The organism is Streptomyces sp. NPDC000134 (assembly GCF_042899225.1).
Taxonomy (GTDB): domain Bacteria; phylum Actinomycetota; class Actinomycetes; order Streptomycetales; family Streptomycetaceae; genus Streptomyces.
The window spans coordinates 55,699-112,446 of sequence record NZ_JBIAZN010000004.1 but is presented as its reverse complement, the minus strand read 5'-3'; the positions used below and the strand labels follow the sequence as shown (position 1 = coordinate 112,446).

At 73.7% G+C, this 56,748-nt stretch carries 53 protein-coding genes (2 of these 53 cut by a window edge); 25 read left to right on the top strand and 28 right to left on the bottom strand.

What is annotated here, in order from left to right; all coding sequences use genetic code 11:
• From ACFY32_RS07455 to ACFY32_RS07440, 4 genes are all read left to right on the top strand, one after another.
• Nucleotides 1–565 carry the 3' portion of a hypothetical protein gene (locus tag ACFY32_RS07455; protein ID WP_390673654.1) on the top strand. 95 nt of this gene lie to the left of the window's left edge, so only the last 565 of its 660 coding nucleotides appear in the window; its start codon lies beyond the left edge, outside the window; its stop codon occupies nt 563–565.
• An 81-nt stretch (nt 566–646) separates the two neighbouring features.
• Nucleotides 647–1,066, top strand: a complete 420-nt coding sequence (locus tag ACFY32_RS07450; RefSeq protein ID WP_390673653.1) for a phage holin family protein — start codon at nt 647–649, stop codon at nt 1,064–1,066.
• Entirely contained in the window at nt 1,063–1,434 is a 372-nt protein-coding gene (locus ACFY32_RS07445; protein ID WP_359200668.1) for a DUF3618 domain-containing protein, read from the top strand. The genes ACFY32_RS07450 and ACFY32_RS07445 overlap by 4 nt, the downstream gene beginning before the upstream one ends.
• Nucleotides 1,435–1,569: 135 nt before the next feature.
• Complete coding sequence (locus ACFY32_RS07440) at nt 1,570–2,274, top strand: antibiotic biosynthesis monooxygenase (RefSeq protein ID WP_390673652.1); 705 nt, start codon at nt 1,570–1,572, stop codon at nt 2,272–2,274.
• 16 nt (nt 2,275–2,290) lie between these two features.
• Here the strand turns inward: ACFY32_RS07440 and ACFY32_RS07435 are convergent, their stop codons facing one another.
• The gene (locus tag ACFY32_RS07435; protein ID WP_359200664.1) at nt 2,291–4,108 is read right to left on the bottom strand and encodes an endonuclease/exonuclease/phosphatase family protein; all 1,818 of its coding nucleotides are present in this window, start codon (nt 4,106–4,108) and stop codon (nt 2,291–2,293) included.
• A 279-nt stretch (nt 4,109–4,387) separates the two neighbouring features.
• Here ACFY32_RS07435 and ACFY32_RS07430 point away from each other — a divergent pair, with 279 nt between their 5' ends.
• Nucleotides 4,388–5,818, top strand: coding sequence for a hypothetical protein (locus ACFY32_RS07430; RefSeq protein ID WP_359200662.1), 1,431 nt, complete (start codon nt 4,388–4,390; stop codon nt 5,816–5,818).
• Nucleotides 5,819–6,047: 229 nt separating this feature from the next.
• Here the strand turns inward: ACFY32_RS07430 and ACFY32_RS07425 are convergent, their stop codons facing one another.
• From ACFY32_RS07425 to ACFY32_RS07395, 7 genes are all read right to left on the bottom strand, one after another.
• Complete coding sequence (locus ACFY32_RS07425) at nt 6,048–7,247, bottom strand: TerD family protein (protein WP_390673771.1); 1,200 nt, start codon at nt 7,245–7,247, stop codon at nt 6,048–6,050.
• 187 nt (nt 7,248–7,434) lie between these two features.
• On the bottom strand, nt 7,435–8,424 hold the full coding sequence (locus tag ACFY32_RS07420) for a zinc-dependent alcohol dehydrogenase family protein (protein WP_390673651.1): 990 nt from the start codon (nt 8,422–8,424) through the stop codon (nt 7,435–7,437).
• Nucleotides 8,421–9,245 (bottom strand): carbohydrate ABC transporter permease, encoded by an 825-nt coding sequence (locus ACFY32_RS07415; protein ID WP_359200656.1) that lies wholly within the window; start codon nt 9,243–9,245, stop codon nt 8,421–8,423. Before ACFY32_RS07415 ends, ACFY32_RS07420 begins: the two co-directional genes overlap by 4 nt.
• Nucleotides 9,242–10,183, bottom strand: coding sequence for a sugar ABC transporter permease (locus tag ACFY32_RS07410; RefSeq protein WP_359200654.1), 942 nt, complete (start codon nt 10,181–10,183; stop codon nt 9,242–9,244). The genes ACFY32_RS07415 and ACFY32_RS07410 overlap by 4 nt, the downstream gene beginning before the upstream one ends.
• A complete protein-coding gene (locus tag ACFY32_RS07405) occupies nt 10,180–11,550 on the bottom strand; it encodes an ABC transporter substrate-binding protein (protein WP_390673650.1) in 1,371 nt (456 codons plus the stop codon). Before ACFY32_RS07405 ends, ACFY32_RS07410 begins: the two co-directional genes overlap by 4 nt.
• A 78-nt stretch (nt 11,551–11,628) precedes the next feature.
• Nucleotides 11,629–12,399: a DeoR/GlpR family DNA-binding transcription regulator gene (locus tag ACFY32_RS07400; RefSeq protein ID WP_359200650.1), complete on the bottom strand. Its 771-nt coding sequence runs from the start codon at nt 12,397–12,399 to the stop codon at nt 11,629–11,631.
• Nucleotides 12,400–12,662: 263 nt separating this feature from the next.
• Complete coding sequence (locus ACFY32_RS07395) at nt 12,663–13,472, bottom strand: NAD(P)-dependent oxidoreductase (RefSeq protein ID WP_359200648.1); 810 nt, start codon at nt 13,470–13,472, stop codon at nt 12,663–12,665.
• A 231-nt stretch (nt 13,473–13,703) separates the two neighbouring features.
• On the opposite strand from ACFY32_RS07395, the gene ACFY32_RS07390 reads away from it, so the two are divergent.
• The 15 genes from ACFY32_RS07390 to ACFY32_RS07320 all read left to right on the top strand — a co-directional run bounded on the left by ACFY32_RS07390 (nt 13,704) and on the right by ACFY32_RS07320 (nt 30,719).
• Entirely contained in the window at nt 13,704–14,645 is a 942-nt protein-coding gene (locus tag ACFY32_RS07390; protein WP_359200646.1) for a 5-dehydro-4-deoxyglucarate dehydratase, read from the top strand.
• The gene (locus ACFY32_RS07385; protein WP_390673649.1) at nt 14,642–15,808 is read left to right on the top strand and encodes a hypothetical protein; all 1,167 of its coding nucleotides are present in this window, start codon (nt 14,642–14,644) and stop codon (nt 15,806–15,808) included. The genes ACFY32_RS07390 and ACFY32_RS07385 overlap by 4 nt, the downstream gene beginning before the upstream one ends.
• 243 nt (nt 15,809–16,051) lie before the next feature.
• Nucleotides 16,052–16,714 (top strand): GntR family transcriptional regulator, encoded by a 663-nt coding sequence (locus tag ACFY32_RS07380; RefSeq protein WP_390673648.1) that lies wholly within the window; start codon nt 16,052–16,054, stop codon nt 16,712–16,714.
• On the top strand, nt 16,711–17,619 hold the full coding sequence (locus tag ACFY32_RS07375) for a dihydrodipicolinate synthase family protein (RefSeq protein WP_390673647.1): 909 nt from the start codon (nt 16,711–16,713) through the stop codon (nt 17,617–17,619). The genes ACFY32_RS07380 and ACFY32_RS07375 overlap by 4 nt, the downstream gene beginning before the upstream one ends.
• Entirely contained in the window at nt 17,607–19,337 is a 1,731-nt protein-coding gene (gene araD, locus ACFY32_RS07370; protein ID WP_359200638.1) for an L-arabinonate dehydratase, read from the top strand. The genes ACFY32_RS07375 and araD overlap by 13 nt, the downstream gene beginning before the upstream one ends.
• A gap of 102 nt (nt 19,338–19,439) precedes the next feature.
• The gene (locus ACFY32_RS07365; RefSeq protein WP_359200636.1) at nt 19,440–20,375 is read left to right on the top strand and encodes a sugar ABC transporter permease; all 936 of its coding nucleotides are present in this window, start codon (nt 19,440–19,442) and stop codon (nt 20,373–20,375) included.
• The gene (locus ACFY32_RS07360) at nt 20,372–21,268 is read left to right on the top strand and encodes a carbohydrate ABC transporter permease (protein ID WP_359200634.1); all 897 of its coding nucleotides are present in this window, start codon (nt 20,372–20,374) and stop codon (nt 21,266–21,268) included. Before ACFY32_RS07365 ends, ACFY32_RS07360 begins: the two co-directional genes overlap by 4 nt.
• Nucleotides 21,265–22,422, top strand: a complete 1,158-nt coding sequence (locus ACFY32_RS07355) for a Gfo/Idh/MocA family protein (protein ID WP_390673646.1) — start codon at nt 21,265–21,267, stop codon at nt 22,420–22,422. Before ACFY32_RS07360 ends, ACFY32_RS07355 begins: the two co-directional genes overlap by 4 nt.
• Nucleotides 22,419–23,264, top strand: coding sequence for a PmoA family protein (locus ACFY32_RS07350; RefSeq protein WP_359200630.1), 846 nt, complete (start codon nt 22,419–22,421; stop codon nt 23,262–23,264). Before ACFY32_RS07355 ends, ACFY32_RS07350 begins: the two co-directional genes overlap by 4 nt.
• Nucleotides 23,261–24,766, top strand: coding sequence for a family 43 glycosylhydrolase (locus ACFY32_RS07345; protein ID WP_390673645.1), 1,506 nt, complete (start codon nt 23,261–23,263; stop codon nt 24,764–24,766). Before ACFY32_RS07350 ends, ACFY32_RS07345 begins: the two co-directional genes overlap by 4 nt.
• Nucleotides 24,767–24,844: 78 nt before the next feature.
• The gene (locus ACFY32_RS07340) at nt 24,845–26,206 is read left to right on the top strand and encodes a sugar ABC transporter substrate-binding protein (protein ID WP_359200626.1); all 1,362 of its coding nucleotides are present in this window, start codon (nt 24,845–24,847) and stop codon (nt 26,204–26,206) included.
• A 145-nt stretch (nt 26,207–26,351) separates the two neighbouring features.
• Nucleotides 26,352–27,134, top strand: coding sequence for a rhamnogalacturonan acetylesterase (locus tag ACFY32_RS07335; protein WP_359200624.1), 783 nt, complete (start codon nt 26,352–26,354; stop codon nt 27,132–27,134).
• Nucleotides 27,135–27,167: 33 nt separating this feature from the next.
• Entirely contained in the window at nt 27,168–28,493 is a 1,326-nt protein-coding gene (locus ACFY32_RS07330) for a pectate lyase (protein ID WP_359200622.1), read from the top strand.
• A gap of 68 nt (nt 28,494–28,561) precedes the next feature.
• Nucleotides 28,562–29,671, top strand: a complete 1,110-nt coding sequence (locus ACFY32_RS07325) for a pectinesterase family protein (protein ID WP_390673644.1) — start codon at nt 28,562–28,564, stop codon at nt 29,669–29,671.
• Nucleotides 29,661–30,719, top strand: coding sequence for a dienelactone hydrolase family protein (locus ACFY32_RS07320; RefSeq protein ID WP_390673643.1), 1,059 nt, complete (start codon nt 29,661–29,663; stop codon nt 30,717–30,719). Before ACFY32_RS07325 ends, ACFY32_RS07320 begins: the two co-directional genes overlap by 11 nt.
• A gap of 97 nt (nt 30,720–30,816) precedes the next feature.
• Here ACFY32_RS07320 and ACFY32_RS07315 read toward each other — a convergent pair whose 3' ends face one another.
• The 4 genes from ACFY32_RS07315 to ACFY32_RS07300 form a co-directional block, all read right to left on the bottom strand.
• The gene (locus ACFY32_RS07315) at nt 30,817–31,671 is read right to left on the bottom strand and encodes a hypothetical protein (protein ID WP_390673642.1); all 855 of its coding nucleotides are present in this window, start codon (nt 31,669–31,671) and stop codon (nt 30,817–30,819) included.
• Complete coding sequence (locus tag ACFY32_RS07310) at nt 31,668–32,234, bottom strand: SigE family RNA polymerase sigma factor (RefSeq protein WP_390673641.1); 567 nt, start codon at nt 32,232–32,234, stop codon at nt 31,668–31,670. The genes ACFY32_RS07315 and ACFY32_RS07310 overlap by 4 nt, the downstream gene beginning before the upstream one ends.
• 152 nt (nt 32,235–32,386) lie before the next feature.
• The gene (locus tag ACFY32_RS07305) at nt 32,387–33,841 is read right to left on the bottom strand and encodes a peptidoglycan D,D-transpeptidase FtsI family protein (protein ID WP_390673640.1); all 1,455 of its coding nucleotides are present in this window, start codon (nt 33,839–33,841) and stop codon (nt 32,387–32,389) included.
• Nucleotides 33,842–33,943: 102 nt separating this feature from the next.
• Nucleotides 33,944–34,717: an IclR family transcriptional regulator gene (locus tag ACFY32_RS07300; protein ID WP_359200609.1), complete on the bottom strand. Its 774-nt coding sequence runs from the start codon at nt 34,715–34,717 to the stop codon at nt 33,944–33,946.
• Nucleotides 34,718–34,819: 102 nt separating this feature from the next.
• Here ACFY32_RS07300 and ACFY32_RS07295 point away from each other — a divergent pair, with 102 nt between their 5' ends.
• The gene (locus ACFY32_RS07295; RefSeq protein ID WP_390673639.1) at nt 34,820–36,364 is read left to right on the top strand and encodes an aldehyde dehydrogenase (NADP(+)); all 1,545 of its coding nucleotides are present in this window, start codon (nt 34,820–34,822) and stop codon (nt 36,362–36,364) included.
• A 33-nt stretch (nt 36,365–36,397) separates the two neighbouring features.
• Nucleotides 36,398–37,477, top strand: coding sequence for an aminotransferase class V-fold PLP-dependent enzyme (locus ACFY32_RS07290; RefSeq protein ID WP_390673638.1), 1,080 nt, complete (start codon nt 36,398–36,400; stop codon nt 37,475–37,477).
• 123 nt (nt 37,478–37,600) lie between these two features.
• On the opposite strand, the gene thpD is transcribed toward ACFY32_RS07290, so the two are convergent.
• The 5 genes from thpD to ACFY32_RS07265 form a co-directional block, all read right to left on the bottom strand.
• The gene (gene thpD, locus ACFY32_RS07285) at nt 37,601–38,494 is read right to left on the bottom strand and encodes an ectoine hydroxylase (protein ID WP_390673637.1); all 894 of its coding nucleotides are present in this window, start codon (nt 38,492–38,494) and stop codon (nt 37,601–37,603) included.
• A 7-nt stretch (nt 38,495–38,501) separates the two neighbouring features.
• Nucleotides 38,502–38,906, bottom strand: coding sequence for an ectoine synthase (locus ACFY32_RS07280; protein ID WP_359200601.1), 405 nt, complete (start codon nt 38,904–38,906; stop codon nt 38,502–38,504).
• A 52-nt stretch (nt 38,907–38,958) separates the two neighbouring features.
• The gene (ectB, locus tag ACFY32_RS07275) at nt 38,959–40,230 is read right to left on the bottom strand and encodes a diaminobutyrate--2-oxoglutarate transaminase (RefSeq protein ID WP_390673636.1); all 1,272 of its coding nucleotides are present in this window, start codon (nt 40,228–40,230) and stop codon (nt 38,959–38,961) included.
• A 71-nt stretch (nt 40,231–40,301) separates the two neighbouring features.
• Nucleotides 40,302–40,814, bottom strand: coding sequence for a diaminobutyrate acetyltransferase (gene ectA / locus ACFY32_RS07270; protein ID WP_359200597.1), 513 nt, complete (start codon nt 40,812–40,814; stop codon nt 40,302–40,304).
• Nucleotides 40,815–41,114: 300 nt separating this feature from the next.
• Nucleotides 41,115–42,218 (bottom strand): aminotransferase class V-fold PLP-dependent enzyme, encoded by a 1,104-nt coding sequence (locus tag ACFY32_RS07265; protein WP_359200595.1) that lies wholly within the window; start codon nt 42,216–42,218, stop codon nt 41,115–41,117.
• Nucleotides 42,219–42,423: 205 nt separating this feature from the next.
• Between ACFY32_RS07265 and ACFY32_RS07260 the strand changes: the two genes are divergently transcribed.
• Nucleotides 42,424–42,918, top strand: coding sequence for a hypothetical protein (locus ACFY32_RS07260; RefSeq protein WP_390673635.1), 495 nt, complete (start codon nt 42,424–42,426; stop codon nt 42,916–42,918).
• A gap of 10 nt (nt 42,919–42,928) precedes the next feature.
• Nucleotides 42,929–44,020 (top strand): amidohydrolase family protein, encoded by a 1,092-nt coding sequence (locus tag ACFY32_RS07255; RefSeq protein WP_359200591.1) that lies wholly within the window; start codon nt 42,929–42,931, stop codon nt 44,018–44,020.
• A 161-nt stretch (nt 44,021–44,181) separates the two neighbouring features.
• On the opposite strand, the gene cobC is transcribed toward ACFY32_RS07255, so the two are convergent.
• From cobC to cobM, 6 genes are read right to left on the bottom strand one after another with little or no spacing between them, the layout of a single operon-like run.
• Nucleotides 44,182–45,246, bottom strand: a complete 1,065-nt coding sequence (gene cobC / locus ACFY32_RS07250) for an Rv2231c family pyridoxal phosphate-dependent protein CobC (RefSeq protein WP_390673634.1) — start codon at nt 45,244–45,246, stop codon at nt 44,182–44,184.
• Complete coding sequence (locus ACFY32_RS07245; RefSeq protein ID WP_359200587.1) at nt 45,236–46,156, bottom strand: sirohydrochlorin chelatase; 921 nt, start codon at nt 46,154–46,156, stop codon at nt 45,236–45,238. The genes cobC and ACFY32_RS07245 overlap by 11 nt, the downstream gene beginning before the upstream one ends.
• A complete protein-coding gene (locus ACFY32_RS07240) occupies nt 46,153–46,737 on the bottom strand; it encodes a precorrin-8X methylmutase (RefSeq protein WP_359200585.1) in 585 nt (194 codons plus the stop codon). Before ACFY32_RS07240 ends, ACFY32_RS07245 begins: the two co-directional genes overlap by 4 nt.
• Nucleotides 46,734–48,404: a precorrin-3B C(17)-methyltransferase gene (gene cobJ, locus ACFY32_RS07235; protein ID WP_359200583.1), complete on the bottom strand. Its 1,671-nt coding sequence runs from the start codon at nt 48,402–48,404 to the stop codon at nt 46,734–46,736. Before cobJ ends, ACFY32_RS07240 begins: the two co-directional genes overlap by 4 nt.
• Nucleotides 48,401–49,633 (bottom strand): precorrin-6y C5,15-methyltransferase (decarboxylating) subunit CbiE, encoded by a 1,233-nt coding sequence (gene cbiE, locus ACFY32_RS07230; protein ID WP_390673633.1) that lies wholly within the window; start codon nt 49,631–49,633, stop codon nt 48,401–48,403. The genes cobJ and cbiE overlap by 4 nt, the downstream gene beginning before the upstream one ends.
• Nucleotides 49,630–50,445, bottom strand: a complete 816-nt coding sequence (gene cobM / locus ACFY32_RS07225) for a precorrin-4 C(11)-methyltransferase (protein WP_390673632.1) — start codon at nt 50,443–50,445, stop codon at nt 49,630–49,632. Before cobM ends, cbiE begins: the two co-directional genes overlap by 4 nt.
• A gap of 225 nt (nt 50,446–50,670) precedes the next feature.
• Between cobM and ACFY32_RS07220 the strand changes: the two genes are divergently transcribed.
• Nucleotides 50,671–51,396 (top strand): ZIP family metal transporter, encoded by a 726-nt coding sequence (locus tag ACFY32_RS07220; protein ID WP_359200577.1) that lies wholly within the window; start codon nt 50,671–50,673, stop codon nt 51,394–51,396.
• A gap of 59 nt (nt 51,397–51,455) precedes the next feature.
• Here the strand turns inward: ACFY32_RS07220 and cobI are convergent, their stop codons facing one another.
• The 5 genes in view from cobI to cobN are tightly spaced (each overlapping or abutting the next) and all read right to left on the bottom strand, a layout consistent with a single transcriptional unit that may run on beyond the window.
• Nucleotides 51,456–52,187, bottom strand: a complete 732-nt coding sequence (gene cobI / locus ACFY32_RS07215) for a precorrin-2 C(20)-methyltransferase (protein ID WP_359200575.1) — start codon at nt 52,185–52,187, stop codon at nt 51,456–51,458.
• Entirely contained in the window at nt 52,184–53,575 is a 1,392-nt protein-coding gene (locus ACFY32_RS07210) for a cobyrinate a,c-diamide synthase (RefSeq protein WP_390673631.1), read from the bottom strand. The genes cobI and ACFY32_RS07210 overlap by 4 nt, the downstream gene beginning before the upstream one ends.
• Nucleotides 53,569–54,168 (bottom strand): cob(I)yrinic acid a,c-diamide adenosyltransferase, encoded by a 600-nt coding sequence (cobO, locus tag ACFY32_RS07205; RefSeq protein WP_359200571.1) that lies wholly within the window; start codon nt 54,166–54,168, stop codon nt 53,569–53,571. Before cobO ends, ACFY32_RS07210 begins: the two co-directional genes overlap by 7 nt.
• Nucleotides 54,168–56,171, bottom strand: a complete 2,004-nt coding sequence (locus ACFY32_RS07200) for a putative cobaltochelatase (RefSeq protein WP_390673630.1) — start codon at nt 56,169–56,171, stop codon at nt 54,168–54,170. The genes cobO and ACFY32_RS07200 overlap by 1 nt, the downstream gene beginning before the upstream one ends.
• Nucleotides 56,168–56,748: the end of a cobaltochelatase subunit CobN gene (gene cobN / locus ACFY32_RS07195; protein WP_390673629.1), read on the bottom strand. The gene runs 3,076 nt beyond the window's last position; only the last 581 of its 3,657 coding nucleotides appear in the window; its start codon lies beyond the right edge, outside the window — the gene reads right to left on this strand; its stop codon occupies nt 56,168–56,170. The genes ACFY32_RS07200 and cobN overlap by 4 nt, the downstream gene beginning before the upstream one ends.

Here is a 56,748-nt window from a genome sequence, read left to right as displayed (position 1 = left end):
CTTCACCGGCGTCTCCCTGGGCGGCGCGCTGCCCTACCCGGTGGTGGCCGAGGCGTCCTGCGTCTACGGGCTCAGGCACCGGCCGCCGCACCGCCGCTGCGACTGCGGCTTCCACTGCGTGCACGACCGGGCGGCGGCCGAGGCGCTGCTGTGCACGGCCGAGCACCGCACGGCGGTCCTGCTCCAGGTCCTGGTCCTCGGCCGCTATCTGCGCTTCGAGCGGGGGTTCCGCTCCGCCCGGCAGCGGGTGCGGACCGCCACCGTCGGGCCCTGCGACTGCGGCGCCGGCGCGGTCGCGCTGGCCGACGCGGGCTGGGGCCGGCCGGGCTGGCGGGCGCTCGCTCCCTCCTGCGCGGGCTGCCTGTGCGGTCGTACGTCCCTCTCCCTCGCCGCCTTCGCCCGGCGGGCCGGGGACGGCCTCCGGGTCGTCGCCGGGCGTCCGGCCGGAGCGGCGAGCGGCGGGGAGCCGGACCTCGGGGTGCCCGAACTGATGGCCGAGGCGGCGCTGCTGCAGGCCCGGCTGGACTGGCTGCAGAGCCGGCTCGCCCGGCTCGACCGGGCCTGAAACCGGGCCCCGGCCCGGGGATAGCGCCGCTCCGCCGGGGGTACCCGGTTGGCTCCGGAAGCCGAGAGGAGGCGGGACACCGTGACCGGAGCCACGGAATTCCGGCCCGTGCGCGACGAGCACCACTCCGTGGGCGAACTCGTCGGCCAGGCCACCGAACAGCTCTCCCAGCTCGTACGCCAGGAAGTGGCCCTCGCCAAGGAGGAACTGGCCGCCAAGGGCCGGCGCGTCGGACGCGGCGGCGGAATGCTCGGCGCCGCCGGTGCCGTGGCCTACGTCGGCCTGTTCGCCTTGGCGGGCACGGCCGTCGCCGCCCTCTCGCTGGTGCTGCCCGTGTGGGCCGCGGCGCTGATCGTCACGGCGGTGCTGTTCGCGATCGCGGGCCTGCTGGCCATGTCCGGCCGCGCCCAGTTGCGCCAGGCCGCACCGCCCACACCGGAACGCACCATCGACAGCGTCAAGGCCGACGTCGACGAGATCAGGGAAAGGGCACATCGATGACCGACCCGACGAGCGGGCAGAGCGACACGGCGACCGGGGCCAAGGGCCCCGACGAGCTGCGACGGCAGATCGAGGAGACCCGCAGCCGGCTCGGCGACACCGTCGAGGAACTGGCGGCGAAGACGGACGTGAAGGGCCGCGCGAAGGCCCGCGCCGCCGACCTGCGGGACCGGGCCGGCGCCATGACCGTGCAACTGCGCAGCACCGCCGCGCAGGCCGGGCACACCGTGCAGGAGAAGGCGCCGGCCCCGGTGCGCGATGCCGTCCGGGCGGGCCGCGGCAACCCCCGGCCGGTGCTGGTCGCCGGAGCGGCGGCGGGCGCGGTGGTCGCGGCGGGCGTGCTGTGGCGCCGCCACGCGCACCGCTGAGCGGCGGTACCGAACACTGGGAAGGGCCCCGGGGACGGGGCCCTTCGCCATGTCCGGGTACGGGTTGACCTCAACTTCGGTCGAGGTACGAGGGTGGTGTCCGAACGCACCCGGACCCGGACCGTGGAGGCCCGCATGACCCGCCGTACCGACGCCCACCCCGACCTGCTCCGCGCGGATGTCGGAGCCCCCTTCTTCAGCACCTGGCGGGTCGGCACCCCCGAACGCCAGCGCGAGACCGTCGAGGCGATCGCCCGCGCCTGGGAGCGCCGCCCCTGGCCCGCCGACGGCCTGCGGAGCTACCACGTCTACACCGGACACGACGGCGAAACGTTGCTGCACCACTCGCAGTGGGCGACCGAGCAGGCGTACGAGGCGTTCGCCAGGACCCAGCGGCAGGAACGGGTCGACGAGATCGACACCGCCGTGCCGGGCATCGAACGGCTGGGGCTCGGGCGGTACCGGCGCCACGCCGGCCGGGAGCGCCGGGCCGGGGACACCCGGGTCCCCGGCCTGATCGTGACCGTCCGCATCGACTTCGCCCCGGGCGGCGCCGGGAACCGCGGCGACTGGATCGACCTGGTGCTCAAGGCCCTCGCCGACGACCCGGTGGGACACCGCGGCCTGATCTCCGCCCACTTCCACCCGAGCACCGACGGCACCCATGTGCTGAACTACGCCGAGTGGGAGAGCGCCGAGGCATACGACGCCGTCCTGGCCGCCCCCGGCCGGGGCATCGGCGCCCCCACCGACCTGTGGGACCGGGTGCGCTCCCACCCGGACGTGCGCGGCTTCACCGGCAGCCGGTACGACCACGCCCTCGGCCTGGTGCCCGGCTGATCCCGGCTGACCCCGGCTACGGGCGGAACCGCAGCACTTGCGGGTCGTGGTCGCTGATCTGGTCGTGGAACTCCGCGTTGACGTGCACGCTGTCGTACGCGAAGTGACCGCCGCGCCGGATCGACGGGCTCACCAGGATCTGGTCCAGGACCTGGCTGTTGCCCTGGTAGACGTACGAGTACCGCTCGTCCTGCGGCAGCGACTTGACCGCCGACCACAGCGCCCCGTCGTCCTCCAGCAGTTCGGCGGTGGTGGAGAACTCGAAGTCGTTGATGTCGCCGAGGGCGATGACGTCCGCGTTCTTCTGGGCGGCGAGGAGCTGCTTGACGAAGGTGTTGACGGCCGTGGCCTGGAGGTGCCGCTGGGTCTCGGAGCTGCGCGCCGGGGGCTGGTACTGGCTGGTCAGCCCCTGGTCGCCGCCCTTGGAGGCGAAGTGGTTGGCGATGACGAAGACCGTCCTGCCGCGGAAGACGAACTCGCCGGCGAGCGGCTTGCGGCTGTTCTCCCAGGCGGGGTCCGACGGGTCGACGCGGCCGGGGGAGTGGGTCAGCGCGGCCTTGCCGCGGATCTTGGTGACGCCGGTCGCGGTGGTCGCGTCGCCGGCCGCGCGGTCGGTGAAGGAGACCCGCTCGGGGTCGAACAGGAACACCTGGCGGATGTTGCCGCCGGGCTCGCCGCCGTCGGCCTTGTCGACCGGGTCGACCGAGCGCCAGTCGTAGCGCGGGCCGCCGGCCGCCACGATCGCGTCGATCAGCTCGCCCACCGTGCGGTCGGCGGCGACCGTGCCGTCGTCGGTGGCGCCGCTGTTGTCCTGGATCTCCTCCAGCGACACGATGTCGGGGGAGCGCAGGTTGTGCACGATGGCGGCGGCGTGCGCGGCGAAGGTGTCGTCGGACGGGTCGAGGTTCTCGACGTTGTACGTCGCCACCGCCAGCTCGCGGCGGGACTGCGCCCGGGTCGTCTCCCGCTCACGGCCGCCGCTCTCCAGCGTGCCGAGCCGGTCGGCGACCAGGGTGTAGCCGCCGTACTGGTTGTAGTCCAGCGGGCCGGCGGTGGTCCCGGCGAGGGTGTCGCCGACGTTGGCGTCGGGGAAGTCGGCGGCCCTGCCCAGGGACTGGATCTGGAGCCGGCCGGTGTTCTGGGAGTCGTAGGAGCCGTAGACCGTGCCGCCGCCCGCGCTGGGGTTCTCCTTCGGCTTCACCGTCACCCACAGCTCGGTGTAGGGGTCGGTGGCGCCGACCACCCGGGTGTCGGCGACCTGGACGTTCATGCCCTCCAGGGACTCGTAGTAGTCCAGGGCGTACGCGGCGGGGCGCAGCGGCAGCGCGTTGACGGAGCCGCCCCCGGCCTCGGGGGTGTAGGCGCGCGGCACCGACCGGGCGTCGACGCGGGTGGCGGCCGGGACCGGGTTGCCGCTGGAGACCACGGTGACGGCAGGGCGGGTGATCTCGGTCAGCGACTGGTTGCCGGAGGAGGTGCCGCCGGGGACGTACTCCGAGACCGTGCCGGAGACGGTGACCGCGTCGCCGACGGCGACCTTCGGGGTGGAGCTGGTGAAGACGAAGACGCCCTCGCTGGTGGCCGGGTCGGCGTCCGGGGCGGGGTCCTGCATCCAGAACCCCCGGGAGGAGCCGTAGGCGCGGATGCCCGTGACGATCCCGGTCACGTCGGTGACCTGCTGCCCGGCGTACGGGGAGACCCTGGTCGTGCCCTGGATGTCGTGGACGCGCACGGAGGCGGCGTGCGCGGGGGAGCCGATGACGACGGTGGAGGCCGCGGAACACACGGCGGCGACGGTGAGCGCGGCGAGACGCGCGGACGACTTGCTCGGCAAGGGAGCCCTCCGGGGACTGAGCGGTGAAACGCCGGAACGAGGGTGAACCGTGGGACGGGAGGGGGACGAACGTCCTTGAGTGAACACTTGTGCCCCCTACTTCTACGCGCGTCAATCTCCTGCGGGACCAGGCCCGTTGTCAAGGTTTCGGCCATGTACGGCGGCCGGCGGGGAGATGAACCGGGCGGCATGGGTGGAAACCCGTCTAGGCTGAGCGGCTGAGCCGTACGGCGTCCGGATGGCCGTACGGCGGCCGAGGTGCGCGAGGAGAAACAGTTGATGTCAGACAGCTCCACCCTGCCGCCCGCGCGGCTGCACCCCGAAGCGGAGCTGGCCCGCGACGCGCTCTCCGCCCCGCTGCTCTCCCGGGCCGCCCGGCTCGCCCGCTGGGCCGGGGCGGACACCCGCGTCGAGGAGGGCGGCGCCCTCGCCGAGGAGCAGCTCCCGGCGGCGGCCGAGGCGCTGGGGCTGACCGGCGGCGACGCCACCGCCCGGACGAGCGAGGCGTGGCGGGTGGCCGTGGACGCGGGGCTGGTCGAGGTCGACGGCCAGGAGGCGGGCACCGTCACGGCCGGCCGGGAGCTGGCCCGGCTCACCGGCGGCTCCCCGCGGGACGTGCTCGGCGTGTGGCTGGCCGCCCTGGAGTCCGTCCTGGCCGACGCGAGCGTGCCCGACCTCGGCTCGCTGATCGACGCGATGGCCGAGGGCGAGGGCGAGCTGGACCTGTCCTCGGTGGACTGGGACCCGCAGGCCGAGGCGGAGTTCCTCGACGGGGTGCTCGGCAACCTGTACCTGCTCACCGTCGGCGAGGACGCGCCCGGCGACGCCCCGGTGCCGCTGCCCGCGCTGGCCGCCTCCGTCCTGGTCCCCGACGGCATGGACGAGCCCAGCAACGACGTGCTGGAGCGGGTCTCCGAGGCGATGATGAAGCTGGACGACCAGTTCAGGCTGCTGGAGCCGATCGGGCTGGTGGCGTACCGGCCGGTCGACGAGGACCTGATGTCCGACACCGACGAGGAGCCCGCGCCGCCCGTCGACGACACCGACGTCGCCCGCTACGGCATGGTGCGGCTCACCCCGCTCGGCCTGTTCGGACTGCGGGCCCGCCTGCTGGAGGCCGGGTTCGACGCGCCGGCCGTCGGCGACCTCGCCGACAAGGGCGCCGACGCGCTGCTCGACGGCACCGCCGCCTTCCCGCCGGCCGCCGCCCACGCCGAGACCCAGCACTGGCTGGCCCGCCGCGAGCCGCTCGCCGCCGCCCGGGACCTGCTGGCGGCGGCGCGCGGCACCGACCCCGGGGCACCGCTGCGCCGGCTCCGCTGCCAGCAGGCCCTCGCCCTGGTCGGCGCCGAGGCCGAGCCCGCGCTGCGGGAGGTGCTCGACGACCCGGAGCTGGGCGGGCTGGCCCGGGTGTGGCTCACCGAGCACGGCGCGGGCGACGTCCCCGCTCCCTCGGAGGCCCTGATCTTCTGGCTCACCGTCGACACGGTCGCCGCCCAGTTGGCCGCCGAGGGCAACTCCGAGGAACTGCGCGCCCTGGTCGAGGGCCTGGCCGCGCAGCACAGCGGCTTCTTCGACACCGCCTGGCGGGTCGACCACCCCGCCACCGCGGACGTCCTGGAGGCCATGGGGCGGCTGCACCCCGACAAGAAGGTGGCCAAGGAGGCCCGCAAGGCGGCGTTCAAGGCGCGCTCGCAGCACGGGGGGTGAGCGCGGCGCCGGGGGCGGCTCCCGCGAGGAGGCCGGGGACCTCGGCAGCGGGCAGGACCCGTCCTGCGGCGAGTCCGCCGGGGTGGCCTTCCCGCCCGACGGGCGGGCCGGTACCCCGGCATCCGGACGCCGGGCGTCCTGCCCGCGAGCGCCGGGCCCCGCGAGCGGCAGCGGCGCCGCCGCGGTCCTGACCGGCCCCTCTTCTCCGGGACGGGGGGCCGGTGTCCGGTCACAGGGCCTTGGCGGCCGGCTTCACCATCCCGCGCACGGTGCGGGACTTCACGAAGTCGCCGAGCGCGGTCATCTCCCACTCGCCCGAGAACTGCCGGATCAGCTTCGCCATCATCACGCCGGTCTGCGGCTCGGCGGAGGTGAGGTCGAAGCGGACCAGCTCCTCGCCGGTCGCGCCGTCCAGCAGCCGGCAGTACGCCTTGGCGACCTCGGTGAACTTCTGCCCGGAGAAGGAGTTGACCGTGAAGACCAGGCCGGTGACCTCCTGCGGGAGCCGGCCGAGGTCGACGCTGATCACCTCGTCGTCGCCGCCGCCCTCGCCGGTGAGGTTGTCACCGGAGTGCTGGATGGCGCCGCCCACGATCTGGAGCTTGCCGAAGTAGCAACTGTCGATGTGGTTGCGCTGCGGGCCGTAGGCGATGACCGAGGCGTCCAGGTCGATGTCCTTGCCGCCGTAGGCCGGCTCCCAGCCGAGGCCCATCCGGACCGTGGAGAGCACCGGGCGACCGCCCTTGACCAGGGAGACCGTCTGGTTCTTCTGGAGGCTGACGCGGCCCTTGTCCAGGTTGACCTTGCCGGTGCCGGGCGCGGGGGCCGGGGGCGCGGCGGGCGCGGCCGGCGGGGCGGCGGGGGCGGTGACCGGCGGGGGCGGGGGCTGTACGGCGGCGGGAGGCGGGGCGACCGGCTGGGCGGCCGGGGCGGCCGGTTCCTCGACCGAGACGCCGAAGTCGGTGGCGATGCCCGCGAGGCCGTCGGCGTAGCCCTGGCCGACGGCGCGGGCCTTCCAGGCGCCGTTGCGCAGGTAGATCTCCACGATCACCAGGGCGGTCTCGGTGCCCAGCCGCGGGGGCGTGAAGGTGGCCAGCACGGAGTCGTCGTCGGCGTTGCGGATGGTGGCCGTGGGTTCGATGCCCTGGAAGGTCTGGCCGGGGGCGTCGGGGCTGGCGGTGACGACGATCTTCTCGATGCCCGGGGGCACGGCGCCGGTGTCCACCGTGATCGCGTCGGGGGCGGTGCCGCCGCCGGAGCGGTACGTCACGCCCTGGCCGGTGGGCTGGTTGTAGAAGATGAAGTCGTCGTCGGAGCGCACCTTGCCGTCGGCGGTGAGCAGCAGGCCCGATACGTCGAGCCGCACGGGCGCGGCGACGTCCACCGTCACGCGGGCGGCGGGGAGAGGGATGTTCGAGCCGGGGGTCATGACTGTCATGCCGGGTGAACGAGCGAGGGCGTTTTACCGTTCCCTTACCGTCGTCCGAACGGTCAGCCGGGGGGTTCCCGCCCCCGCCGCCCCTGCCCTTCCCGTCCTCCAGGAGGCTCTGCCCCCTGGACCCCCCGCTCCCCGAACGCCGGAGGGGCTGATTCTTCGGCCCGCCCGGCGTCGACGGCTACGGCACGACCACGATCTTGCGGCCCACCCCCGCCGCGAACTGCTCCAGGGCCTGCGGGTAGCGGTCCAGGGGGAGGCGGTCGCTGATGAAGACGTCGGGGTCGAGGACGCCGCCCGCGAAGAGTTCCGCCGCGCGCTCGTAGCTGTGCAGGACCGCCATCGAACCGGTGATGGTGATCTCCTGGTTGTAGATGCGGTACGGGTCGATCCGCACCCGTGTCGCGTAGTCGGCGACCCCGAACTGAAGAAACGTTCCGGCTTTGCCGACCCGGCCCAGGCCGTCCTGGATCGCCGCCGCGTTGCCCGTCGCGTCGATGACCAGGTCCCAGCCCTGGGGGCGGTCCAGTTCGTCCGCCGACGCGGCCGACGCCGAGGCGCCCAGGCTGCGGGCGGTCTCCAGGCGGGCCGGGTTGACGTCGACCACGTCGACGCCGGCCGCGCCGGTCCGCTTGGCCAGTTCCAGCATCATCAGGCCCATCGTGCCGGAGCCGTAGATCAGGACGTGGGCGCCCAGGCGGGAGCGCAGCACGTCGTAACCGCGCACCGCGCAGGACAGGGGCTCGATCAGGGCCGCGTCCTGGGTGCGCACGTGCTCGGGGAGCTTCACGCAGTTGGCGACGGGCGCCACCGCGTACTGGGCGGCGCCGCCGGCCGTCGTGACGCCGATGCCTCCCCAGCGTTCGCACAGGTTGTTGTGGCCGTCGCGGCAGTAGCGGCACTCGTAGCAGTACAGGGAGGGGTCCACCGCGACGCGGTCGCCGACCGTGACCTCGGTGACCCGAGTGCCGACGCCGACCACCTCGCCCGCGAACTCGTGGCCCGGCGTGATCGGCAGCTTCGGCGCGAACTCGCCCTGGAGGATGTGCAGATCGGTGCCGCACAGGCCGCAGGCGGCGACCTGGACGACGACCTCGCGCGGCCCTGGCGTCGGGTCGGGGACCTCGGTGACGACGGCGCGGCCCACGGACTCGATGACGGCGGCCTTCATTTCACGGCTCCCAATGACAGGCCCTGGACCAGCTTGTCCTGGGCGGCGAACCCCGCGGCGAGCACCGGCAGGGAGATGACGAGCGACGCGGCGCACACCTTGGCCAGGAACAGGCCCTGGCTGGTGATGAAGCCGGTCAGGAAGACGGGGGCGGTCTCGGCGACCACGCCGGTCAGCACCCGGGCGAAGAGCAGCTCGTTCCAACTGAAGATGAAGCAGATCAGGGAGGTCGCGGCGATGCCCGGCAGGGCGATGGGGGCGACGACCCGGGCCAGGATCACCGGCAGCCGGGCGCCGTCCACCCGGGCCGCCTCGATCACGGCGACCGGCACCTCGGCGAGGAAGGACTGCATCATCCACACCGCGATCGGCAGGTTCATGGAGGTGTAGAGGACGACCAGCAGCCAGATGTTGTCGAGCAGGCCGGTGTTCTTGGCGAACAGGTAGATCGGCAGCAGACCCGCGACCACCGGCAGCATCTTGGTGGAGAGGAAGAAGAACAGCACGTCCGTCCACTTCCGCACCGGCCGGATGGACAGCGCGTACGCGGCCGGCAGGGCGAGCAGCAGGACGAACAGGGTGGAGGCGACCGACGCCACCGCCGAGTTGACCAGCGACGGCCAGGGGCTGGCGCCGCCCCCCGAGCCGAAGAACTCCCGGTAGCCGTCCAGGGTGAGGGCGGCCGCGAAGGACGGCGGGTTGGTGGCGGCGTCCTCCTCCGAGTGGAAGGAGGTCAGGGCCATCCACGCGATGGGCAGGAAGAAGACGACGCCGGCCAGCCAGGCCACCAGGCCGAGGCCGTTTCTGCGGATGGCGCTCATGCGCGGGACACCTCCTCGCGGAACAGGGACGACACCACGCGCAGCGCGAAGGTCGCGATGACGATGGAGCCGATGACGACCAGGACGCCGGCGGCCGAGGCGAGGCCGTTCTCGTGGGCCTGGTAGAAGCTCTGGTAGACGGTGTAGGGCAGGTTGGCGGTGCCCAGGCCGCCGGAGGTGAGGGTGAAGACGGCGTCGAAGTTCTGCACGATGTAGATCGAGCCGAGCAGGGCGCCCAGTTCGAGGTAGCGGCGCAGGTGGGGCAGGGTGAGGTGGCGGAAGATCTGCCAGTCGCTCGCCCCGTCGACCCGGGCGGCCTCGATCTGCTGCTGGTCGCGGCTCTGCAGGCCGGCCAGCAGGATCAGCATCATGAACGGCGTCCACTGCCACACCAGTGACGCCTCCACCGCGAGCAGCGGGGTGTCGGAGATCCAGTCCGGCTGCGGGCCGCCGACGTAGTGCAGCAGGCCGTTGAGCAGGCCGTACTCGGGGTTGTAGAGCACGTGCTTCCACAGCAGCGCCGCGGCGACCGGGACCACCAGGAACGGGGCGATCAGCAGGGTGCGCACCAGGCCGCGGCCCCGGAACCTGCGGTCCAGGAGCAGTGCCAGGGCCAGCCCCAGGACCAGGCTGGCGAGCACCACCGCGACGGTCAGCAGGATCGTGGTCCACACCGACTTGCGCAGATCGGCGTCGGAGAGGACCTCGCCGTAGTTGGCGAGGCCGGTGAAGCTGCGGGCGTCCGGATAGAGGCTGTTCCAGTCGAAGAAGGAGATCACCAGCGTGGCCACGAACGGCAACTGGGTGACCGCGATCATGAAGACGAGGGCGGGCAGCAGCGGGGCGCGGGTGGCCCAGGCGCGCAGCCTGGTGGACGGCGGCCGGGCGGGGGTGCGGACGTCGGGGGCGGCCGCGGGGGCCGTGGTGGTGGCGGTCATCGTCCCTCGTACTCCTTGGCGATCTCCTCGGCGAGTGCCTGGGACTTCTTCAGGGCCGACTCGACGGACTGGCGTCCGGCGATGGCCGCGCTGATCTCCTGCGAGACCTTGGTGCCGAGATCGGTGAACTCGGGGATGCCGACGAACTGGATGCCGGGCGCGGGGCGGGGCTGCACGCCGGGGTCCTTGGGCCGGGCGCCCTCGATGGCCTTCCTGGTCATCTCCTGGAAGGCGGCTGCCTCCGCCCGGTAGTCCGGGTTGTCGTACGTGGAGGCGCGCTTGCCGGCCGGGACGTCGGACCAGCCGACCTTGTCGCCGACCAACCGCTCGTACTCCTTGCCGGAGGCCCAGGAGACGAACTTCCACGCCTTGTCGGGGTTGCGGGACGCCTTCTGGATGCCCCAGGCCCAGGTGTAGAGCCAGCCGGCCGAGTCGGTCTTCTCGACGGGGGCGGGGGCGTAGCCGACCTTGCCCTTGACCGGGGACTTGGCGGACTCCAGGGAACCGGCCGCGGAGGTGGCGTCGTACCACATGGCGACCTCGCCCTGGGTCATGTTGTTCAGGCACTCGGCGAAGCCGGCCTGGGCGGCGCCGGACTCGCCGTGCTCGCGGACCAGGTCGACATAGAACTTCGTCGCCTTCTCGAACTCGGGGGAGTCCAGGCGGGCCTTCCAGTCCTGGTCGAACCAGGTGCCGCCGAAGGTGTTCACCACGGTGGTCAGCGGGGCCATGATCTCGCCCCAGCCGGGCAGTCCGCGCAGGCAGATGCCCTTCATGCCGGGCTCGGCACCGTCCAGTCGCGCGGCGATGCCGGCGATCTGCGTCCAGGTGGGGCGGGCCGGCATGGTCAGGCCCCGCTTCGCCAGGACGTCCTTGCGGTACATCAGGAAGGACGACTCGCCGTAGAAGGGCTGGCCGTAGAGCCTGCCGTCGTCGCCGGTGAGGGACTCGCGCATCGGCCCCAAGACGTCCTGCTCGTCGTAGGCGGTGTCCTCGGCGACGTAGGAGTCCATCTCGCGCAGCCACTCGTTGCGGGCGTAGATGGGGATCTCGTAGTTGGAGAGGGTGGCGACGTCGTACTGGCCGGCCTGGTTGGCGAAGTCCTGGCTGATCTTGTCGCGGACGTCGTTCTCGGGCAGGACGGTGAAGTTCACCTCGATGCCGGTCTCCTTGGTGAAGTGGCCGGCGGTGAGCTTCTGCAACTGGACCATCTGGGGGTTGTTGACCATCAGGACGTTGATGGCGTCGCCGCCGGACCCGGCTCCGCCCGCCCCGGCCCAGCAGCCGGAGAGCAGCGGGGCGAGCAGCGTCCCTGCGGCGGCCGCGGCGAGTGCGGCTCGCGGCCTCCGTCGGCTCGGGGTTCGCATGGATCGCTCCTGAACGTAAGGGGACATATGGGGCACGCGGGGGTGTGGACGTGCCCTGGGGGAGGGTGGGCCGGTCGGTCAGACGCGGATGACCTGGGGGCCGAGCAGGGCGTAGCGGTGCGCCTCGGAGGAGGGCAGGAGGGTGCTGGTGACGATCGCCTCCAGGGTGCCGACCTCGCCGAACCGGCAGAAGCTGACCGCCCCGAACTTGGTGTGCACGCCCGCGAACACGGTGCGGCGCGCGGCCCGGATCGCCTGCGCCTTGACCTCGCTGACCGCGGGGTCGGGGGTGGTCAGGCCGTGTTCGCGGGAGATGCCGTTGGCGCCGATGAAGGCCAGGTCGATGACGAAGCCGGCCAGCATCTTGGTGGTCCAGTGGTCGACCGTGGCGAGCGTCCCCGGCCGGACCCGGCCGCCGAGCAGCAGCACCGAGGTGTCACCGTGCCCGGCGAGCGCCCCGGCGACCGGCAGGGAGGCGGTGACCACGGTCAGCGGGCGGTCCCGGGGCAGGGCCTCGGCGATGAGCTGGGGGGTGAAGCCCTCGTCGACGAAGACCGTCTCGGCGTCCCCGAGCAGCGCGGCGGCCGCGGCGGCGATCCGGCGCTTCTCGGGCACGTGGCTGGTGGCGCGGAAGGCGAGGGTGGTCTCGAACCCGGCGCTCTCCACCGGGTACGCCCCGCCGTGCGTGCGGCGGACCAGGCCGTGGTCCTCCAGGGCGCGCAGATCGCGCCGGACGGTCTCCTTGGCGACCTTGAGGCCGGCCGCGAGGGCGGTGACGTCGACCGAGCCGGTGGCTCGGGCGATGCGTACGATCTCGCGCTGGCGTTCTTCCGCCGTCCTCGTGCTCACGTCCCCACCCGTCTCACGCGCGTCCTTGCCCGTTCGGGCCCGGTGCGGCCCGTGGGGGAAGTTCTACAGCGGGGGCGCGGCGCGGACCAGGTCTCCTGCGGGGAGGATGATGCCCGCTTGGGCCCGGTTCGGCCGGGGGGTGACCGCCGCGGACCTGGGGCGCGGCGACGCGGGGGCGTGGGATCGGGCGGCGCGGATGCCCGAATGCCGGAGCGGACGGGCCCGATCGCTGCCCGTCCGCTCCGTCCGGCGCTGTGACCCGGTCAGTACGGCCAGATCGGCGGGTCGGTCACGAAGTGGCCGCCCAGGTAGGCGTGGGCCGGGTCGTCCGGGTCCAGTTCGCCCTGTTCGGCGATGAGTTCGGCGGCGTACGCCTCGGAGTCGTCGCACGGCTGGTAGCCGAGCGCCCGCGCGGTGCCGAGGTCCCACCACAGGCGGGTGTTGGCCGAGGAGCCGTAGACGACGGTGTGGCCGACGTCCTCCGCGGTCAGGGCGGCGTGGAAGAGGCGGGCGCCGTCGGCGGGGCTCATCCACACCGACAGCATCCGCACGCTGGTCGGCCGGGGGAAGCAGGAGCCGATGCGGACCGAGACGGTCTCCAGGCCGTGCTTGTCCCAGTAGAACTGGGCGAGGTCCTCGCCGAAGGACTTGGACAGGCCGTAGAAGGTGTCCGGGCGGCGCGGGGTGTCGACGGGGATGAGCGGGTCGTCGCCCTGCGGACGGGGCGTCCAGCCGACCGCGTGGTTGGAGGAGGCGAACACGACGCGCCCGACGCCCTCCTCGCGGGCGGCCTCGTAGAGGTGGTACGTGCCCTCGATGTTGGCCTTGAGGATCTTCTCGAAGGGGGCTTCCAGCGAGATGCCCGCGAGGTGGATGATCGCGTCGACGCCCCGGACCGCCTCGCGGACGGCGGCGGCGTCGCCGAGGTCCGCGGTGATCGCGTCCGGCTCGCCCTCGATCGGACGCACGTCGAACAGGCGCAGCTCGTAGCCGAAGGCGGGCAGCAGGTTCCGCATCAGGGTGCCGAGTCCGCCGGCGGCGCCGGTGAGCAGAACGGTGCGGGGAGCGGGCATCCTCGGGTCTCCTTGGGTCGACCGTGTGCACATGCGCGTACGCCATTCACAAGCGTGGACACGCTAAGGAGTGGCGTCGGGACCCGTCAAGTCTCCCGTCGAAACCGCGAAACCGCTGGTGTGTCGGGCGTGAGCACGCTTGACCGGCCTCCGGGAGGCGGCTTAGCGTGAGTCTGTTCATAAATGTGGACACAGATCATGAATATGGAATCGATGGAATCGGGAGCGCCCGTGACGTCAGCCCCTCTCGCCGTTCGACTCACCGTCCCCAGTGGCCCGTTGTTCTTCCCCGTCACGGCATACGGCCCCGGCGGCGAGGTCGACCTCGACGTCTTCCGCGCCCACGTCCGCCAGGGCGTGGCGGCGGGCGCCGCCGCCGTGTTCGCCTGCTGCGGCACCGGGGAGTTCCACGCCCTCACCCCCGAGGAGTTCCAGACCTGCGTCCGCGCGGCCGTCGAGGAGACGGCGGGCCGCGTCCCCGTGGTGGCCGGCGCCGGGTACGGCACCGCGCTCGCCGTGCGGTACGCGCGCCTGGCCGAGGAGGCCGGCGCCGACGGACTGCTCGCCATGCCGCCGTACCTGGTCGTCGCCGGACAGGAGGGCCTGGTCCGGCACTACCGGGAGGTGGCCGCGGCGACCTCCCTGCCGGTCGTCGTCTACCAGCGCGACAACGCCGTGTTCACCCCGGCGAGCGTCGTCGAACTCGCCCGCACCGAGGGCATCGTCGGCCTCAAGGACGGCGTCGGCGACCTGGACCTGATGCAGCGGACCGTCAGCGCGGTGCGCGCCGAGGTCCCCGGCGACTTCCTGTACTTCAACGGGCTGCCGACCGCCGAACTCACCCAGCTCGCCTACCGGGGCATCGGCGTCACGCTGTACTCCTCCGCCGTGTTCTGCTTCGCCCCCGAGATCGCCCTCGCCTTCCACCGGGCGCTGCGCACCGGCGACGACGCCACCGCCCACAAGCTGCTGGACGGCTTCTACCGGCCGTTCGTCGAACTGCGCGCCCAGGGCCGCGGTTACGCCGTCTCCCTGGTCAAGGCCGGGGTGCGGCTCGGCGGCCTGGACGTGGGGGAGGTGCGGCTCCCGCTGCACGAGCCGAGCGAGGATCATGTCAAGCAGCTCGCCCGGCTGACCGAGCGCGGACACGCGCTCCTGGAGGAGGCCCGGTGAAGGCATCGGCGTTCGTCTACCCCTGGGACGTCAACGGCGATCCGGGCGCCGCACGGACCGTCGCGGACCTCGGCGTGGAGCAGGTGACGCTCGCCGCCGCCTACCACTCCACCCGTGCCCTCACCCCCCGCCACCCCCGGCACCGGGTCGTCACCGCCGAGCACGCCGCCGTGCTCTACCCGCCGGACGACCGCTGGGCCGGCCGCGGGCTGCGCCCCTACGAGGCCGGTGCCTGGGCGCCCGGCGACGCGTACGGGGAGGCCGCCGCCGCGCTCGCGGACGCGGGCCTGGAGGTGCACACCTGGGTCGTCCTCGCCCACAACTCCCGCCTGGGCGCCGAGCACCCGGAGACCTCGGTCGTCAACGCCTACGGCGACCGCTACCCCTGGGCGCCGTGCGTCGCGCGGCCCGCCACGCGTGCGTACCTCGTCGACCTGGCCGCCGAGGCGGCGGTGCGGCCCGGGGCGCGCGGCACCGAACTGGAGTCCCTCGGCTGGTACGGGCTCGCCCACCTGCACGCCCACGACAAGACCGGCGGGGTCGGCCTCGGCGACGCCGGGCAGTACCTGATGTCGCTCTGCTTCTGCCCCGACTGCCGGGCCGGGTACGGCGGGCAGGGCCTGGACCCGGGCGAACTGGCCGCCGCCGTGCGCGAGGCGCTGGAGCCGGTGTGGCGGGGGACGGCGCCGTCCGACGGGGGCTGGGCGGGCGTGGAGAAGCTGCTCGGCGAGACGCGGGCGCATGCCACGCGCGTGTGGCGGGACACCACCGCGCGGAGCCTCCAGGAGGCGGCGGTCGGCGCGGTCCGGGCCGCGGCTCCCGACGGTTTCCAGGTACTGCTGCACGCCGATCCGGTGTCGTACCGCTGCGGGGCGAACGCCGGGGTCGACCCCGCGCACATCCTCGGTGTCGCGGACGGCGTGGTCGTGCCCTGCATGGGCGGGCCGGAGCTGCTCGCGCCGTTCGCGGAGCACGCCCGCGAGGGGACGGTCCTCGCCGCCAACCTCACGATCGTCTCCGGGATGGGCGGCAGCCCGCGCACTCTCGCCGCGGACCTCGCGGGGGCGCGGGCGGCGGGGGCGACGGAGCTGCGGCTGTACCACGCGGGGCTGGCGTCGGACGCCGACCTGGAGGGGGTGCGTTCCGCGCTGGCCGCGCGCTGAGGGTGGTTGATCGCCGCGGGGGCCCGGGTCGTTCGCCGACCGCGGGCCCGTCGTGGTCGCCCGCGCCCCTTCGGGGGCGCGTTCCGCTGTCACCCCGGCTTTCTTTGCCGGAAGCATTGACGAAACATCACGGCGCTTCTACCTTCAACGCGTCGTACTTCGTACGTCATATATGAGACGCGATACGCGAGATCCCATACGTGAGATCCGATACGCGATTCGACGCGATTCCGAGAGGCGCGCATGACCTCTGTGCCCACGCCGATCCCCTCCCGCACGCAGTACGTGCTGGAGGAGATCAAACGCCGCATCCTCACCGGGAAGCTGACCCCGGGTCAGGCCCTGGTGGAGACCGAGCTCGCCGCGCAGTTCGGGGTCTCCAAGACCCCGGTCCGCGAGGCGCTGAAGACGCTGGCCGGCACCGGACTGGTCGTGATGAGCCAGTACAAGGGCGTCACGGTGCGCATGGTGGACGCGGACATGGCGCGCGAGGTCTACGACGTGCGACTGCTCCTGGAGCCCGAGGCACTCAAGCGCGCCGTGTGCCGCGGGGCCTCCCTGGACGCCGCGCGGGACGCCCTGGCCCGCGCCGACCGGGCGACGGACACCGCCGAACGGTCCCTGGCCAACCGCGAGTTCCACCGCGCCCTGTACCTGCCGTGCGGCAACCCGCTGCTCGGCCGGATGCTCGACGAGGTCCGCGACCAGGCGGCCCTCGTCTCCGCCGTCGCCTGGGCCGCCGACCCCTCCTGGGAGCGGGAGGCCGACGAGCACCAGGAGATCCTCCGCCTGGCCCTCGCCCGCGACGCGGACGGCGCCGCACGCGCCCTGCACGCACACATCGCGTCGTTCGTCGATCGGGCCTTCCCCCACTCCGCGGCCCACGAAGAGGACGGTCAGGCATGACAAGGACGTTCGAGACCCAGCGCGCGGCCCTGGCCGACGTCGTGGCCATCCCGGTGACCCCGTTCGCCGAGGACGGCACCGTCGACCCCGCCACCCACCGGGCCCTGCTGCGCCGGCTGCTCGACGCCGGCATCACCACCCTCACGCCCAACGGCAACACCGGCGAGTTCTACGCCCTCACCCCCGCCGAGCGCGGCCTGGTCACCGAGCTGACCGTCGAGGAGGCCGGCGACCGCGCCGCGATCCTGGTCGGCGTCGGCCACGACGTGCCCACCGCGGTCGCCTCCGCCCGGCACGCCCGCGACCTCGGCGCCACCATGGTGATGGTCCACCAGCCCGTCCACCCCTACGTCTCCCAGGCCGGCTGGATCGACTACCACCGGGCCGTCGCCCAGGCCGTACCCGAACTGGGCGTGGTGCCCTACATCCGCAACGCGCAGCTCACCGGCGCCCGCCTCGCCGAACTCGCCGACACCTGCCCCAACGTCATCGGCGTGAAGTACGCCGTGCCGGACGCGGCGAAGTTCGCCGCCTTCGCCCGCGACGCCGGCCTGGACCGCTTCGTGTGGATCGCCGGACTCGCCGAGCCGTACGCCCCCTCCTACTTCTCCGCCGGCGCCACCGGCTTCACCTCGGGGCTGGTCAACGTCGCCCCCGCGGTCTCGCTGAACATGATCGAGGCGCTGCGGGCCGGCGACTACCCGGCCGCCATGAAGGTCTGGGAGCAGATCCGCCGCTTCGAGGAGCTGCGCGCCGCCAACGGCTCCGCCAACAACGTCACCGTCGTCAAGGAGGCCCTCGCCTCACTCGGCCTGTGCCGCCGGGAGGTCCGCCCGCCCAGCTTCCCGCTGCCCGAGAGCGAGCGCGCCGAGGTCGCCGCCATCGCCGCCGGATGGTCCATATGAAGACACCCGAGCAACTCCGCAGCCACCAGTGGTACGGCACGGACGGACTGCGTTCCTTCAGCCACCGCGCCCGCACCCGCCAGCTCGGCTACCTGCCCGAGGAGCACCTCGGCAAGCCGGTCGTCGCGATCCTCAACACCTGGTCCGACATCAACCCCTGCCACGTCCACCTCCGCGACCGCGCGCAGGCCGTGAAGCGGGGCGTGTGGCAGGCGGGCGGCTTCCCGCTGGAATTCCCGGTCTCCACGCTCAGCGAGACCTTCCAGAAGCCGACCCCGATGCTCTACCGCAACATGCTCGCCATGGAGACCGAGGAACTGCTGCGGTCGTACCCGGTGGACGGGGCGGTCCTGATGGGCGGCTGCGACAAGTCCACGCCCGCCCTGCTGATGGGCGCCGCCAGCGTCGACCTGCCGGCCGTGTTCGTGCCCGCCGGGCCGATGCTCCCCGGGCACTGGCGGGGCGAGACCCTCGGCTCCGGCACCGACATGTGGAAGTACTGGGACGACAAGCGGGCCGGGCTCATCGGCGACTGCGAGATGCAGGAACTGGAGAGCGGCCTGGCCCGCTCGCCCGGCCACTGCATGACGATGGGCACCGCCTCCACGCTGACCGCCGCCGCCGAGGCCCTCGGTGTCACGGTCCCCGGCGCCTCCAGCATCCCGGCCGTCGACTCCGGGCACGACCGGATGGCCGCCGCGGCCGGACTGCGCATCGTCGAACTCGTCCGCCAGGACCGCAAGCTGAGCGACATCCTCACCGCGGACGCCTTCGAGGACGCCGTCACCACCGTCCTGGGCCTCGGCGGCTCCACCAACGCCGTGATCCATCTGATCGCCATGGCCGGCCGGGCGGGCGTCAAGCTCACCCTGGACGACTTCGACCGCATCGCCCGCACGGTCCCGGTCCTGGCCAACGTCCGCCCCGGCGGCCAGAAGTACCTCATGGAGGACTTCCACTTCGCCGGCGGACTGCCCGGGTTCCTCTCCCGCATCACCGACCTGCTCCACCTGGACCGGCCCACGGTGTCCCACGACACGCTGCGCGAACAGCTCCAGGGCGCCCTGGTCCACGACGACGACGTCATCCGGCCCCGCGGCAACCCGGTCGCGGCCGAGGGCGGGGTCGCCGTGCTGCGCGGCAACCTCTGCCCCGACGGCGCCGTGATCAAGCACATCGCCGCCGAACCGCACCTGCTGCGGCACACCGGCCCCGCCGTCGTCTTCGACGACTACCGGACCATGCAGCGCACCATCAACGACCCCGCCCTCGGCATCACCGCCGACAGCGTGCTCGTCCTGCGCAACGCCGGTCCCAAGGGCGGCCCCGGCATGCCCGAGTACGGGATGCTGCCCATCCCCGACCACCTGCTCAAGCAGGGCGTCCGCGACATGGTCCGCATCTCCGACGCCCGGATGAGCGGCACCAGCTACGGCGCCTGCGTACTGCACGTCGCCCCCGAGTCCTACGTCGGCGGCCCCCTCGCCCTGGTCCGCACCGGCGACCTGATCACCCTCGACGTCGAGGCCCGCACCCTCCGGCTCGAAGTGGACGACGCCGAGCTGGAACGCCGCCGCGCGGGCTGGACCCCGCCCCCGGCCCGGTACGAACGCGGCTACGGCGCCCTCTACAACGAACAGATCACCCAGGCCGACACCGGCTGCGACTTCGAGTTCCTCGCCCGTCCGGGCACCGTGCAGGACCCGTACGCCGGCTGACCCCAACCCCCCGGCACAAAAGCACCACCGCACACCCCTGCACCCGGAGAAAGCGCTTCCTGCACGACCCACGCACGACGTACCGAGAAACGGAGAACAGTCATGGCCCAAGCCGCAGCCGTGGCGAAACCGCCCGCGCCAGCGAGGCGGCGCCGTGCCTCCGCCACACCGCGCAGGCTCCCTTACCTGCTGATCGCCCCGGCGGGTCTGCTGATGCTGGGCTTCATCGCCTACCCGGTCATCAGCGTCTTCTACTACAGCCTCCAGGAGTACAACCCCACCAAACCGTGGCGGAACGGCTACGCGGGCTTCGACAACTTCACGAAGATCTTCACCGACGACCCGGTCTTCTGGGACACCCTCGTCTTCAGCGCCAAATGGGTCTTCGTCGAGGTCGGACTGCAGCTCCTGTTCGGACTCGCGCTGGCCCTGATCGTCAACCAGACCTTCGTGGGCCGGGGCCTGGGCCGCGCCCTGGTCTTCTCGCCCTGGGCCGTCTCCGGCGTCCTGACCTCCGCGATCTGGGTGCTGCTCTACAACTCCCAGACCGGCGTCACCCGCTACCTCGCCGACATGGGCATCGGCTCCTACGGCACCAGTTGGCTGTCGGACACCTCCACCGTCTTCTCGGCGGCGGTGGTCGCCGACCTCTGGCGGGGCGTGCCCTTCTTCGCGATCCTCATCCTCGCCGACCTCCAGTCCGTCTCCAAGGACCTCTACGAGGCCGCCGAGGTCGACGGGGCCAGCCGGATCAAGCAGTTCTGGCACATCACGCTGCCGCACCTGAAGGACGCGATCATCCTGTCCACGCTGCTGCGCGCGGTGTGGGAGTTCAACAACGTCGACCTGCTCTACACCCTGACCGGCGGCGGACCCGCGGGCGAGACCACCACCCTCCCGCTGTACATCGCCAACACCTCCGTCGAGTCCCACGACTTCGGCTACGCGTCGGCGCTGACCACCGTCGCGTTCGTGATCCTGCTCTTCTGCTCGATCATCTACCTGCGGCTGAGCAAGTTCGGAGGCGACAACAAGTGATCACCAAGGAAGCCACGGTGGCCGCCCCCGCCCCCGCCCCGGCCGCCCCCGCCCCCTCGCGCCCCTCGAAGAAGCGCCCCTCCTGGGACGAGGTCCCGCGCTGGCAGATCTATCTGCCGCTCGGCATCTACCTGGTCTTCACCCTCATCCCGTTCTACTGGATTCTGCTGTTCTCCCTGCGCCCGGCCGGCTCCACCTCCCTGGTGCCCTGGCCGATCACCTTCGACCACTTCGAGAAGGTCTGGACGGAACGCAGCTTCGGCACCTACTTCGGCAACAGCGTCCTGGTCGGCCTCGCCACCCTGGTGATGACCACGGTCGTCGCGCTGGCCGGCGGCTACGCCCTCGCCCGCTTCGACTTCAAGATCAAACGGGCGTTCATGCTGGCGCTGCTCTGCTCCCAGTTCGTGCCCGGCGCGCTGCTGCTGGTCCCGCTGTTCGAGATCTTCGCCAACCTGCAGATGCTGAACTCGCTGGGCAGCGTCATCATCGCCGAGACGGTCTTCCAGTTGCCGCTGTCGATGATCCTGATCAGCAACTTCATCAAGAACGTGCCGTACTCCCTGGAGGAGGCCGCCTGGGTCGACGGCTGCGGCCGGCTGCGGGCCTTCCGCATCGTCGTCCTGCCGCTGCTGCGCCCCGGTCTGATCGCGGTGGGCTCCTTCGCCTTCGTGCACTCCTGGAACCACTTCCTGTTCGCCCTGATGTTCCTCAACAACCAGAGCAAGCAGACCATCCCGGTCGGCCTCAACACCCTGATGAGCGCGGACAGCGTCGACCTCGGCGCGCTCGCCGCGGGCGGCATCATCGCGGCCGTCCCCGTCGTGATCGTCTTCGCCTTCATCCAGAAGTGGCTGATCACCGGCTTCAGCGCGGGGGCGGTGAAGGGGTGAACCCGATTCCCGTCGTCCTCGCCGGCGCCCGCGGCCACGGCCGCTGGCACGTCGCCAACCTGCGCCGCCTCCAGGGCGCGGGCCTGGTCCGCCTGGCCGGCATCTGCGAGCTGACCCCCCTCACCGAGGAGGAGTACGGCGCCGAACCGCCCGAGCAGTCCGCCGACCTCGGCGCCCTGCTGGACTCCACCGGCGCCCGGATCGCGGTGATCTGCACACCGATCCCGACCCACACCGACCTGGCGCTGACCGCCGCCCGCCGGGGCGTCCACCTGCTGCTGGAGAAGCCCCCGGCGCCGTCCTACGCCGAGTTCCGGCGGATGGCCGACGGGGTCGCCGAGGCCGGCGTGGCCTGCCAGATCGGGTTCCAGTCGCTGGGCTCGCACGCCGTGCCCGCGATCCGGGACCTGGTCGCCCGGGGCGCCATCGGCGAGGTCACCGGGATCGGCGGGGCCGGCGCCTGGGTCCGCGACGAGGCGTACTTCCGGCGGGCGCCCTGGGCCGGGCGGCGCCGGATGGGCGGCGCCGACGTGGTCGACGGGGCGCTGACCAACCCCCTCGCGCACGCCGTCGCCACCGCCCTGGCGCTGGGCGGCGGCACCCGCGCCGAGGACGTCACCCTCATCGAGACCGAGCTGAACCGCGCCAACGACATCGAGGCCGACGACACCTCCTGCGTCCGGGTCACCACCGCGGCGGGCCCGCGGATCACCGTCGCCGCCACCCTGTGCGCCGAACGCGCCGACGAGCCGTACGTCCTGGTGCACGGCACCCAGGGCCGGATCACCTTCTGGTACAAGCAGGACCGCGTCCTGCTCCAGCGGGCCGGCCACGGCCCCGAGGAGTACGAGTACGGCCGCACCGACCTGCTGGAGAACCTCCTCGACCACCTGACCACCGGCGCCGCCCTGCTGGTGCCGCCGGAGACGACCGGCGCCTTCATGCGGGTCGTCGAGGCCATCCGGCGCGCCCCCGACCCCGAGCCGCTGCCCGCCTCCGCCTGGCACCGGATCGACACCGAGCGCCGCCGGGTGGTCCCCGGCGTCGACGCCCTGGTCGCGGGCGCCGCCGACACCCTCGCCCTCTACTCCGAGCAGGGCGCCCCCTGGGCGCCGCCCGTGCGGCACCCGCAGAAAGAGGTGAGCACCCGATGACCGGCACCGACTCCCCGGTCCTGCGCGTCGCGGGCCGCCCCGTGGCCCGGTACGTGGTCCGGCCCGAGCTGCCCGCCCGGCTCTCCCCGCGCCCGTACCTGCACCCCGTCACCACCCTGGCCGGCACGGCGGTCACCGAGTCCGGCCCCGCCGACCACCTCCACCACCTCGGCGTCGGTGTCGCCGTCCCCGACGTCGAGGGGCACAACTTCTGGGGAGGGCGCACCTACGTCCGCGACCGGGGCCCGACCGAGCTGGACAACCACGGCACCCAGCGGCACACCGCCTTCCAGCTCCGCGACCCCGACGGGTTCGTGGAGGAACTGCGCTGGGTCGCCGCCGGTGCCGAACTGCTCCGCGAGCGCCGTACCGTCGCGGCCACCGAACTCACCGACCGGGCCTGGGCGCTGGACCTCACCTTCTCCCTCACCAACGTCACCACGGGCGCCCTGACCATCGGCAGCCCCGCCACCAACGGCCGGCCCGGCGCGGCCTACGGCGGGTTCTTCTGGCGGGCCCGCAAGGAGGCCACCGCCCCGGAGGTCTTCACCGCCGGCCGTGAGGGCGAGAAGGAGGTCCACGGCACCGCCGCCGACTGGCTGGCCCTGACCGGCTCCGCCTGGTCCCTGGTCTTCGCCGGCGCCACGCTGCGCACCCGCCGCGACCCGTGGTTCGTACGCACCGAGGAGTACCCGGGCGTCGGCTCCTCCCTGGCCCACGACGAACGGCTCACCGTCGAGCCCGGCGACACCCTGGTCCGCCGGATCGTCACCGTCGTCGCCGACGGCCGCCTGGACCGGCAGGACGCCGCCGCGCTGGTCCGCAAGGCGGTGACCACGTGACCACGTACACCAACCCGGTGCTGAACGCCGACTGGTCCGACCCGGACGTGGTCCGCGTCGGCGACGACTTCTACCTGACCGCCTCCAGCTTCGGCCGGGTCCCCGGCCTGCCCCTGCTGCACTCCCGGAACCTGGTCGACTGGACCCTCGTCGGCCACGCCCTGGACCGCCTCGAACCGGCCGCCGCGTTCGCCGTGCCCCGGCACGACTGCGGGGTGTGGGCGCCGTCCCTGCGCCACCACGCCGACCGCTTCTGGATCTTCTGGGGCGACCCCGACCACGGCGTCTTCCAGGTCAGCGCCCCCGAGATCCGGGGCCCCTGGACCCGCCCGCACCTGGTGAAGGCCGGGCGGGGCCTGATCGACCCGTGCCCGCTGTGGGACGACGAGACCGGGGAGGCGTACCTCGTGCACGCCTGGGCCCGGTCCCGGTCCGGCGTCAAGAACCGGCTCACCGGCCACCGGATGCACCCCGACGGCACCGGACTCCTCGACGACGGCAAGGTGATCGTCGACGGCGACCGCATCCCCGGCTGGTTCACCCTGGAGGGCCCCAAGCTCTACCGCCACGACGGCTGGTTCTGGATCTTCGCCCCCGCCGGGGGCGTCGAGACCGGCTGGCAGGGCGCCTTCCGCTCCCGCGACTTCTTCGGACCGTACGAGGAACGGGTCGTCCTGGAGCAGAAGGACACCGACGTCAACGGCCCCCACCAGGGCGGATGGGTGCGCACGGCGGCCGCGGAGGACTGGTTCCTGCACTTCCAGCAGCGCGGCGCGTACGGCAGGGTCGTCCACCTCCAGCCGATGCGCTGGGACGCTCAGGGCTGGCCGGTCCTCGGCGACGACGGCGCTCCCGTCGGCTCGCACCGGCGTCCCGCGCTGCCGCCGCAGGTGCCGGCCGCGCCCGCCACCGACGACGACTTCCCCGGCGGACGGTACGGCCGCCAGTGGCAGTGGACCGCCAACCCCCGCGAGGGCTGGGCCACCCAGCACTCCGGGGACGGGCTGCGGCTGACCTGCGTCCGCTCGGCCGACGCGCACGACCTGCGCCGACTGCCGAACGTCCTCACCCAGCGGCTGCCCGGCCTGCCCGGCGCGGTCGAGGTCGAACTCCGCCTCGACAGCGAGGAACCCGGCGCGCGGGCCGGGCTGGCGGTCCTCGGGGACGCGTACTGCTGGATCGGGCTCCAGCGGGGCGCGGACGGAGCGGTGCACCTGGTGCACCGGTTCGCCGAGACGGTCGCCGACGCCGAACGGGACGCCGGCCACTCCCGGCCCGCCCCGCGAGGACGCGTCCGCCTGCGCGTCGAGCTGGGCGCCGGGGCCCGCTGCCGGTTCACCTACGACCTCGGCGAGGGCCCGCGCCCCTCCGGCCAGGTCTTCGCCGCCACCCCCTGGCGCTGGGTCGGCGCCCTGCTCGGCCTGTTCGCGCTCGCCCCGGACGGGGCGGGACACGCCGGCACCGCCACGTTCACCCGGTTCCGGATCACCACCACCCACTGACTTCCCCCCACGCCCCTGGCACGGCACGTGCAACCTCGCTCGACTCATCCGCTCGATCTCGAAGAAGAGAGCCGACCAATGAAGACCAGCAATCGCAGCAGCAGCCCCCGCAGGCGCCGGACGTCGGCCGCCGTCGCCCTGGGCGCCGTACTCGCGCTGACCGCCACCGCCTGCGGAGACGACGGCAGCGGAGCGGGTGGCGACAAGGGCGCCGAGGGCAGCGGCAAGGGCAAGATCGTCTTCTGGGACAACAACGGCGGTGTCCGCACCGACGTCTGGAAGACGATCATCGCCGACTTCGAGAAGGCCAACCCGGACATCGACGTCGAGTACGTCGGGATCGCCTCCACCGAGTACCAGTCCAAGGTCGACACCGCCATCCAGGGCGGCGGCCTGCCGGACGTCGGCGGTGTCGGCGCGGCCATGCTCGCCGGGTTCGCCGCGCAGAACGCGCTGGACCCGCTGGACGACCGGCTCGCGAAGTCCGCCCTGGACGGCAAGCTCAACGAGGACATGGTCGAGTCGCTGAAGGCGGCCGGCGGCGGCGACGGCACGCTGTACTCGGTGCCGACCTCCGCCAACAACGGCGTCCTCTACTACCGCACCGACCTGTTCGACAAGGCCGGCCTGAAGGAACCCACCTCCTGGGACGCGTTCTTCGAGGCCGCCGAGAAGCTCACCGACAAGGGCAAGAACCAGTTCGGCTACACCATCCGCGGCGGCGCCGGCTCGATCGCCCAGGCCCTGGACGCGATGTACGGCCAGTCCGGCATCACCTCGTTCTGGGACTCCTCCGGCAAGAAGACCACCCTCAACGACCCGAAGAACGTGGAGGCGCTGGAGAAGTACGCCGCCCTCTACAAGAAGGTCACCCCCGCCGCCGACCTCAACAACGACTTCACCAAGATGGTCGCGCAGTGGGACTCCGGCACGATCGGCATGCTCAACCACAACCTGGGGTCGTACCAGGACCACGTGAAGGCGTTCGGCGCGGACAAGTTCCGCGGCATTCCGCAGCCGGTCGGCTCCACGGGCAAGCGGGTGCAGGTCTCCAACCCGGTGGACGGGCTCGGTCTGTTCAAGAGCAGCAAGAACAAGGAAGCCGCCTGGAAGTTCATCGAGTTCGCCACCTCGCACCAGCAGAACTCCAAGTTCAACGAGTCGGCGGGCCAGGTGCCGGCCAACAACGACGCGGCGAAGGACGCGTGGATCTCCAAGGCGGAGCCCACGAAGCTGGCGGCCGAGGCGCTGACCGACGGTTCCACGACGATCGTGCAGTTGCCGTACTACCTGCCGGACTGGAACACCGTCTCCAAGGCCGACAACGAGCCGAACTTCCAGAAGGTGCTGCTCGGGAAGATGACGGCGAAGGCGTTCCTGGACGGGATGGCCGAGGAGCTGAACGCGGCGCAGGCGGAGTGGGACGAGCAGAAGGGGTGATCCTCTTCGGTTCCGCCGCGGGCGGTCCGTGGTTCTCGGACCGCGGGCCGTCCGTGGTCGACCGCGCCCGCCCGGCGCAGCCGCACATCGATCCAGCCCCGCGCCCCTGGTCGTTCCGTTCGCCCTCGCCGAAAGGTTCACCGGCATGTCGCTCAGCCGCAGACAGCTCACCTCGGCCGCAGTCGCCTCCGTTCCGCTCGTTCTCGCCGGTGCCGGTGCCGCTCGCGCACATGAATCGCGGACGCTCCACATCGCCGGGGATTCCACCGCCGCCCAGAAGTACGCCGACGCCGCGCCCGAGACCGGGTGGGGAATGGCCCTGCCGTTCTTCGTGCGGAAGGGAATGCCCGTCGTCAACCACGCGGTGAACGGGCGGAGTTCGAAGAGCTTCGTCGACGAGGGGCGGCTGGAGGTGATTCTGGGAGAGATCCGGCCGGGGGACCTGCTGCTCGTGCAGTTCGGGCACAACGACGAGAAGAAGGAGGACCCCTCCCGGTACACCGAGCCCTGGTCGACGTATCAGCAGTACTTGCGGATGTACGTCGACGGGGCCCGGGACCGCGGTGCGCGGCCGGTGCTGGCCACCTCCGTCGAGCGGCGCCGGTTCGACGCCGCGGGGACCGCGCAGCCCAGCCACGGGGAGTACCCGGCGGCGGTACGGGCGCTCGCCGCCGAGGAGGGCGTGGCGCTGCTGGACGTGCAGGCGCTGTCGCTGGCGCTGTGGCAGCGGCTCGGCGCGGAGGCGACCAAGACGTACTTCAACTGGACCGCGACCGAGCAGGACAACACGCACTTCAACCCGCCGGGCGCGATCGAGGTCGCCCGGATCGTCGCGCGGGAACTGCTGCGCACCCGTGTACTGGCCCACCGGGACGTGCGTCGGCTGGACGCCGACATCCCCGTGTCCTGGATCGACTGGCCCGCGTAACCCACAGAATCTTCGCAGAAGGAGAGCCGCACCATGAACAGACGTGTATGGCATGGGCATGCCATGAAGAGGGCGACCGTTCTGGCGGGCTGCACGGCCGTCGTGCTGAGCCTGGCCGGCGTCCCCGCCCAGGCCCACGGCCACCACCGCGACCCCGCCCGGCAGACGCTGCCGGCCGGGGACGGGTGGGCCGCCCAGGGCACCGGCACCACCGGCGGGGCCGCCGCCGAGGCCGGACGGGTGTTCACCGTCAGCACCTGGGCCGAGTTCAAGCAGGCCCTGGCCGTCCAGGGCACCGCGCCCCGGATCATCAAGGTGAAGGGCACCATCGACGCCGTCTCCGAGGGCTGCGAGGCGTTCGCCGTACCCGGCTACGACTTCGACGCCTACCTGGCGAAGTACGCGCCCGGGACCTGGGGTCTGGACACCGATCTGAGCGCCGAGCCCGACGACAGCCCGGAGGGGCTGCGCCGCGCCTCCGCCGCCCGGCAGGACCAGGCCATCAAGGCCGGCGTGCCCGCCAACACCACCATCGTCGGCGTCGGCCGCGACGCCGGCCTCAAGGGCGCGAGCCTCCAGATCAAGGGCGTCGACAACGTCATCGTCCGCAACCTGGCCTTCGAGAGCCCCGTCGACTGCTTCCCGCAGTGGGACCCGACCGACGGCGCCAAGGGCAACTGGAACTCCGAGTACGACAGCGCCGTCGTCTACGGCTCCACCCATGTGTGGCTGGACCACAACACCTTCACCGACGGCGAGCACCCGGACAGCGCCGCCCCGACCTACTTCGGCATGCTCTACCAGCAGCACGACGGGCAGTTGGACATCGTGCGCGGCGCCGACCTGGTCACCGCGTCCTGGAACGTCTTCACCGAGCACGACAAGACGATCCTGATCGGCAACAGCGACAGCGAGTCCACGGCCGTCGGCGACCGCGGGCACCTGCGGGTGACCTTCCACCACAACCTGTTCAAGAACCTCGTCGAGCGCGCCCCCCGGGTCCGCTTCGGCCAGGTCGACGTCTACGACAACCACTTCGTGGCCGGCGACGACTACTCCTACAGCTTCGGCATCGGCAAGGAGTCCGCGCTGGTCGCCGAGCACAACGCCTTCACCCTGCCCGCCGGGATCAGCCCCGCGAAGGTGCTGAAGAGGTGGAACGACGCGCCGGTGACCGCCGCCCACAACCGCGTCAACGGCCGGACCGTGGACCTGATCGCCGTGCACAACGCGGAGATCCCCGCCGAGACCCTGCGCTCCGGCGCGGGCTGGACGCCGACCCTGCGCACCAAGGTCGACCCGGCGAAGGCCGTCCCCGCCCTCGTCGGCCGCGGCGCGGGCGCGGGCAAGCTGCGCTGACGCACCCCCGAACCGGGCCGGGGCGACCGCACCGCCCCGGCCCACCCGCGCCCCGAAGGAGCACCCGCATGCACCGACCTCCCCTGACCCGCCGGGGTTTCCTCCTGGCGACCGCCGGCACGGGCGCCGCCCTCGCCCTCACCGCCGGGCCCGCCTCGGCCCGCCCCCGCCCGTTCGGCCGGTACGGCTCCCCGGCCGCCCGCCGCACCCCGAAGACCCTCTACGTCGACCCGCGCGGCCGGGGCGACTTCACCTCCGTGCGGGCCGCCGTCACCGCCGCCACCGGCAGCGGATGGACCCTGGTCCTCGCCCCCGGCACCTACCGCGAGACGGTCGCCGTCGACGCCACCCGCACCGACACCACCTGGATCGGCGCCTCCGAGGACCCCCGCGACACCGTCATCGTCTACGACAACGCCGCCGGCACCCCCAAGCCGGACGGCTCGGGCACCTACGGCACCAGCGGCTCGGCCACCACCACCGTGCAGGCCGACGGCTTCACCGCCCGCTGGATCACCTTCGCCAACGACTGGCTGCGCGCCGACCACCCCGACTACACCGGCACCCAGGCCGTCGCCCTCAAGGCGCAGGGCGACCGCACCGCCTTCTTCCACTGCCGGTTCCTCGGCCACCAGGACACCCTGTACGCCGACACCCGCGCACTGGACCACTTCGCCCGCCAGTACTACGCCCACTGCTACGTCGAGGGCGACGTCGACTTCGTCTTCGGCCGGGCGACCGCCGTCTACGAGCGCTGCCACTTCCGCACCCTGGTCCGCACCGACCTGGCCGCCGCCCCGTACGGCTTCGTGTTCGCGCCGTCCACGGCGGGCGCCAACCCGCGCGGCTACCTGGTGACGGACAGCAGGATCAGCAGCGAGGCCCCCGACGGCTACTACAAGCTGGCCCGGCCCTGGGTGCCCAGCTCCGACCTCACCGCCCGCCCGATGCTCACCGTCCGCGACACCCACCTCGGGGCGGGCATCGACGCGGTCGCGCCGTACGCCGACATGCGGGACGCCTACCCGTGGCAGGAGCAGCGCTTCCGGGAGTACCGCAACACAGGTCCCGGCGCCGCGGTCACCGTCCCCGAGAACCGGCCCCGGCTCACCCGTGCCGAGGCCGCCGCACACACCCGCCGGGCCTACCTCGGCGACTGGCGGCCGGATGCCCGCTGAGCTGCCCGGTCTCCACCCGGCGCTCATGGCGGAGCTGACCTTCCCGCTGGCCTGGGGGAGCGCGCCGGTCCGGGACTTCGCGCGGTGGCGGAGGCTGGCCCGCGCCAAGGTCGAGGAACACCTCTTCGTCGACCGGCAGGACGCCACGCCGTACGCCCCCCGGTTCTCGGCCCGCGCGGACGGGGACGGCTACCGGCGGGAGCTGGTCACCGTCTCCCTCACCCGCTACGCCCGGGTCCGCGGCGCCCTGCTCACCCCGCACGGCCCCGGGCCCTTCCCCGCCGTGCTGCTCCTGCACGACCACGGCTCCCGCTTCGACATCGGCAAGGAGAAACTGGTTAGGCCCTGGTACGACGGCACCCGGCGCGGCGCCGCCGAGGAGTGGGCGGCCCGGCACTTCGACGGCCGCTTCCCGGGCGACGAACTCGCCCGGCGCGGCCATGTGGTGCTCTGCTTCGACGCCTACGGCTGGGGCGACCGCGAGCCCCTCGCCTACGAACGCCAGCAGGCCCTGGCGAGCACCCTGCTGCACCTCGGCAGCTCGCTGGCCGGGCTGCTGGCCCGCGAGGACGAACGCGCCGCCGGGTTCCTCGCCTCCCTCGACCGGGTGGACGCCCGGCGGGTCGCCACCCTCGGGTTCTCCATGGGCGGCTTCCGCGCCTGGCAGACCGCCGCGCTCAGCGACGCCGTCACCGCCGGGGCCTGCGTCTGCTGGATGTCCGGCCTGAAGGGGCTGCTGGTGCCGGGCGGCAACACCCTGCGCGGCCAGTCGGCGTTCCACCTGCTGCACCCCGGGCTGGCCCGGCACCTCGACCTGCCCGACGTGGCGAGCATCGCCGCGCCCAAGCCGATGCTGTTCCTCGGCGGTGCCCAGGACCCCCTGTTCACCGCCGAGGGCGTCCGCACCGCCTACGACAGGCTGCGCGCCGTCTGGGGCTCCCTGGGTGCGGCCGGCCGGCTGCGAACGGAGCTGTGGCCGGACACCGGCCACGCCTTCCCCGCGCGGATGCAGGACGAGGTGTTCACCTGGCTCGCCGCCCAGCCGTAGGTGACGTCAGAGGCATTCCTTGCGTGGCGGAGGGGGAAATCCTTCGCTCCCTGGTCGCCGCCCGCCGGGAAAGGGTCGCCGTCCGATCAAGGACTCCTCACGCGAAGTCGCCCGCCACCGACAGGCGTTCGGAACCGGCGGTCCCGGTCGCGGCGTACCGGTCGCCGTACGCGTCCCGGGTGGGGCCCCGGTGGTCGTACTGCCCGGCGAAGACCCACTCGCCCGCCGGGACCGTGCGGCCCTCCTTGAGCGTCCAGGTGTAGACCAGGAAGCCGTCCCGCTCGGCGACCGTGAAGGCGAAGTCGTCCTCGGGCAGCGACCGCCAGGCGCCGGTGGAGGCCACGCCGCCGTTCAGCGCCACCCGCAGCTCCACGGTGAGCGCGGTCAGTTCCGCGGAGGTCTTGAGGGTGACGTTGCTCTGCGCCCAGTAGTCGTGGCTGCCCGGGTCCACCGAGCCGTCCGACCACAGCGGACCGTCCGCCACCCCGGGGGCGGCCGGCGGCCGGACGGTGGACGCCTCCTCTTCGGGGGTCCGCGCGGCCCCGGTCTCCGGTGCCGGGGGGGCGGGCGGCGCGGCGGCCCGGCCGGTGGCGTCCGCCGTCGCGGTGCGCGAGGGCGTCGGCTCGGGGGCCGGCGGCGGGGCGGCGGACGCGGAGGTGGCCGCCGGGGTGGGGGAGGCGACGACCACGCGCTGCGGGGGAGCGTCGTCCCGGACCGCGGCGGCGACCCCGAAGCCGCCGGCCGCCAGCACCCCGGCCACCGCGGCCGTCGCGCCGGCCACCCGGGCCCAGCCCGCCGCCGGCCGGGGCGTCCCGCGGTGGCCGGGCCGGTCCTGGGCGGCCATGCCGCGCTCCACCCGGGCCAGGATGCGGGCCCGGTCGGGTTCGTGCGCGCCGGCCGCCTCGTGCAACCGGGCGCGCAGTTCCTCGTGCAGGTCGCCTCGCGCGGTCATCCGGTCCCTTCCGCGGTGCTGCCCGTCCGTGCGATCGCCGCGTGCACCGTCCGCGCCGCCTCCCGGCCGCCGAGCCGCCGCTGCAACTCGGCCATCCCCTTCGACGTCTGGCTTTTCACCGTACCCACCGAGACACCCAGGGCGAGCGCGGTGTCCTTCTCCGAGAGGTCGAACGCGTGCCGCAGCACCACGCAGGCCCGCTTGCGGAACGGCAGCCCGCGCAGCGCCTCCTGCACGTCGACGACGCCGGGCACGTCCGGGTTCTCCGCCCTCTCCTCGCGCTGCGACCAGAACAGGGCGATCCGGCGGCGCTCGCGCACCGCGCTGCGCACCCGGGTGCGGGCCAGGTTGGCGACCACCCCGCGGGCGTACGCCACCGGGTGCTCGGCCGCGCGGACCCGGTCCCAGCGGTGCCAGAGCGCCAGCAGGGCGTCGGCCGCCAGGTCGTCGGCGCTGTCCCGCTCGCCGGTCAGCAGGTGGGCCAGCCGGGCGAGTTCGGCGTAGTGGCGCTCGAAGAAGGCGTGGAACTCCGCGGAGGCCGCGTCGTCGGCGACTGTCCTCACGGGCGTCTCCCCTCCCGGCGGCGGACCCGGCGTCGAACAGCCGTACGCCGGGCGGGACCGGCACTGTAGCAGCGTCCCGCCCGGGGCCGTACGGCGCGTCGAACGCCGTGTGGCCCGCCGAACCCGGTTTCCGCCACCCGGGGAGCGCCCCGCTAGCCGGTCAGGGCGGCCTCCATCATCGCCTTGGCCACCGGCGCCGCCAGGCCGTTGCCGCTGACCTCCGAGCGGGCCGCGTCGGACTGCTCGACCATGACCGCCACGGCCACCTCCTGGCCGGTGGAGGACTCGGCGTAGGAGGTGAACCAGGCGTACGGCGTCTTGCTGTTGTTCTCGCCGTGCTGGGCCGTGCCGGTCTTGCCGCCCACGGTCACGCCGTCGATCCGGGCGTTGGAGCCGGTGCCCTCCTCGACCACCGTGCGCATCGCCGAGCGCAACTGCCCGGCGGTGGAGGAGCTGACGATCCGCTGCGTGTCCGCGCCCTTGTCGTAGTCCTGGAGCACATCGCCGCCGGCGTCGGTGGTCCGCGACACCATGTGCGGGGAGACCAGCTTGCCGTCGTTGGCTATCGCCGCCGACACCATGGCCATCTGCAGCGGGGTCGCGGTCACGTCGAACTGGCCGATACCCGACAGGCCCGTCTGCGCCTCGTCCATGCCCTTCGGGTAGACGCTGGGGTAGGCCCGCACCGGCACGTCCTGCGTCTCGTCGTTGAAGCCGAACTTCTCGGCCATCGCCCGCACCTCGTCCTGGCCCAGGTCGACGGCCATCTTCCCGAACACGTTGTTGCACGAGTACCGCAGCGCGGTGCGGATGGTGGCGTTCTCGCAGGGGGCGTTGGGGTTCTCGTTGGACAGCGGGGTGACGGTGCCCGGCAGCGTGTACGGGTCCGGGCTGTCGGTCGCCTCGTCCACCGAGCCGTACAGCCCGTCCTCCAGCGCCGCCGCCGCCACGACCAGCTTGAACGTGGAACCGGGGGGCAGCGGTTGGCGCAGCGCCCGGTTGGTGAGCGGCTTCTCCGCGTCCCCGGTGAGCCGCTTCCACGCCTTCCCGGCGGTGTTGGCGTCGGTCAGCGACGACGGGTCGTAGGACGGGGTGGAGACGACCCCGAGTATCTTCCCGGTCTCCGGGTCGATCGCGACGGCCGCGCCCTTGGTGTCGCCGAGCGCCTCGAACCCGGCCTTCTGCACCGCCGGGTCGATCGTGGTCACCACGTCGCCCGGGTCGGCCCGCCGGCCGGTGACGGTGTCCAGCACGCTTCTGAGCCGCGGGTCGGTGCCGTTGAGCAGGTCCTGGTAGATGCCCTCCAACTGGGTGGGAGCGTACGCCTGCGAGGCGTAGCCGGTCACCGCCGCGTACAGCTCGCCGTCCTGGTACGTGCGCTTGTACGCGAGGTCGCCGGTGGTGGTCCGGGCCGAGCCGGTGACCGACTCGCCGGCCACGACGATGTCGCCGAGCGGCTCGGCGTACGTCTCGATCGCCCGGCGCCGGTTGTCCTTGTCGTCCGCGAGGGCCTGGCCTTCGTAGAACTGCACCCAGGTGGCCCTGACCAGCAGAGCGAACACCAGGAACAGCGTGAAGACCGCCGCCCGCCTGATCGTCTTGTTCATCCCGCCGACAAGACGAACGAGTCCCGGTGATTCGTTCCCGTCCACCCGGGTCCGGGACGATTTCTCATCGTCCGTTCATGTCGCGCTGCCGCCGGCCCGGGATCAGAGCCTTCTGGTGGCCAGGGTCAGCCGGTCCCGGGCGTCGAACAGGGCGTCCTTGACCATCTGCTCGTGCGCCGGGGTCAGCCGCGCCACCGGCACCGAGCAACTGATGGCGTCCCGCGCGGGGGTGCGGTAGGGGATCGCCACGCCGAAGCAGCGCAGCCCCAGCGTGTTCTCCTCGCGGTCCACGGCGAAGCCCTGCTCGCGCACCTGGTGCAGCTCCTCGATGAGCTTCTCCCGGTCGGTGATGGTGTGCTCGGTCAGCGCCGGCAGCGTCTCCGGCAGCAGCTTGCGGACCTGCTCGTCGGAGCAGGTGCTGAGCAGGGCCTTGCCCAGCGAGGTGGAGTGGGCGGGCAGCCGGCGGCCCACCCGGGTGAAGGGGCGCAGGTAGTGCTGGGACTGCCGGGTGGCCAGGTAGACCACGTTGGTGCCGTCCAGACGGGCCAGGTGGATGGTCTCCGTGGTGTCGTCGGAGAGCCGGTCCAGCGTCGGCCGGGCCGCCGCGACCACCTCGTCGCCGTCGATGTAGGAGGTGCCGACCAGCAGCGCCCGTACGCCGATGCCGTACCGCGTGCCGGTGGCGTCCGTCTCCACCCAGCCCAGCTCGACCAGGGTGCGCAGCAGCATGTAGAGGCTGGACTTGGGATAGCCGACGGCCTCCTGCACCGCGGCCAGCGAGTGCATGCCGGGGCGCCCGGCGAAGTACTCCAGCAGTTCCACCGTCCGCACCGCGGACTTGACCTGCGCTCCGCCGCCTGTCTCGCCTGCCGACATCGCCCTTGACCCCTTCGTTGGACGGGAAATAGTCTCCTACGTATTCACCCATAGAGACAGCGTTCAGTATATCGAACGTCCCTAGATCTGGAGGGACCCGCGGTGGCAGCAGCACCAGTCTGGAGCGTCGACCCCCGTACCGGGAAGCAGCGGGAACAGGTCGCGGTGGAGGCCACGGCCCAGGAGGTGGACGCCGCCGTCCGCGCCGCGCACGCCGCGCGGGAGGCCCTCGCGGACCGCGCCGTCCGCGCCGCCTTCCTGCGCACGGCCGCCGACGAGCTGGCGGCCGCCAAGGAGGGCCTGGTCGAGGTGGCGGACGCCGAGACCGCCCTCGGCCCGGTCCGGCTCGGCGGCGAACTCGCCCGCACCTGCTACCAGTTGCGGGCCTTCGCCGGCATCGTCGACGAGGGCGCCTTCCTCGACGTCGTCATCGACCACCCCGACGACACGGCCACCCCGCCCGTCCCCGACCTGCGCCGCTACAAGGTGCCGCTCGGGGTCGTCGCGGTCTACTCGGCCTCCAACTTCCCCTTCGCCTTCTCCGTCCCCGGCGGCGACACCGCCAGCGCCCTCGCGGCCGGCTGCCCGGTCGTGGTCAAGGCCCACCCCGACCACCCGGCCCTGTCCGAGCTGGTCGCCGCGGTGCTGCGGCGGGCCGCCACCGCGCACGGCATCCCCGAGGGCGTCCTCGGCCTGGTGCACGGCTTCGAGGCCGGCCTGGAGCTGATCAAGCACCCGCTGGTCGCCGCCGCCGGGTTCACCGGTTCGGTGCGCGGCGGACGCGCCCTGTTCGACGCCGCTGCCGCCCGCCCGGTCCCGATCCCCTTCCACGGCGAACTCGGCTCGCTGAACCCGGTCGTCGTCACCGAGGCCGCCGCCGCCGAACGCGCCGAGGCGATCGGCACCGGCCTGGCCGGGTCGATGACCCTGGGCGTCGGCCAGTTCTGCGTCAAGCCCGGCCTGGTGCTGGTGCCGTCCGGCGCGGCCGGCGACGGCCTGGTGAAGTCCCTGACCGACGCCGTCAGCGACACCGACGGCGGGGTGCTGCTCGACCACCGGATGCGGGACAACTTCGTCGCGGGCGTCGCCGAGCGGGCCGCGCTGCCCGACGTGGAGGCCCCGGTGACGCCGGGCGCGGGCGGCGAGCACAGCGTCAGCCCCGGGTTCCTGACCGTGCCGGCGGCCCGGCTCGCCGCCGAGGGCGAGCACGACCTGCTGCTGGAGGAGTGCTTCGGGCCGGTCACCGTGGTCGCCCGCTACCAGGACGAGACGGAGGCCAAGGCGGTCCTGTCCCGGCTGCCGGGCAACCTCACCGCCACCGTCCAGCTCTCCGAGGCGGAGGCGGCCGGCCAGGGCCGGGGCACCGAGATCCTCGCCGAACTCACCCCGCTCGCGGGCCGCGTCCTGGTCAACGGCTGGCCCACCGGCGTAGCCGTCGCCCCCGCCCAGCACCACGGCGGGCCCTACCCGGCGACGACCTCCACCTCCACCTCGGTCGGCGGCACGGCCATCGAGCGGTGGCTGCGCCCGGTCGCGTACCAGAACACCCCGGAGGCGCTGCTGCCGCCGGAGCTGCGCGACGACAACCCGCTGGGGCTGCCGCGCCGGTTCGACGGGCGACTGGAGCGCCAGGACCGGGCCGTATAAGGCCGGCTTGGGGAAATCGCGCGGATTTAACGGATGGACGAGGGGTCCCGGGGGCCGCACAGTAAGGCCATGGAGACCTTCGAGACCCTCGTCCGTGCCGAGTTCGACCCGAAGAACACCTATCTGAACACCGCCAGCCTGGGCCTGCTGCCGGCCCGTACGGTGGCCGCGATGCGGGAGGCGATCGCGTCCCTGGCGGCCGGGCAGCCCTCCGACATGTTCGCCGACGTGGAGGCGGCCCGCGCCGCCTTCGCCCGGATCGCCGGGGTGCCCTCCACCCGGGTGGCCGCCGGCGCGTCCGTCGCCGTCCACGGCGGCCTGATCGCCGCCGCGCTGCCCGCGGGCGCCGAAGTCCTCACCGCCGAGGGCGACTTCGCCTCCCTGGTCAACCCCTTCCACGCCCGCGGCGACCTCAAGGTCCGCGCGGTGCCGCTGGAGCGGATCGCCGAGTCGGTCGGCCCGGACACCGCCCTCGTCGCCGTCAGCTCCGTGCAGTCCGCCGACGGGCGGCTCGCCGACCTGACCGCGCTGCGCGAGGCCGCCCGGACGCACGGCGCGCGGACCTACGTGGACGTCTCCCAGTCGGCCGGCTGGCTCCCGCTGGACGCCGGCGGCTTCGACTTCGTCGCGCTCGTCGCCTACAAGTGGCTGCTCTGCCCGCGCGGCGTCGCCTTCCTCGTCGTCCCCGAGGACCTCGGCGGCCTGACCCCGCTGTTCGCGGGCTGGGCGGCGGGCGAGCACCCCTGGCGGAGCACCTACGGCCCGGTCACCGAGTACGCCCGCTCCGCCCGGCGGTACGACCAGAGTCCCGCGCTGCTGTCCTACACCGGCGCCCGGCACTCCCTCGCCCTGGTGGAGGAACTCGGCGTGGCGGCGGTGGGCGCCCACGACCTCGCGCTCGCCGACCGGTTCCGCGCCGGGCTGGCCGCGCTGGGCCACGAGCCGGTCGCCGCGCCCGGCTCCGCGATCGTCTCGGTGCCCGGGGCGGGCCACCGCCAGGCCGAGCTGAGCCGCGCCGGCATCGAGGTCGCCGACCGGGCGGGCAACCTCCGGGCCGCCTTCCACGTCTACAACACCGCCGCCGACGTCGACCGGCTGCTGGACGCGCTCTAGAACACGGACACGTACACCTGCACGAAGACGTACACCTGCACGAAGACGTGCACGGACACGACCGGGCCGGTGCCTCCCGTCCCGCAGGGTCCGGGGCACCGGCCCGCCGGCCGTCTCGGGCAGTCACCGCACCGGGGTGAAGTCCCGCGCGCCGATGAACTCGGGCCGGCGTACCGGCGCCGCGAAGGGCTCCACCGCCGCGTTCTCCACGCTGTTGAAGACGATGAAGACGTTGCTGCGGGGGAACGGCGTGATGTTGTCACCGGAGCCGTGCATGGCGTTGCAGTCGAACCAGGTCGCCGAGCCGGCCTTGCCGGTGAACAGCTTGATGCCGTACTCCGAGGCCATCCCGGTCAGCGCCTCGTCGGACGGCGTGCCCGCGTCCTGCATCTGCAGTGACTTCTTGTAGTTGTCCTTCGGCGTTGCTCCCGCGCACCCGAGGAAGGTCTTGTGCGACCCCGGCATGATCATGAGCCCGCCGTTGGTGTCGTAGTTCTCGGTCAGCGCGATCGAGACGGACACCGTGCGCATCCGGGGCAGCCCGTCCTCGGCGTGCCAGGTCTCGAAGTCGGAGTGCCAGTAGAAGCCGCTGGCCCCGAAGCCCGGCTTGACGTTGATCCGCGACTGGTGGACGTAGACGTCCGAGCCGAGGATCTGCCGGGCCCGGCCGACCACCCGCTCGTCGCGCACCAGCTCCGCGAAGACCTCGCTGATCCGGTGCACCTCGAAGACGGACCGGATCTCCTGGGACTTCGGCTCCACGATCGCGCGTTCGTCGGCGCGCACGCCCGGATCGCTCACCAGCCGGTTCAGCTCGTCCCGGTAGCCGGCGGCCTCGTCCTCGGTGAGCAGCTCCTGGACGGCGAGGAAGCCGTCGCGCTCGAAGGAGTGCAGGTCGGCCGGCCGGAACGGCCCCGGCGCGTCGGGGGCGCCCCACACGACCGGGTCCTGGCGGGGGGTGGCCACCTCGGTGGCGCCGCGGGTGGGGTACAGATCGGTGACGGTGGTCAGGGTCACGGCGGACTCACACCTCCTCAGGCTCGGTGAGCAGCGGATAGACGCCGTTCTCGTCGTGGTCCTCCCGTCCGGTCACGGGCGGGTTGAAGACACAGATGCAGTGGAAGTCCTCCTTGACCTTGAGCGTGTGCCGCTCGTGGCCGTCGAGGAGGTACATGGTGCCGGGCGTGATGCGGTACGTCTTCCCGGTCTCGCGGTCGGTCAGCTCGGCGTCGCCCTTGGTGCAGACGACGGCCTCGATGTGGTTGGCGTACCACATGTCGGTCGAGGTGCCGGCGTAGAGGATCGTCTCGTGCACGGAGAAGCCGACCCTCTCCTTGGCCAGGACGATGCGCTTGCTCTCCCAGGTGCCGGACGCGCTCTTCACGTGCCGGTCGGTGCCTTCGATCTCCTTGAACGAACGGACGATCACGGTGCTGCGATGCCTCCTAGGTGGGTGTTTCGCGGGACGCGCGGCCGCCGGGTCAGACGGTCTCGCGGACGGCGCGGGCGAGGATCTTCATGCCCTCGTCCAGCTCGTCGGGGGTGACGGTGAGGGCCGGGAGCAGCTTGACGACCTCGCTCTCCGGGCCGGAGGTCTCGATGAGCAGCCCGAGTTCGAAGGCGCGCTTGGCGATCCGGCCGGCGCGTTCCTTGTCGTGGAACTCGATGCCCCAGACCAGCCCGCGGCCCCGGTACTCCTTGATGTCGGCGAGGTTCTCCTCGGTGATGGAGATCAGGTGCTGTTCGAGCTGCTCGCCGCGGGTGCGGGTCTGCTTCTCCATCGCCGAGCCGTCCGCCCAGTACGTCTCCAGGGCGGCGGTCGCGGTGACGAAGGCGGGGTTGTTGCCGCGGAAGGTGCCGTTGTGCTCGCCCGGCTCCCACACGTCCAGCTCGGGCTTGAACAGGCACAGCGACATGGGCAGTCCGTAGCCGCTGATCGACTTGGAGACGGTCACGATGTCGGGGGTGATGCCCGCCTCCTCGAAGGAGAAGAACGCGCCGGTGCGCCCGCAGCCCATCTGGATGTCGTCGACGATCAGGAGCATGTCCCGCCGCTCGCACAGCTCGGCCAGGGCGCGCAGCCACTCGTGCCGGGCCACGTTGATGCCGCCCTCGCCCTGCACGGTCTCCACGATCACGGCGGCCGGCCGGTTCAGGCCCGAGCCCTGGTCCTCCAGGAGCCGCTCGAACCAGAGGAAGTCCTCGACCGTGCCGTCGAAGTAGTTGTCGAACGGCATGGGCGTGCCGTGCACCAGCGGGATGCCGGCCCCGGCGCGCTTGAAGGCGTTGCCGGTCACGGCGAGGGAGCCCAGCGACATGCCGTGGAAGGCGTTGGTGAACGACACGATCGCCTCGCGGCCCTTCACCTTCCGCGCCAGCTTCAGCGCGGCCTCCACGGCGTTGGTGCCCGTCGGGCCCGGGAACATGACCTTGTAGGGCAGGTCGCGGGGGCGGAGCACCAGGTTCTGGAAGGTCTCCAGGAAGCGGCGCTTGGCGGTGGTCGACATGTCGAGTCCGTGCGTGACGCCGTCCCGCTCCAGGTAGTCGATCAGCGCCCGTTTCAGCACCGGGTTGTTGTGCCCGTAGTTCAGCGATCCGGCTCCGGCGAAGAAGTCGAGGTACTCGTGGCCGTCCTCGTCGTACATGCGACTGCCGTGGGCGCGGTCGAAGACGGTGGGCCAGCCGCGGCAGTAGCTGCGTACCTCGGACTCCAGGGTCTCGAAGACACTCAGGTCGGGCTGGGTGATGGTCACGACGAAACGCTCCTCGTGGGTGAGGGGGGTGAGGGGGGTGAGGGAAGTCGAAGTCGGTCAGTGGTCCGGTGTCAGCGGGCGGACGACAGGGGGCCGATCCGGTAGAGGACCTCGGGCTCGTGCGGTCCGTCGGGGAACAGGCCGGCGTCGAACAGCACCTCGCGCTCCACCGCGGCGCCGTGGCGCTCGGCGAACGAGGTGAACAGCCGCCGCGAGGGGAGGTTGTCCGGGCTGATGGTGGTCTCCAGCGTGGTCAGCGCCTGTTCCGCCACCGTGCGGGCGACCAGACCGTCGAGCAGGGCGGCGGCGAGCCCGCGACCGCGGTACGCCGTGTCCACCGCCACCTGCCAGATGAACAGGGTGTCGGGGCGGTCCGGCCGCACATAGCCGGTGACGAAACCGACCGCTTCGCCGTTCTCGGCGCGGGCGACGGCGGAGGTGGCGGCGAAGTCCCGGCACCACAGCAGATAGCTGTAGGACGAGTTCAGGTCGAGGACCTTCGAATCCCTCGCTATCCGCCACAGCGCGGCCCCGTCCGCCACTTCCGGACGATCGATTTGCAGGTCTGCTTGTGCGGCAGTCATGCGAATCGAAGTTACCCAGCGAAATCTCAAATTGCACCGCTGAGTGAGGTTACGAATCGGCGTGTCGTGTGTTATCACGCGGACACGGGTGAACGAGGACGGAGTTATGGGGTGATTTGACCGGTATATAAGGTGCGAATCGGATCGCTTGTGTAACCGGTCACAATCGCGTGACCCGACCGCGATCTCCGCGAAATCTCGGTGTTTAGCCCACGGGAAAGCGGGCAGAAGAATATGGGAATTATGCTTGCTATATCCAGGAAAACAATCGCGAATTCGCTAAGGAAAAAGATCGTCCGGTTACGCGGGCCAGGTCTCCTCGACCGCCCGCGCCGCCGCGTCCGGGTCGGTCGGCAGACCGCGCTCGGCGAGCGCGGCACCGAGCGCGGCCAGGCTGTCCCGCACCACCTCGCGGGTCGCCCACGGCCCGTAGTGGTTGACCCGGATCATCTCCGCGGCCAGCGCGCCCCCGCCCGCGGCCAGCGGCAGCGCCGGGTCCGTCCGCAGGGCGCGCGCCACCAGCCCGGAGGCGTCCACCCCGGCCGGCGCCCGCAGCGTCGTCGCGACCGGCGCGGCCTCCCGCGCCCGGCGCACGTACGGCTCCAGGCCGCCGCCCAGCGCCAGGGCCCCGGCCCGGGTGGCCGCCGCGGCCGAGGCGTGCCGCGCCATCACCGTCTCCGGGCCCGCCGCCTCGATGCGCTCGACGCACGCCTCCAGGGCGAGCATCTCCAACTGGGCCGGCGCGTGCAGCAGCGCCTTGCGCCCGCCGTCGATCCAGCGCTCCTTCCAGTCCAGCAGCGACAGGTACGACCGGCGCGGCGCCCGCGGGTTGGCGGCCATCCGCGCCCACGCCCGCTCGCTGACCGACACCGCCGACACCCCCGCCGGGCCGCCCATCGCCTTCTGCGCCCCGATCACGCACAGGTCCACGCCCCACGCGTCCGGCAGCACCGGCTCCGCGCCGACGGAGGCGACGGCGTCCAGGTAGAACAGCGCGCCGTGCGCCTTCACCACCTCGCCGATCTCCGCGACCGGGTTGGTGTTCCCGGTCGCCGCCTCGGCGTGCACCAGGGACACGAAGTCGGTCTCCGGGTGCTCGGCGAGCGCCTCGGCGATCCGGTCGGCCGTCACCGCCGTGTGGAACGGCACCGCCAGGTCGTGCACGGTCGCGCCGCAGTCGCGCAGCCAGTCCCCGAAGGTCTGCCCGTAGGGCCCGGTGATCACGTTCAGCGCCACGGTGCCCGGCCCGGCCGTCCCGCGGATCGCGCCCTCCAGCGGCAGCAGCGCCTCGCCCTGCGTGATCACGACGTCCTGCGCGGTTCCCAGCAGCCGTGCCACCCGGGCCTCGATGGAGGCGAAGCGGTCGGCGCTCAGCGGGGGGAGGTCGAGGAGGGGGTGGCTCACGGCGCTGCTCTTTTCGATGACGGTCGGTCGGACGGACTGCGTTCTTCGGCGGTACGGACCGCGTTCCCGGCGATCAGGTGAGACGAGGGTAACCGCGGGTCTGTCCGGTACTCGCGCCGGAGTCGGTCCGTCGCGGCGCCGTCCCGCCCGGAACTGTGGCTTCCGCCACAGCGGCGGGGGGTACGGGGCTGATGGACTCGCCGGTGTGCCCGTACTGCTGCTGTTCCTCGCCGTCGCCGTGGTGACGGCCCTCGTCCTGGCCCGCCGCGGCACCCCGTATCCCGCCGCCCCGGCCGCCCCGGCCGCGCGCACCGGGCCCCGGCGGCCCGGCGCCCGGCTCCGCGTCCTGGCCGGGTGCGCGGGGGCCGCCGCCGTCCTGCTCTACCTCTGGGGCGCGCTGTGCGTGGCGTGGGCGGTCATGGAGGCGGAGGACGACGGCGCCGGCTCCGCGCCCATGCTCCCCTGCCGCATCGCCGGGCACCCCGAACGGGCGGCCCGGACCGTCGACTACTCCGTCTCCTGGCTGCCGCTGGACTTCCGCTGCGAGACCGCCGACGGCGAGAGCTACGCCCCCGGCAGCGTCCCCGGCTACGTCAACCCCGGCACCGCCGCCCTCGCCCTGACCGCCGCCGCGGGCGCCGTCGCCGCCGGGTACACCGCGCAGGCACACGCCCGTTCCGCCGCCCGGGACAGGCCCTAGGGTGCCGGACATGAGCGATCACACGGTGCTGCGCGTCAAGGGTCGGGTGCTGGTCGGGCCGGAGGAGGTCCGGGACGAGCTGTGGGTGATCGGCGGCCGGATCTCGTACGACCGTCCGGCCGGTGCCGCCGACGTCCGCACGGTGGAGGGCTGGGCGCTGCCCGGCCTGGTCGACGCGCACTGCCACGTCGGCCTGGACCGGCACGGCGCGGTCCCGGCGGACGTCGCCGAGAAGCAGGCGCTGACCGACCGCGACGCGGGCGCGCTCCTGCTGCGCGACGCGGGCTCGCCCTCCGACACCCGCTGGATCGACGACCGCGAGGACCTGCCGCGGATCGTCCGGGCCGGGCGGCACATCGCCCGGACCCGCCGCTACATCCGCAACTACGCCTGGGAGGTCGAGCCCGAGGACCTCGCCGCGTACGTCGCCCGCGAGGCCCGGCGCGGCGACGGCTGGGTGAAGCTGGTCGGCGACTGGATCGACCGCGACCTGGGCGACCTGTCGGCGTGCTGGCCGCGCGGCGCGGTCGAGGCGGCCATCGCCGAGGCCCACCGGCTCGGCGCCCGCGTCACCGCGCACTGCTTCGCCGAGGACTCCCTGCGCGACCTGGTCGAGGCCGGCATCGACTGCGTGGAGCACGCCACCGGCCTCACCGAGGACACCGTGCCGCTCTTCGCCGAGCGGGGCGTCGCCATCGTGCCCACCCTCGTCAACACCGCTTCCTTCCCCGGCCTCGCCGACGGCGGCGAGGCCAAGTTCCCCCGCTGGGCCGCCCACATGCGCCGCCTGCACGCCCGCCGCTACGACACCGTCCGCGCCGCCTACGACGCCGGCGTACCGGTCTACGTCGGCACCGACGCGGGCGGCACCCTCCCGCACGGCCTGGCCGCGGCCGAGGTCGCCGAACTGGTCACCGCCGGCATCCCGCCGGTCGCGGCGGTGGCGGCGACCACCTGGGCGGCCCGGGAGTGGCTCGGCCGGCCCGGACTGACCGAGGGAGCCCCCGCCGACCTGGTGGTGTACGAGACGGACCCGCGCGCCGACGTGCGGGTGCTGGCCGCCCCGCGCCGGGTGGTGCTGCGCGGACGCGTCGTCGGATGACCGGCGGCCACGGGAGCGACGCGGACCGGCGCCGCTGACGCGCCTCATGCGACGCGCCGACCGGATTCACCCGGCGCGGCCGATCAGCGTCGCTGGGCGCCGCTGACGCACGTCGCCCGGCGGGCCGACCGGCCGTGCCCGGCCCAGCCGTCCCGCCCGCCTCACCCGGTGGCGGCCCCGGTCACCGCCTCGCGCAGTGCCGTCAGGAAGCCGTCGGTCGTCGCCCGGTCGCGTACCGCCAGGCGCAGCCACTCCGCGCCGAGCCCCGGGAAGGTGTCGCCGCGCCGGACCGCGTACCCGAGGGCGCGCAGCCGGTGCCGTACCGCGGCGGCGTCCGGCAGCCGGACGAGGACGAACGGACCCTCGGCCGGTGTCACCACCCGCACCCCGGCACCGGCGAGCCCGGCGAGCCCCGCGACCAGGTGGGCGCGGTCGGCGGCGACGCGGTGGGCGGCGTGCGCGGCCTCCGCCAGCGCCCGGGGCCGCACGCACGCCTCGGCCGCCACCAGCGCGGGCGTCGACACCGGCCACAGCGGCTGGGACCGGGCCAGCTCCGCGACCGTCTCCGGGGCGGCGAGGACATAGCCGACGCGCAGCCCCGCCAGGCCCCAGGTCTTGGTGAGGCTGCGCAGGACCACCAGTCCGGGCACGTCCGTGCGCCCGGCGAGGGCCTCCCGCTCGCCCGGCACCGCGTCCATGAACGCCTCGTCCACCACCAGCGTCCGCCCGGGGCGGGCCAGTGCGGCGAGCGCGGCGGCGGGGTGCAGGACGGACGTCGGGTTGGTCGGGTTGCCGACCACCACCAGGTCGGCGTCCTCGGGGACGGCCGCCGGGTCGAGCCGGAAGCCGTCCCCCGGGCGCAGCAGCACCCGGTCGACGGTGTGCCCGGCGTCCCGCAGTGCCGCCTCCGGCTCGGTGAACTGCGGGTGCACCACCACCGGCCGGCTCACCTTCAGCGCCCGCGCCAGCAGCACGAACGCCTCCGCCGCGCCGGCCGTCAGCAGCACCCGCTCCACCGGCAGCCCGTGCCGGGCCGCCACCGCCGCACGGGCCGCCCGCCCGTCCGGGTAGGCGGCCAGGGAGCCCAGCGAGGCGGCGAGCCGCTCGCGCAGCCAGGGCGGGGGCGTGTCCGCGCGGACGTTGACCGCGAGGTCCACCAGGGCCGAGCCGCCGTCGCGGACCTCGGCGTCGCCGTGGTGTCGCAGGTCGGGGCCGTCAGTGGGCATGGGTGTGCGCGTGCCCGTGCCCGTGTCCGTGGCCGTGCCCGTGGTGGTGGCCGTCGTCGTCCGGGTGGAAGTGCGGCTGCTGCGGCAGCCCCACCTTGTCCTCGAAGCCGGGCAGGGCGATCCGGTACACGCAGGAGTCGCAGTTCATCCGCAGATCGCCCTCGACGGCCTCCTCGTACCGCTCCCACACCAGGTCCAGCAGCTCCGGCTCGGGCCCGATGACGTCGGCCGAGCGCACCTCGGCCGCCGGGTGGGCGGCGGCCCACTCCTCGGTCTGGAACCGCACCCGGTCCGGGAGGACGCCGGTGAACAGGAAGTACGGCAGGACGACGATCCGCCGGGCACCCAGCTTCAGGCACCGGTCCAGACCGCCCGGCACGTCCGGCCGGGCCAGCGACACGAACGCCGTCTCCACGCCCGCGTACCCGCGGCCCTCCCACAGCAGCCGGGCCGCCTTGAACACCTCGGCGTTGGCGTCCGGGTCCGTCGAGCCGCGCCCGACCAGCAGCACGGTCACCTCGGCGGGGTCCCAGGACGGGTCGACGGCCTCCGCCAGGCGCCGGTCCAGCACGCGCAGCAGCGCGGGGTGCGGGCCCAGCGGGCGGCCGTAGGCGTAGGTGATGCCGGGGTGGCGTTCCTTCTCCCGGGCCAGCGCGGCCGGGATGTCGCCCTTGGCGTGTCCGGCGGAGACCAGCATCAGCGGCACGGCGGCGAACCGGCGGACGCCCCGCTCCACCAGTTCGGTCACCGCGTCGCCCAGCGGCGGCGGGGACAGCTCGATGAAGCCGCCCGCGACGGGCAGCCCGGGGTGACGGCGGCCCAGTCGCCGGACGAAGTCGCGGAACGCCTCGGCTCCGGCCTCGTCCCGGGTGCCGTGGCCGGCGATGAGCAGGGCGGGCGGGGTGGTCACAGGTTCTCCTCGGAAGTGGGGTGGTACAGCAGGGCGTTGAGCGCGGCGGCGGCCACCGCGGAGCCGCCCTTCTCGGACACGTTGCTCACGGCGGGCAGTCCGCTCTCCCGCAGCGCCGCCTTGGACTCGGCCGCGCCGACGAAGCCGACCGGCAGCCCGATGACGAGCGCGGGCGCGGCGTCGAGGGTGAGCAGCTCCTCCAGCGCGGTGGGCGCGTTGCCGATCACCCACAGGGCGCCCGGACCGACCTGCTGGTAGGCCAGTCGGATGCCGTGCGCCGAGCGGGTCAGGCCCGGCCCGGCGACGGCGTCCCGGAGCCGGCAGACGGTCTCCCGGCGGGTGATGCCCGCGCCGACCATCTCCACGTCCACGACGACCGGCGCCCCGGCGTGCAGCGCGGCATGGGCGCTGACCAGGTCGCCCTCGTCCATGACGAGGTCGGTGGCGTACTCCAGGTCGGCGGCGGAGTGGATGACCCGCTCCACCACCGCCCGGGTCAGCGGCGCGAAGCGCGAGGTGTCCAGGCGGGCGCGCAGCCGCCGGTAGGACTCCTGCTCGATGGGGTGGACGACACGGTTCACCGGGCGTTCTCCTGCCAGCGGTAGCCGCGCGGGGTCACCATGCGCCCCGCGATCTCACGGGTCGCGGTGTTGCCCACCGTCACGACCGTCATCATGTCCACGCTCGCCGGGTCCAGCGCCGCGAGCGTGGTCAGGAAGCTCGACTCGTCGGCGCGGGAGGCGTTGCGCACGACCCCCACCGGCGTGGTCGGCTCCCGGTGCCCGGCGAGGACCGCCAGCGCCTTGGGCAACTGCCAGTCGCGGCCCCGGCTGCGCGGGTTGTAGAACGTCACCACCAGGTCCGCCTCGGCCGCCGCCCGGACCCGCCGCTCGATGACCTCCCACGGCGTGTGCAGGTCGGACAGGCTGATCGAGACGTGGTCGTGGCCGAGCGGCGCGCCGAGGATCGCCCCGGCCGCCAGCGCCGCCGTCACCCCGGGCACACCGACCACGTCGATGTCGTCGGACGCCTCGGCCAGCGCCGGCGAGGCCATCGCGTACACGCCCGCGTCACCGCTGCCGATCAGCGCGACGGCATGCCCGCGCCGGGCCTCGGCGACCGCCGTGCGGGCCCGCTCCTCCTCGGCGCCGAGCCCCGACTCCAGCACCCGGGTGCCCGGACGCAGCAGATCGCGGATCTGCTCGACGTACTGGTCCAGGCCGACCAGCACCGAGGCGCGGCGCAGCTCTTCGCGCGCCCGGGGCGTCAGCAGGTCCCGGGCGCCGGGCCCCAGCCCGACCACCGCGAGCCGCCCGCGCCCCGGCCGCCGGACGACCGCGCAGGTCGCCATGGCCGACTTCCGCTTGGGCACGAGGAGTTCGCCGCCGCGCAGCAGCGCCGCCGCCTCGGCGACGGACGGCGTCCCGACGGCGGCCAGCGGCGCGTCGGAGGGGTTCGGCACCTCCACCCGCGCCAGTTCCCCGGCCGGGTACGTCACCAGGGGCACCCCGAGCCGTTCGGCCGCCGCGACGATGCCGGGCTCGCCGGCCTTGGCGTCCACGGTGGCCAGCTCCGCCAGGGACGCGGGGGACAGGCCCGCCTCGCGCAGGGCGCCCTCGACCAGGGCGAGGACCTCCTCGGCGGGCGCGTTCCGGGACGCGCCGACGCCGGCCACCAGGGTCGGCGGGCGCAGCACGGCCTCCCGCTCCCCGGGCTCGACCAGCCGGTCCGTCAGCCGGATCAGGTACGACCCGCGCTCCGCGAGCGGCAGCGGCGGCAGCGGCCAGGGCACCTCGGCGCGCAGCGCGACCGGTTCGCCGTCCAGCAGCGCCCGCGACACCGCCGCGACCGCGCCCTCCACCGGCAGCCCCAGGGTGTCCAGGCCGGGCAGGCCCACCGCGTCGGTCGCCGTGGTCACCACCGGCTCCGCGCCCAGCACGCCGGCCACCTCGCGGGCGAGGTCGTTGGCCCCGCCGCCGTGCCCGCCGAGCAGCGCCACCGCGAACCGGCCGGCCTCGTCGACCGCGACCACGCCGGGATCGGTGCGCTTGTCCGCCAGCAGCGGCGCCACCAGCCGGACCACGGCCCCCGTGGCCAGGAAGCAGACGAGCCGGTCGCACTCGGCGAACGCGGTCCGCACGGCGTCGGCGACGGGACCGCCGTAGACCCGGACGCGGTCCGGCCACGCGGCGGCCAGCCGGTCGCGCGCCGCCGCTCCCGCCGCGGTGGCGGAGATCAGGCCGATCACTGGGCAACTCCTTCGGTACGGGCGTGCGGTCGCACGCCCCACAGCAGAAAAACGGGGTTGGCCGCCGCGAGCCGGGTCACGTCCCCCGGCAGCGGCGCGAGCCGGGACGACTGGAGCAGCACCCCGTCGCACTCCCAACCGGCGTCGAGCAGCGCCCGCCGGGCCGCCGGCACCCGGTCCACGGCGGCCATGGCCACGACCACCGCCCGCCGGGCCCGCCGCGCGCAGGCCGCGACGATGTCCGGCAGGTCGCGGCCGCCGCCGCCGACGAACACGGCGTCCGGGTCGTCCAGTCCGCACAGCACCGTCGGCGCCGCCCCGTGCACCACCCGGACGTCGACGCCGTGCGCGGCGGCGTTGGCGCGGACGCGTCCGGCGCCGTCGGCGGTCTTCTCCACGGCGACGGCGGCGGCGCCGAGCCGCGCGCACTCCACCGCGACGGACCCGGAGCCCGCGCCGATGTCCCAGACCAGATCGCCGGGCCGGGGCCCGAGCCGGGCCAGCGCCAGGGCCCGCACCTCGAACTTGGTGATCATCGAGTCGCGGTGCGCGAACGCGTCCTCCGCCAGCGCCCACCCGGCGGGCCCGGGGGCCGGTCCGGCGACCGTGCGCACCGGTCCCAGCGCCCGTTCCCCGGCCAGGCAGAGCACCACGCTGACCGCCGGCCCCCAGTCCCGGGCGGCGGCCTCGGCGGGCGTCACCCGTTCCAGGCGCTCGTCGTCCGAGCCCAGCGCGGAGGCGACGACCAGCGTCCGGGCGTCGTCGCGCAGCGCGGCGCCCAGTTCGGCGGGTCCGGCGCCCGGCCCGGTCAGCACGGCCGTCTTGGGATGCGCCCGGCACACGTTCACCGCCGTCCGCAGGTCCCGCCCGTGCGCGCTGACCACCATCGCGTCGTCCCACGGCAGCCCCACCCGCGCGAACGCCGCCGCCACCGAGGACACCCCGGGCCGTACGTCGAGCAGCTCCGGCCCGAACCGCTCCGCCAGCGCCCGCACGATCCCGAAGAACCCCGGGTCCCCGGAGGCCAGCACCAGCACCGGCCGCCCCTTCGCCAGGTACCGCGCGATCCGGTCCAGCGCGGGCGCCAGCGCGCCCAGCACCACCCGTTCGGCCGACTCCGGCAACCGGGCCGCGTCCAGGTGCCGCCGCCCGCCGACGACCAGCTCCGCGCCGGCGGTCACGTCCGGGCCGGGCGGGGACCCGACGCCGGTGCCCACCACCGTGATCATGTGCTCGCGCCCCGTTCGCGCAGCGCCCTGCGGGCCTCGGGGTCGGCCTTGCGGAAGCCGTGGAAGTGCCCCGGGTGGTACAGGTGCGAGCGGGTGCCGTGCGCGTCGAGGGCCGGTCCGACCAGGAACAGCGTGTGCTTCCACAGCTTGTGCTCCTTGACCGTCTCCTCCAGCGTGCCGATCGTGCACCGCACCACCAGCTCCTCCGGCCAGGTCGCCTGGTGGGCGACGATCACCGGCGTGGCCGTCGGGTAGCCGCCCTCCAGCAGTTCCCGCACCAACTGGCCGCTGCGCGCCGCCGACAGGAACACGGCCATGGTCGTGCCGTGCTTGGCGAACTCGCGGACCTCCTCGCCCGGCGGCATCGGCGTCTTGCCGCCGCCCAGCCGGGTCAGGATCACCGACTGCGCGACCTCGGGCACGGTCAGCTCCCGCCCGGCCAGCGCGGCCACGGCCGAGAACGACGACACCCCCGGCACGATCTCCGTCTCGACGCCGATCCGCGCGCACCGGTCGAGCTGCTCCTGGGTACCGCCCCACAGGGCGGGGTCGCCCGAGTGGACGCGGGCCACCCGCAGCCCCTCCCGGTGGGCCCGCTCGTAGACGGCGACCACGTCCTCCAGCGACATCGTCGCCGAGTCCAGGATCTCGGCGTCCGTCCGCGCGTGCGCCAGGACCTCGGCCTGCACCAGGCTGGCCGCCCAGATCACCACGTCGGCCTCGGCGATGGCCCGCGCGGCACGGAATGTCAGCAGATCGGCGGCGCCGGGGCCGGCACCGACGAAGGTCACCTTGCCGGAGGCATCGGCCATGGGAATTCGGTCCTCTCCTGAAGAACGGGAAAACTGGATGAACTGGGCATCTCGCCCAACGGGCAGCTCACGGGCAGCTCACGGGCAGCTCGCGGACAGCCCACGGGCAGCTCGCGGGCGCGGCTCTCGGGCACGGCTCACGGACACCGTTCACGCGGACGGCGCGTACCGCGGTCGCCGCCGCCGGAGGTGCGTGAACGGGCCCTGATCGGATAGCAAGAGCCCATGGCGGTCTTCGTCGCGCTCGGCGCGTTCCTGATGACGCTGGCCGGCGGCTGGACGGCACAGCGCGTGACCGACCGCCGCCATCTGGTGCTGGGCCTGGCCGGCGGGCTGATGCTGGGCGTGGTCGGCCTCGACCTGCTGCCGGAGGCCCTGGAGGCGGCGGGCCGCGAGGTGTTCGGCGTGCCGACGGCGCTGCTGCTGTTCGTCGCCGGGTTCCTCCTCGCCCATCTGGGCGAACGCCTGCTCGCCGCCCGCCGGGCCGCGCACGGCGCCGACGAGCACGCCCGCACCCCGGAGGTGGGCCTGACGGCCGCCGCCGCGATGGTCGGGCACAGCGCCATGGACGGCGTGGCGATCGGCGCGGCCTTCCAGGTCGGCGGCGGCATGGGCCTGGCCGTCGCGCTCGCCGTGATCGCCCACGACTTCGCCGACGGCTTCAACACCTACACGCTCACCAGCCTGTACGGCAACGCCCGCCGCCGGGCCCTGGCGATGCTGGGCGCGGACGCCGTGGCCCCCGTGCTGGGCGCGGCCTCCACGCTGCTGTTCACCATCCCGGAGGGGGCCCTCGGCGCGTATCTCGGCCTGTTCGGCGGCGTCCTGCTCTATCTCGCCGCCGCCGAGATCCTGCCCGAGGCCCACCACGAGCACCCGGCCCGCTCCACGCTGCTGTGCACGGTCGCGGGGGCGGCGTTCATCTGGCTGGTGGTCGGCCTCGCGGAGTGACGTCCCGCCGGCCGCGCCCGGCGTGGTCCCGTCGCCCGCGCCCGGTGCCGTCCCGCCGCTCACAGCTTGCCGCCCCGTCCGCCGTCCCGTCGCGGCGGCGCGATCAGCGTCGACAGGTACGGCAGGGGAGCGCCGTCGAGTTCGGCGGCCGGCCGCACCGACTCCTCCGCCAGCCCCAGCGCCGAGCCCCACACCGCGTCCGCCAGCCGCCCGGTCTCCCGCAGCGCCTCGGCGACCTCGGCGGCCTGCCGCCCGAACTTGTACGCCACGACCGTCCCCGGCCCGTTCAGCGCCTCCTTCAGCACCGCCGCCCCCGCGGTCACCGGCACCAGCGTCAGCGGCTCGGTGCCCTCGGTCAGCACGGCCCCCGACCGCGCCGCGAGGTCCTGCATCGCGGTGATGCCCGGCACGGTCTCCACCACGGTGCCCGGCACCAAGGCGCCGACGGTCTGCGCGAGATACGTGAAAGTCGAGTACACGTTCGGGTCGCCGATCGTCGCGAACGCCACCCGCCGGTGCGCCCGCAGCAGCTCCGCGACCCGCTCACCGGCCGCGTCCCAGGCCGCCTCGCGCCGGGCCCGGTCGGACCGCTCGTTCAGCGCGAACACCACCCGGACGACCTTCTCGGCGGGCACGTAGTGCAGCACGGTCGCCTCCGCCCGCCCCCGCTCCCCGGTGTCCAGCACGGGAACGACGACGGCCTCGGCCGCCCGCAGGGCGTTCACGCCCTTGACGGTCACCAGCTCCGGATCGCCGGGGCCCACCCCGACTCCGACCAGATGGCTGCTCATGACGTCCGGCACCTCTCCACGAACCGACGGGCGACACCGGGCTCGGACGCCCAGTGCGTGTGCAGATAACTCGCGTGCACACCGCGCTGTACGAAACCTTCGAGGCGCCGCTCGGGCACCCGCATCCCCCACGCCGGAGCCGCCCCGGCGCCCGGCTCCACGACCGTCCGGTGGAACTCGTGCCCCCGCATCCGGGTCCCCGCGGCGGCCAGCGCGCTGTCGCCGACGGCCACGGCGTCCCGGTAGCCCAGCGTCAGCCGCTCCGCCATCCGCGCCGAGGCGTCCAGCACCCCGCACATCGGCAGCCCGTCCAGCTCCCGGCACAGGTACAGCAGCCCCGCGCACTCGGCGGCCACGGGAGCGCCGCGCTCCGCGAGGCGGGCGACGGCCTCGCGCAGCGGCTCGTTGGCGGACAGCTCCTCGGCGTACACCTCCGGGAACCCGCCGCCGATCACCAGCCCGTCGGTCCCGTCGGGCAGCTCCTCGTCCCGCCGGGGGTCGAACACGGCGACCTCGGCCCCGGCGGCGGTGAGCAGTTCGGCGTGCTCGGCGTAGGAGAAGGTGAACGCGGCCCCGCCGGCCAGGGCGACGCGGGGCCTGGGCTTGCCGACCGGGTGAGCCGGGTGAGCCGGGCGGTCATGGGCGGGGAACTCCCCGGGGGTCCAGGGGGCGGGGTCCCCCGGCAGGGGCCCGGCGGACCGGGCGAGCGCCACCAGCCCGTCCAGATCGCACCCCTGGGACACCAGCGCCCCCATCGCCGAGACGGCGTCCACCGCGGCGGACCCCCGCTCGGCGACCGGCACCAGCCCCAGATGCCGGGACGGCACCCCGACCCGGTCCGTCCGCCGCAGCACCCCGAACACGGGCACGCCGACCGACTCCAGCGCCTCCCGCAGCAGCCCCTCGTGCCGGTCCGACCCCACCTTGTTCAGGATCACGCCCCCGACCCGCACCTGCGGGTCCCAGGACACGAACCCGTGCACCAGCGCCGCCACCGACCGCGACTGCGCCGACGCGTCGACGACCAGCACCACCGGCGCCCCCAGCAACTTGGCGACCTGCGCGGTGGAGGCCAGTTCACCCTCCCCGGCGGCCCCGTCGTACAGCCCCATCACCCCCTCGACCACGGCGATGTCGCACCCGTCCGCCCCGTGCCGGAACAGCGGGGCGATCAGCGACGGACCGCACAGGTACGCGTCGAGGTTCCGCCCCGCCCGCCCGGTGGCGAGCGCGTGGTAGCCGGGGTCGATGTAGTCCGGCCCGACCTTGTGCGGGGACACGGCGAGCCCCCGCGCGGCCAGCGCGGCCATCAGTCCGGTGGCGACGGTGGTCTTGCCGCTCCCGGAGGCGGGCGCGGCGACGACCAGCCGGGGCACGGACGTCACCACTCGATGCCCCTCTGCCCCTTCTGCCCGACGTCCATCGGGTGCTTGACCTTGGACATGTCGGTCACCAGGTCGGCGAGGCCGACCAGCTTCTCCGGCGCGTTCCGCCCGGTGATCACCACGTGCTGGGTCCCCGGCCGGTCGCGCAGCACCTGCACCACCTCGTCGGTGTCGACCCACCCCCAGTGCATCGGGTAGGCGAACTCGTCCAGCACGTACAGCGTGTACGTCCGGGCGGCGAGGTCCCGCTTGACCTGCTCCCAGCCCTCCCGGGCCTTCTCCTCGTTGTCCATCTGCGCGTCGCGCTGCACCCAGGACCAGCCCTCGCCCATCTTGTGCCAGGCGACGGTCCCGCCCTCACCGGAGTCGCCGAGCACCCGCAGCGCCCGCTCCTCGCCGACCTTCCACTTCGCCGACTTGACGAACTGGAACACCCCGATCGGCCACCCCTGGTTCCAGGCCCTGAGCGCCAGCCCGAAGGCGGCCGTCGACTTGCCCTTGCCCACGCCCGTGTGCACGACGACCAGCGGACGGTTGCGCCGCTGACGGGTCGTCAGTCCGTCGTCGGGTACGACACTCGGCTGCCCCTGCGGCATTACGCGGCCCTCCTGGAAGTCCCCTGCACGTCCTTCACCAGCCCGGCGATCGAGTCCGCCCGCAGCTCGTCCAGCGTCACCGCCGTACCGCCCAGCTCACCGGCGAGGTGCCCGGCCAGCCCGAGCCGCACCGGCCCCGACTCGCAGTCCACGACCACGGAGGCGACCTGCCCGGCCGCGAACAGCCGCGCCGCCCGCCCGGCCAGCGCCACCGGCTCCGGACCGCCGGTGGCCCGCCCGTCCGTCACCACCACCAGCAGCGCCCGCCGCGCGGGATCGCGCAGCTTCTCCACCCGCAGCACCTCGTGCGCCCGCAGCAGCCCGGCCGCCAGCGGAGTCCGCCCGCCCGTGGGCAGCGACTCCAGCCGTACCGCCGCCGCGTCCACCGACGAGGTCGGCGGCAGCGCCACCTCGGCCGCCGACCCCCGGAAGGTCACCATCCCCACCTTGTCCCGCCGCTGGTACGCGTCCAGCAGCAGCGACAGCACCGCGCCCTTCACGGCGCTCATCCGCTGCCGCGCGGCCATCGACCCGGAGGCGTCCACGACGAACAGCACGAGATTGCCCTCGCGCCCCTCCTTGACCGCCTGCCGCAGATCGTCCCGCCGGATCACCAGCCCCGGCCCGCTGCGCCCCCGGGCCCGCTGGTGCGGCGCGGCGGCCCGGACGGTGGCGGCCAGGTGCAGCTTGCCCAGCGCGCCCCGGGGCCGGCGCGCCCCGGTGGTCCGCCCGCGCTCGGTCCGCGCCCGCGAGCGCCGCCCCGCGGCGCCCTCACCGACGCCGGGCACGCTCAGCACCTTCGTACGGAACGGCTCCGCGGCCCGCACGGCCGGCTGCTCCCCGGCACCGGACGGCTGCGGCTCGCCGCCCTCCCCGGCCTCCGGCCGCGCGGCGGCGTCCCCGCCCTCGGGCCCCTCGGCGGGCCCGTCGGAGGGCGGCTGCCCGCCCCCGCCGCCGGGCCCGTCCGGGTCAGGGTCCGGATCGTCGTCCGGCCCGCCGGACTCCTCCAGCGTCTCGTCCAGCTTGTCCTCGTCCAGCCCCGGCGCGTCGAAGGGGTTGCGCCGCCGCCGGTGCGGCAGCGCCAGCAGCGCGGCCTGCCGCACGTCCTCGGCGAGTACGTCGGTCCGGCCGGCCCACGCGGCCAGCGCGGTCGCCGTGCGCGCCATCACGATGTCGGCGCGCATCCCGTCCACCTCGAACGCGGCGCAGGTCGCCGCGATCTGCCGCAGCGCCCCCTCCCCGAGCCGGACCCGCGGCAGCAGCTCCCGCGCCGCCGTGATCCGCGCCCGCACGGCGGCCTCCTCGTCGGCCCAGCGCGCGGCGAAGGCGGCCGGGTCGTCGTCGTACGCGAGCCGCCGCCGCACCACCTCGACCCGCTGGCCGGGCTCCCGCGAGGCCGCGACCTCGACGGTCAGCCCGAACCGGTCCAGCAACTGCGGCCGCAGCTCGCCCTCTTCGGGGTTCATGGTCCCGACCAGCAGGAACCGGGCGGCGTGCCGCACCGACACCCCCTCGCGCTCGACGTAGGAGGCGCCCATCGCCGCCGCGTCCAGCAGCAGGTCGACCAGATGGTCGTGCAGGAGGTTGACCTCGTCGACGTAGAGGATGCCCCGGTGCGCGTCGGCCAGCAGGCCCGGCTCGAACGCCTTCACGCCCTCCGACAGCGCCCGCTCGATGTCCAGCGCGCCGACGAGCCGGTCCTCGGAGGCACCGACGGGCAGCTCGACCATCCGGGCCGGCCGCGACGCGAACGCCCCGGGCTCGTGCGGGCCGTCCGGACAGTCCGGGTCGGGGGAGCCGGGGTCGCAGGAGAACCGGCACCCGGCCACCACGTCCACCGCCGGCAGCAGCGCCGACAGCGCCCGCACGGCCGTGGACTTGGCGGTGCCCTTCTCGCCGCGGACGAGGACGCCGCCGACGGCCGGGCTCACCGCGTTCAGCAGCAGGGCCAGCCGCAGGTCGTCCTGGCCGACCACGGCCGTGAACGGAAAGGGGGTGGTCACTTGTCGTCGCCCTCCAGATCGCCTTCCAGCTCCAGATACGTGGCGCGCAGACGCTCCAGCGTCTCCGCGTCCGGCTCCGCCCACAGCCCCCGGTCGGCGGCCTCCAGCAGCCGTTCGGTGATGCCGCGCAGCGCCCACGGGTTGGACTGCTTCATGAAGTCCCGGTTCTCCGGGTCGAACACGTACTCGGCGCTGAGCTTCTCGTACATCCAGTCGTCCACGACCCCGGCCGTCGCGTCGTACCCGAACAGGTAGTCCACGGTCGCCGCCATCTCGAAGGCGCCCTTGTAGCCGTGCCGCCGCATCGCCGCCATCCAGCGCGGGTTGACCACCCGGGCGCGGAACACGCGGTGCGTCTCCTCGCCCAGCGTGCGGGTCCTCACCTGGTCGGGGGTGGCCGAGTCGCCGACGTACGCCTCGGGGCTCGCGCCCGTCAGGTGCCGGACCATGGCGACCATGCCGCCGTGGTACTGGAAGTAGTCGTCCGCGTCGACCAGGTCGTGCTCGCGGGTGTCGACGTTCTTCGCCGCCACCGCGATCCGCTTGAACGCCGTCTCCATGTCGCCGCGCGCCGCCC

Bases quoted from the DNA above. Each gene is read 5' to 3' on its own strand.
- ACFY32_RS07445 (WP_359200668.1), top strand. From the start codon at position 1,063: ATGACCGACCCGACGAGCGGGCAGAGCGACACGGCGACCGGGGCCAAG.
- ACFY32_RS07440 (WP_390673652.1), top strand. From the start codon at position 1,570: ATGACCCGCCGTACCGACGCCCACCCCGACCTGCTCCGCGCGGATGTC.
- ACFY32_RS07430 (WP_359200662.1), top strand. From the start codon at position 4,388: ATGTCAGACAGCTCCACCCTGCCGCCCGCGCGGCTGCACCCCGAAGCG.
- ACFY32_RS07425 (WP_390673771.1), bottom strand. From the start codon at position 7,247: ATGACCCCCGGCTCGAACATCCCTCTCCCCGCCGCCCGCGTGACGGTG.
- ACFY32_RS07420 (WP_390673651.1), bottom strand. From the start codon at position 8,424: ATGAAGGCCGCCGTCATCGAGTCCGTGGGCCGCGCCGTCGTCACCGAG.
- ACFY32_RS07415 (WP_359200656.1), bottom strand. From the start codon at position 9,245: ATGAGCGCCATCCGCAGAAACGGCCTCGGCCTGGTGGCCTGGCTGGCC.
- ACFY32_RS07410 (WP_359200654.1), bottom strand. From the start codon at position 10,183: ATGACCGCCACCACCACGGCCCCCGCGGCCGCCCCCGACGTCCGCACC.
- ACFY32_RS07405 (WP_390673650.1), bottom strand. From the start codon at position 11,550: ATGCGAACCCCGAGCCGACGGAGGCCGCGAGCCGCACTCGCCGCGGCC.
- ACFY32_RS07395 (WP_359200648.1), bottom strand. From the start codon at position 13,472: ATGCCCGCTCCCCGCACCGTTCTGCTCACCGGCGCCGCCGGCGGACTC.
- ACFY32_RS07380 (WP_390673648.1), top strand. From the start codon at position 16,052: ATGACCTCTGTGCCCACGCCGATCCCCTCCCGCACGCAGTACGTGCTG.
- ACFY32_RS07375 (WP_390673647.1), top strand. From the start codon at position 16,711: ATGACAAGGACGTTCGAGACCCAGCGCGCGGCCCTGGCCGACGTCGTG.
- araD (WP_359200638.1), top strand. From the start codon at position 17,607: ATGGTCCATATGAAGACACCCGAGCAACTCCGCAGCCACCAGTGGTAC.
- ACFY32_RS07365 (WP_359200636.1), top strand. From the start codon at position 19,440: ATGGCCCAAGCCGCAGCCGTGGCGAAACCGCCCGCGCCAGCGAGGCGG.
- ACFY32_RS07350 (WP_359200630.1), top strand. From the start codon at position 22,419: ATGACCGGCACCGACTCCCCGGTCCTGCGCGTCGCGGGCCGCCCCGTG.
- ACFY32_RS07340 (WP_359200626.1), top strand. From the start codon at position 24,845: ATGAAGACCAGCAATCGCAGCAGCAGCCCCCGCAGGCGCCGGACGTCG.
- ACFY32_RS07335 (WP_359200624.1), top strand. From the start codon at position 26,352: ATGTCGCTCAGCCGCAGACAGCTCACCTCGGCCGCAGTCGCCTCCGTT.
- ACFY32_RS07330 (WP_359200622.1), top strand. From the start codon at position 27,168: ATGAACAGACGTGTATGGCATGGGCATGCCATGAAGAGGGCGACCGTT.
- ACFY32_RS07325 (WP_390673644.1), top strand. From the start codon at position 28,562: ATGCACCGACCTCCCCTGACCCGCCGGGGTTTCCTCCTGGCGACCGCC.
- ACFY32_RS07320 (WP_390673643.1), top strand. From the start codon at position 29,661: ATGCCCGCTGAGCTGCCCGGTCTCCACCCGGCGCTCATGGCGGAGCTG.
- ACFY32_RS07315 (WP_390673642.1), bottom strand. From the start codon at position 31,671: ATGACCGCGCGAGGCGACCTGCACGAGGAACTGCGCGCCCGGTTGCAC.
- ACFY32_RS07305 (WP_390673640.1), bottom strand. From the start codon at position 33,841: ATGAACAAGACGATCAGGCGGGCGGCGGTCTTCACGCTGTTCCTGGTG.
- ACFY32_RS07300 (WP_359200609.1), bottom strand. From the start codon at position 34,717: ATGTCGGCAGGCGAGACAGGCGGCGGAGCGCAGGTCAAGTCCGCGGTG.
- ACFY32_RS07290 (WP_390673638.1), top strand. From the start codon at position 36,398: ATGGACGAGGGGTCCCGGGGGCCGCACAGTAAGGCCATGGAGACCTTC.
- ectA (WP_359200597.1), bottom strand. From the start codon at position 40,814: ATGACTGCCGCACAAGCAGACCTGCAAATCGATCGTCCGGAAGTGGCG.
- ACFY32_RS07255 (WP_359200591.1), top strand. From the start codon at position 42,929: ATGAGCGATCACACGGTGCTGCGCGTCAAGGGTCGGGTGCTGGTCGGG.
- cobC (WP_390673634.1), bottom strand. From the start codon at position 45,246: ATGCCCACTGACGGCCCCGACCTGCGACACCACGGCGACGCCGAGGTC.
- cbiE (WP_390673633.1), bottom strand. From the start codon at position 49,633: ATGATCACGGTGGTGGGCACCGGCGTCGGGTCCCCGCCCGGCCCGGAC.
- cobM (WP_390673632.1), bottom strand. From the start codon at position 50,445: ATGGCCGATGCCTCCGGCAAGGTGACCTTCGTCGGTGCCGGCCCCGGC.
- ACFY32_RS07220 (WP_359200577.1), top strand. From the start codon at position 50,671: ATGGCGGTCTTCGTCGCGCTCGGCGCGTTCCTGATGACGCTGGCCGGC.
- cobI (WP_359200575.1), bottom strand. From the start codon at position 52,187: ATGAGCAGCCATCTGGTCGGAGTCGGGGTGGGCCCCGGCGATCCGGAG.
- cobO (WP_359200571.1), bottom strand. From the start codon at position 54,168: ATGCCGCAGGGGCAGCCGAGTGTCGTACCCGACGACGGACTGACGACC.